The sequence below is a fragment of the Pseudomonas sp. P179 genome, assembly GCF_000478485.2.
GTDB classification, from domain to species: domain Bacteria; phylum Pseudomonadota; class Gammaproteobacteria; order Pseudomonadales; family Pseudomonadaceae; genus Pseudomonas; species Pseudomonas aeruginosa.
Genome location: NZ_KI517354.1, coordinates 782,634 through 835,692 on the forward strand (window position 1 = coordinate 782,634; position 53,059 = coordinate 835,692).

59 protein-coding genes, 2 tRNA genes and 1 pseudogene (2 of these 62 only partly in view) are annotated in these 53,059 nt (G+C 66.4%); 38 read left to right on the top strand and 24 right to left on the bottom strand.

Going from position 1 to position 53,059, the window contains the following annotated elements; genetic code table 11:
- Both dusA and tal read left to right on the top strand, forming a co-directional pair.
- On the top strand, window positions 1-710 hold the 3' portion of the coding sequence (gene dusA, locus HMPREF1224_RS16220; protein ID WP_023911957.1) for a tRNA dihydrouridine(20/20a) synthase DusA. The gene continues 295 nt to the left of window position 1, outside the view; only the last 710 of its 1,005 coding nucleotides appear in the window; the start codon falls outside the window, past its left edge; it ends in the stop codon at window positions 708-710.
- Between the two features lie 79 nt (window positions 711-789).
- Window positions 790-1,713 (top strand): transaldolase, encoded by a 924-nt coding sequence (tal, locus tag HMPREF1224_RS16225; RefSeq protein ID WP_003090868.1) that lies wholly within the window; start codon window positions 790-792, stop codon window positions 1,711-1,713.
- Window positions 1,714-1,800: 87 nt separating this feature from the next.
- Here tal and rssC read toward each other — a convergent pair whose 3' ends face one another.
- The gene (gene rssC / locus HMPREF1224_RS16230) at window positions 1,801-2,283 is read right to left on the bottom strand and encodes an anti-sigma factor antagonist RssC (protein WP_003104052.1); all 483 of its coding nucleotides are present in this window, start codon (window positions 2,281-2,283) and stop codon (window positions 1,801-1,803) included.
- On the bottom strand, window positions 2,280-3,464 hold the full coding sequence (rssB, locus tag HMPREF1224_RS16235; protein WP_003114778.1) for a two-component system response regulator RssB: 1,185 nt from the start codon (window positions 3,462-3,464) through the stop codon (window positions 2,280-2,282). The genes rssC and rssB overlap by 4 nt, the downstream gene beginning before the upstream one ends.
- Window positions 3,465-3,710: 246 nt before the next feature.
- On the opposite strand from rssB, the gene pilZ reads away from it, so the two are divergent.
- Window positions 3,711-4,010, top strand: a complete 300-nt coding sequence (gene pilZ, locus HMPREF1224_RS16240) for a cyclic di-GMP-binding protein PilZ (RefSeq protein ID WP_003104055.1) — start codon at window positions 3,711-3,713, stop codon at window positions 4,008-4,010.
- A 57-nt stretch (window positions 4,011-4,067) separates the two neighbouring features.
- On the opposite strand, the gene HMPREF1224_RS16245 is transcribed toward pilZ, so the two are convergent.
- Window positions 4,068-4,772 carry an MlaA family lipoprotein gene (locus tag HMPREF1224_RS16245; protein WP_003114777.1) on the bottom strand — a complete coding sequence of 235 codons (705 nt, stop codon included), beginning with the start codon at window positions 4,770-4,772 and terminating at the stop codon, window positions 4,068-4,070.
- Between the two features lie 102 nt (window positions 4,773-4,874).
- On the opposite strand from HMPREF1224_RS16245, the gene HMPREF1224_RS16250 reads away from it, so the two are divergent.
- Entirely contained in the window at window positions 4,875-5,279 is a 405-nt protein-coding gene (locus HMPREF1224_RS16250; RefSeq protein ID WP_004350269.1) for an acyl-CoA thioesterase, read from the top strand.
- A gap of 1 nt (window position 5,280) precedes the next feature.
- Here HMPREF1224_RS16250 and HMPREF1224_RS16255 read toward each other — a convergent pair whose 3' ends face one another.
- Window positions 5,281-6,000, bottom strand: coding sequence for a UTRA domain-containing protein (locus HMPREF1224_RS16255; RefSeq protein WP_003104061.1), 720 nt, complete (start codon window positions 5,998-6,000; stop codon window positions 5,281-5,283).
- Between the two features lie 133 nt (window positions 6,001-6,133).
- Between HMPREF1224_RS16255 and HMPREF1224_RS16260 the strand changes: the two genes are divergently transcribed.
- From HMPREF1224_RS16260 to HMPREF1224_RS16270, 3 genes are all read left to right on the top strand, one after another.
- Entirely contained in the window at window positions 6,134-6,877 is a 744-nt protein-coding gene (locus HMPREF1224_RS16260; protein ID WP_003116578.1) for an HAD superfamily inactivated hydrolase PcrP, read from the top strand.
- Window positions 6,874-7,455, top strand: coding sequence for a phosphonate degradation HD-domain oxygenase (locus HMPREF1224_RS16265; protein WP_003090877.1), 582 nt, complete (start codon window positions 6,874-6,876; stop codon window positions 7,453-7,455). The genes HMPREF1224_RS16260 and HMPREF1224_RS16265 overlap by 4 nt, the downstream gene beginning before the upstream one ends.
- 73 nt (window positions 7,456-7,528) lie before the next feature.
- Entirely contained in the window at window positions 7,529-7,792 is a 264-nt protein-coding gene (locus HMPREF1224_RS16270; protein WP_003090878.1) for a DUF4404 family protein, read from the top strand.
- A 66-nt stretch (window positions 7,793-7,858) separates the two neighbouring features.
- On the opposite strand, the gene queF is transcribed toward HMPREF1224_RS16270, so the two are convergent.
- The 3 genes from queF to ptrA form a co-directional block, all read right to left on the bottom strand.
- A complete protein-coding gene (gene queF / locus HMPREF1224_RS16275; RefSeq protein ID WP_003098780.1) occupies window positions 7,859-8,689 on the bottom strand; it encodes an NADPH-dependent 7-cyano-7-deazaguanine reductase QueF in 831 nt (276 codons plus the stop codon).
- A gap of 117 nt (window positions 8,690-8,806) precedes the next feature.
- Window positions 8,807-9,424 (bottom strand): copper-resistant cuproprotein CopI, encoded by a 618-nt coding sequence (locus HMPREF1224_RS16280; protein ID WP_003119888.1) that lies wholly within the window; start codon window positions 9,422-9,424, stop codon window positions 8,807-8,809.
- Window positions 9,425-9,595: 171 nt separating this feature from the next.
- Window positions 9,596-9,787, bottom strand: a complete 192-nt coding sequence (gene ptrA, locus HMPREF1224_RS16285) for a T3SS anti-activator PtrA (RefSeq protein ID WP_003090881.1) — start codon at window positions 9,785-9,787, stop codon at window positions 9,596-9,598.
- Between the two features lie 125 nt (window positions 9,788-9,912).
- On the opposite strand from ptrA, the gene HMPREF1224_RS16290 reads away from it, so the two are divergent.
- Both HMPREF1224_RS16290 and HMPREF1224_RS16295 read left to right on the top strand, forming a co-directional pair.
- Window positions 9,913-10,593: a heavy metal response regulator transcription factor gene (locus HMPREF1224_RS16290; RefSeq protein ID WP_003098784.1), complete on the top strand. Its 681-nt coding sequence runs from the start codon at window positions 9,913-9,915 to the stop codon at window positions 10,591-10,593.
- Window positions 10,590-11,921, top strand: a complete 1,332-nt coding sequence (locus HMPREF1224_RS16295; protein WP_003090883.1) for a sensor histidine kinase — start codon at window positions 10,590-10,592, stop codon at window positions 11,919-11,921. The genes HMPREF1224_RS16290 and HMPREF1224_RS16295 overlap by 4 nt, the downstream gene beginning before the upstream one ends.
- Window positions 11,922-11,970: 49 nt before the next feature.
- Here HMPREF1224_RS16295 and HMPREF1224_RS16300 read toward each other — a convergent pair whose 3' ends face one another.
- The 4 genes from HMPREF1224_RS16300 to HMPREF1224_RS16315 all read right to left on the bottom strand — a co-directional run bounded on the left by HMPREF1224_RS16300 (window position 11,971) and on the right by HMPREF1224_RS16315 (window position 15,161).
- Window positions 11,971-12,750: an ABC transporter permease gene (locus HMPREF1224_RS16300; protein ID WP_003090884.1), complete on the bottom strand. Its 780-nt coding sequence runs from the start codon at window positions 12,748-12,750 to the stop codon at window positions 11,971-11,973.
- On the bottom strand, window positions 12,747-13,679 hold the full coding sequence (locus HMPREF1224_RS16305; protein WP_003090885.1) for an ABC transporter ATP-binding protein: 933 nt from the start codon (window positions 13,677-13,679) through the stop codon (window positions 12,747-12,749). Before HMPREF1224_RS16305 ends, HMPREF1224_RS16300 begins: the two co-directional genes overlap by 4 nt.
- 75 nt (window positions 13,680-13,754) lie before the next feature.
- Entirely contained in the window at window positions 13,755-14,375 is a 621-nt protein-coding gene (locus tag HMPREF1224_RS16310; protein ID WP_003108953.1) for a glutathione S-transferase family protein, read from the bottom strand.
- Window positions 14,376-14,489: 114 nt separating this feature from the next.
- Window positions 14,490-15,161, bottom strand: a complete 672-nt coding sequence (locus HMPREF1224_RS16315) for a transglutaminase-like domain-containing protein (RefSeq protein ID WP_003098789.1) — start codon at window positions 15,159-15,161, stop codon at window positions 14,490-14,492.
- 152 nt (window positions 15,162-15,313) lie between these two features.
- On the opposite strand from HMPREF1224_RS16315, the gene HMPREF1224_RS16320 reads away from it, so the two are divergent.
- The 13 genes from HMPREF1224_RS16320 to HMPREF1224_RS16380 all read left to right on the top strand — a co-directional run bounded on the left by HMPREF1224_RS16320 (window position 15,314) and on the right by HMPREF1224_RS16380 (window position 25,481).
- On the top strand, window positions 15,314-17,761 hold the full coding sequence (locus HMPREF1224_RS16320) for an acyl-CoA dehydrogenase (protein WP_003108955.1): 2,448 nt from the start codon (window positions 15,314-15,316) through the stop codon (window positions 17,759-17,761).
- 128 nt (window positions 17,762-17,889) lie between these two features.
- Entirely contained in the window at window positions 17,890-18,270 is a 381-nt protein-coding gene (locus HMPREF1224_RS16325) for a PA2816 family glutamine-rich protein (protein ID WP_003119883.1), read from the top strand.
- Window positions 18,271-18,328: 58 nt separating this feature from the next.
- Window positions 18,329-18,739 carry a PA2817 family protein gene (locus HMPREF1224_RS16330; protein ID WP_003090890.1) on the top strand — a complete coding sequence of 137 codons (411 nt, stop codon included), beginning with the start codon at window positions 18,329-18,331 and terminating at the stop codon, window positions 18,737-18,739.
- A gap of 264 nt (window positions 18,740-19,003) precedes the next feature.
- Window positions 19,004-19,729 (top strand): Crp/Fnr family transcriptional regulator, encoded by a 726-nt coding sequence (locus HMPREF1224_RS16335; protein WP_003108957.1) that lies wholly within the window; start codon window positions 19,004-19,006, stop codon window positions 19,727-19,729.
- Window positions 19,730-19,794: 65 nt separating this feature from the next.
- Window positions 19,795-20,388: an RNA polymerase sigma factor gene (locus HMPREF1224_RS16340; RefSeq protein ID WP_003090892.1), complete on the top strand. Its 594-nt coding sequence runs from the start codon at window positions 19,795-19,797 to the stop codon at window positions 20,386-20,388.
- A 68-nt stretch (window positions 20,389-20,456) separates the two neighbouring features.
- A complete protein-coding gene (locus HMPREF1224_RS16345) occupies window positions 20,457-20,699 on the top strand; it encodes a RebB family R body protein (protein ID WP_003090893.1) in 243 nt (80 codons plus the stop codon).
- A gap of 30 nt (window positions 20,700-20,729) precedes the next feature.
- A complete protein-coding gene (locus tag HMPREF1224_RS16350; RefSeq protein ID WP_010793164.1) occupies window positions 20,730-21,368 on the top strand; it encodes a hypothetical protein in 639 nt (212 codons plus the stop codon).
- A 50-nt stretch (window positions 21,369-21,418) separates the two neighbouring features.
- Complete coding sequence (locus HMPREF1224_RS16355) at window positions 21,419-23,560, top strand: hypothetical protein (protein ID WP_009876711.1); 2,142 nt, start codon at window positions 21,419-21,421, stop codon at window positions 23,558-23,560.
- Between the two features lie 10 nt (window positions 23,561-23,570).
- Window positions 23,571-23,765 carry a hypothetical protein gene (locus HMPREF1224_RS16360; RefSeq protein WP_003116569.1) on the top strand — a complete coding sequence of 65 codons (195 nt, stop codon included), beginning with the start codon at window positions 23,571-23,573 and terminating at the stop codon, window positions 23,763-23,765.
- A 23-nt stretch (window positions 23,766-23,788) separates the two neighbouring features.
- Window positions 23,789-24,028 (top strand): hypothetical protein, encoded by a 240-nt coding sequence (locus HMPREF1224_RS16365; RefSeq protein WP_003116567.1) that lies wholly within the window; start codon window positions 23,789-23,791, stop codon window positions 24,026-24,028.
- A gap of 53 nt (window positions 24,029-24,081) precedes the next feature.
- A complete protein-coding gene (locus HMPREF1224_RS16370; RefSeq protein WP_010793165.1) occupies window positions 24,082-24,627 on the top strand; it encodes a hypothetical protein in 546 nt (181 codons plus the stop codon).
- Window positions 24,628-24,777: 150 nt separating this feature from the next.
- Window positions 24,778-25,098, top strand: a complete 321-nt coding sequence (locus HMPREF1224_RS16375; protein ID WP_003108980.1) for a RebB family R body protein — start codon at window positions 24,778-24,780, stop codon at window positions 25,096-25,098.
- 62 nt (window positions 25,099-25,160) lie between these two features.
- Window positions 25,161-25,481, top strand: a complete 321-nt coding sequence (locus tag HMPREF1224_RS16380; RefSeq protein ID WP_003108983.1) for a RebB family R body protein — start codon at window positions 25,161-25,163, stop codon at window positions 25,479-25,481.
- Window positions 25,482-25,690: 209 nt separating this feature from the next.
- On the opposite strand, the gene HMPREF1224_RS16385 is transcribed toward HMPREF1224_RS16380, so the two are convergent.
- Together HMPREF1224_RS16385 and HMPREF1224_RS16390 are read right to left on the bottom strand one after the other, a co-directional pair.
- Window positions 25,691-25,766, bottom strand: a tRNA-Gly gene (locus tag HMPREF1224_RS16385).
- A gap of 2 nt (window positions 25,767-25,768) precedes the next feature.
- Window positions 25,769-25,844: transfer RNA gene (locus HMPREF1224_RS16390), tRNA-Glu, on the bottom strand.
- Between the two features lie 217 nt (window positions 25,845-26,061).
- Here HMPREF1224_RS16390 and HMPREF1224_RS16395 point away from each other — a divergent pair.
- Window positions 26,062-26,835 (top strand): hypothetical protein, encoded by a 774-nt coding sequence (locus HMPREF1224_RS16395; protein WP_003090903.1) that lies wholly within the window; start codon window positions 26,062-26,064, stop codon window positions 26,833-26,835.
- Window positions 26,836-26,896: 61 nt separating this feature from the next.
- Window positions 26,897-27,558 (top strand): annotated as a pseudogene (locus HMPREF1224_RS0111980) (glutathione S-transferase family protein).
- A gap of 9 nt (window positions 27,559-27,567) precedes the next feature.
- Here the strand turns inward: HMPREF1224_RS0111980 and HMPREF1224_RS16400 are convergent.
- Together HMPREF1224_RS16400 and HMPREF1224_RS16405 are read right to left on the bottom strand one after the other, a co-directional pair.
- Complete coding sequence (locus tag HMPREF1224_RS16400; protein ID WP_003090905.1) at window positions 27,568-28,050, bottom strand: GAF domain-containing protein; 483 nt, start codon at window positions 28,048-28,050, stop codon at window positions 27,568-27,570.
- Window positions 28,047-28,937, bottom strand: a complete 891-nt coding sequence (locus tag HMPREF1224_RS16405) for an ATP-binding protein (protein WP_003098802.1) — start codon at window positions 28,935-28,937, stop codon at window positions 28,047-28,049. Before HMPREF1224_RS16405 ends, HMPREF1224_RS16400 begins: the two co-directional genes overlap by 4 nt.
- Window positions 28,938-29,019: 82 nt before the next feature.
- Here HMPREF1224_RS16405 and sagS point away from each other — a divergent pair, with 82 nt between their 5' ends.
- Entirely contained in the window at window positions 29,020-31,380 is a 2,361-nt protein-coding gene (gene sagS / locus HMPREF1224_RS16410) for a two-component system sensor histidine kinase/response regulator SagS (RefSeq protein WP_003116565.1), read from the top strand.
- An 18-nt stretch (window positions 31,381-31,398) separates the two neighbouring features.
- Here sagS and ospR read toward each other — a convergent pair whose 3' ends face one another.
- The 3 genes from ospR to msrB form a co-directional block, all read right to left on the bottom strand.
- Entirely contained in the window at window positions 31,399-31,890 is a 492-nt protein-coding gene (ospR, locus tag HMPREF1224_RS16415; protein WP_003114767.1) for a hydroperoxide stress response transcriptional regulator OspR, read from the bottom strand.
- Window positions 31,887-32,372, bottom strand: coding sequence for a glutathione peroxidase (locus HMPREF1224_RS16420; protein ID WP_003090910.1), 486 nt, complete (start codon window positions 32,370-32,372; stop codon window positions 31,887-31,889). Before HMPREF1224_RS16420 ends, ospR begins: the two co-directional genes overlap by 4 nt.
- Before the next feature lie 111 nt (window positions 32,373-32,483).
- On the bottom strand, window positions 32,484-32,882 hold the full coding sequence (gene msrB, locus HMPREF1224_RS16425) for a peptide-methionine (R)-S-oxide reductase MsrB (protein WP_003090911.1): 399 nt from the start codon (window positions 32,880-32,882) through the stop codon (window positions 32,484-32,486).
- Window positions 32,883-33,066: 184 nt separating this feature from the next.
- Here msrB and HMPREF1224_RS16430 point away from each other — a divergent pair, with 184 nt between their 5' ends.
- The 4 genes from HMPREF1224_RS16430 (at window position 33,067) to HMPREF1224_RS16445 (ending at window position 37,059) form a co-directional block, all read left to right on the top strand.
- Entirely contained in the window at window positions 33,067-34,278 is a 1,212-nt protein-coding gene (locus tag HMPREF1224_RS16430; RefSeq protein WP_003090913.1) for a pyridoxal phosphate-dependent aminotransferase, read from the top strand.
- 51 nt (window positions 34,279-34,329) lie between these two features.
- The gene (locus HMPREF1224_RS16435) at window positions 34,330-34,782 is read left to right on the top strand and encodes a hypothetical protein (RefSeq protein ID WP_003115276.1); all 453 of its coding nucleotides are present in this window, start codon (window positions 34,330-34,332) and stop codon (window positions 34,780-34,782) included.
- Window positions 34,783-34,915: 133 nt separating this feature from the next.
- The gene (gene htpX / locus HMPREF1224_RS16440) at window positions 34,916-35,791 is read left to right on the top strand and encodes a protease HtpX (protein WP_003090915.1); all 876 of its coding nucleotides are present in this window, start codon (window positions 34,916-34,918) and stop codon (window positions 35,789-35,791) included.
- Window positions 35,792-35,931: 140 nt separating this feature from the next.
- Window positions 35,932-37,059: a M14 family metallopeptidase gene (locus HMPREF1224_RS16445; RefSeq protein WP_003090916.1), complete on the top strand. Its 1,128-nt coding sequence runs from the start codon at window positions 35,932-35,934 to the stop codon at window positions 37,057-37,059.
- A 31-nt stretch (window positions 37,060-37,090) separates the two neighbouring features.
- Here the strand turns inward: HMPREF1224_RS16445 and HMPREF1224_RS16450 are convergent, their stop codons facing one another.
- Window positions 37,091-37,747 carry a thiopurine S-methyltransferase gene (locus HMPREF1224_RS16450; RefSeq protein ID WP_010793167.1) on the bottom strand — a complete coding sequence of 219 codons (657 nt, stop codon included), beginning with the start codon at window positions 37,745-37,747 and terminating at the stop codon, window positions 37,091-37,093.
- Between the two features lie 55 nt (window positions 37,748-37,802).
- A complete protein-coding gene (locus tag HMPREF1224_RS16455) occupies window positions 37,803-38,249 on the bottom strand; it encodes a universal stress protein (protein WP_003106084.1) in 447 nt (148 codons plus the stop codon).
- A gap of 129 nt (window positions 38,250-38,378) precedes the next feature.
- Between HMPREF1224_RS16455 and HMPREF1224_RS16460 the strand changes: the two genes are divergently transcribed.
- The 6 genes from HMPREF1224_RS16460 to HMPREF1224_RS16485 all read left to right on the top strand — a co-directional run bounded on the left by HMPREF1224_RS16460 (window position 38,379) and on the right by HMPREF1224_RS16485 (window position 45,449).
- On the top strand, window positions 38,379-39,338 hold the full coding sequence (locus HMPREF1224_RS16460) for a LysR family transcriptional regulator (RefSeq protein WP_003143729.1): 960 nt from the start codon (window positions 38,379-38,381) through the stop codon (window positions 39,336-39,338).
- Window positions 39,339-39,475: 137 nt separating this feature from the next.
- Complete coding sequence (locus HMPREF1224_RS16465) at window positions 39,476-41,068, top strand: MFS transporter (RefSeq protein WP_003106090.1); 1,593 nt, start codon at window positions 39,476-39,478, stop codon at window positions 41,066-41,068.
- Between the two features lie 11 nt (window positions 41,069-41,079).
- Window positions 41,080-42,144, top strand: a complete 1,065-nt coding sequence (locus HMPREF1224_RS16470; RefSeq protein ID WP_009876715.1) for an HlyD family secretion protein — start codon at window positions 41,080-41,082, stop codon at window positions 42,142-42,144.
- Entirely contained in the window at window positions 42,141-43,580 is a 1,440-nt protein-coding gene (locus HMPREF1224_RS16475) for an efflux transporter outer membrane subunit (RefSeq protein WP_010793168.1), read from the top strand. Before HMPREF1224_RS16470 ends, HMPREF1224_RS16475 begins: the two co-directional genes overlap by 4 nt.
- Window positions 43,581-43,616: 36 nt before the next feature.
- On the top strand, window positions 43,617-44,588 hold the full coding sequence (locus tag HMPREF1224_RS16480; RefSeq protein WP_003106096.1) for a LysR family transcriptional regulator: 972 nt from the start codon (window positions 43,617-43,619) through the stop codon (window positions 44,586-44,588).
- 90 nt (window positions 44,589-44,678) lie between these two features.
- Complete coding sequence (locus tag HMPREF1224_RS16485; RefSeq protein ID WP_003106098.1) at window positions 44,679-45,449, top strand: DODA-type extradiol aromatic ring-opening family dioxygenase; 771 nt, start codon at window positions 44,679-44,681, stop codon at window positions 45,447-45,449.
- 367 nt (window positions 45,450-45,816) lie between these two features.
- Here the strand turns inward: HMPREF1224_RS16485 and HMPREF1224_RS16490 are convergent, their stop codons facing one another.
- The gene (locus HMPREF1224_RS16490) at window positions 45,817-47,520 is read right to left on the bottom strand and encodes a DEAD/DEAH box helicase (protein ID WP_003119873.1); all 1,704 of its coding nucleotides are present in this window, start codon (window positions 47,518-47,520) and stop codon (window positions 45,817-45,819) included.
- Between the two features lie 309 nt (window positions 47,521-47,829).
- On the opposite strand from HMPREF1224_RS16490, the gene HMPREF1224_RS16495 reads away from it, so the two are divergent.
- The gene (locus tag HMPREF1224_RS16495; protein WP_010793169.1) at window positions 47,830-48,621 is read left to right on the top strand and encodes a crotonase/enoyl-CoA hydratase family protein; all 792 of its coding nucleotides are present in this window, start codon (window positions 47,830-47,832) and stop codon (window positions 48,619-48,621) included.
- A gap of 25 nt (window positions 48,622-48,646) precedes the next feature.
- Here HMPREF1224_RS16495 and HMPREF1224_RS16500 read toward each other — a convergent pair whose 3' ends face one another.
- Window positions 48,647-49,396 carry a spermidine synthase gene (locus tag HMPREF1224_RS16500; protein WP_012613926.1) on the bottom strand — a complete coding sequence of 250 codons (750 nt, stop codon included), beginning with the start codon at window positions 49,394-49,396 and terminating at the stop codon, window positions 48,647-48,649.
- A 174-nt stretch (window positions 49,397-49,570) separates the two neighbouring features.
- On the opposite strand from HMPREF1224_RS16500, the gene HMPREF1224_RS16505 reads away from it, so the two are divergent.
- Window positions 49,571-50,917, top strand: a complete 1,347-nt coding sequence (locus HMPREF1224_RS16505; protein WP_003104160.1) for a class II 3-deoxy-7-phosphoheptulonate synthase — start codon at window positions 49,571-49,573, stop codon at window positions 50,915-50,917.
- Between the two features lie 40 nt (window positions 50,918-50,957).
- Here the strand turns inward: HMPREF1224_RS16505 and HMPREF1224_RS16510 are convergent, their stop codons facing one another.
- Window positions 50,958-52,166, bottom strand: a complete 1,209-nt coding sequence (locus HMPREF1224_RS16510) for a winged helix-turn-helix domain-containing protein (RefSeq protein ID WP_010793170.1) — start codon at window positions 52,164-52,166, stop codon at window positions 50,958-50,960.
- An 82-nt stretch (window positions 52,167-52,248) separates the two neighbouring features.
- The gene (locus tag HMPREF1224_RS16515; RefSeq protein ID WP_003104163.1) at window positions 52,249-52,482 is read right to left on the bottom strand and encodes a DUF1127 domain-containing protein; all 234 of its coding nucleotides are present in this window, start codon (window positions 52,480-52,482) and stop codon (window positions 52,249-52,251) included.
- A gap of 96 nt (window positions 52,483-52,578) precedes the next feature.
- Here HMPREF1224_RS16515 and HMPREF1224_RS16520 point away from each other — a divergent pair, with 96 nt between their 5' ends.
- A protein-coding gene (locus HMPREF1224_RS16520; protein ID WP_003114756.1) for a LysR substrate-binding domain-containing protein crosses the window boundary here: on the top strand, window positions 52,579-53,059 show its 5' portion. 374 nt of this gene lie beyond the right edge of the window; 481 of the gene's 855 nt are visible here — the first part of the coding sequence; the start codon lies at window positions 52,579-52,581; its stop codon lies off the right edge, out of view.

The window sequence follows — 53,059 nt, forward strand, 5'->3', positions numbered from 1 at the left end:
TCAACCTCAACGTCGGCTGCCCCAGCGACCGGGTCCAGCACAACATGATCGGCGCCTGCTTGATGGGGCATCCGGCGCTGGTGGCTGACTGCGTGAAGGCGATGCTGGATGCGGTGGAGATAGCGGTGACGGTGAAGCACCGCATCGGTATCAACGGGCGCGACAGCTATGCCGAGCTCTGCGATTTCGTCGGCCAGGTGCGCGAGGCCGGCTGCCGGAGCTTCACCGTGCATGCGCGGATCGCCATCCTCGAAGGGCTCTCGCCCAAGGAGAACCGCGAGGTGCCGCCGCTGCGCTACGAGGTCGCGGCGCAATTGAAGAAGGACTTCCCGGACCTGGAGATCGTCCTCAACGGCGGCATCAAGACCCTCGAGGCCTGCCGCGAGCACCTGCAGACCTTCGACGGCGTGATGCTCGGTCGCGAGGCCTACCACAACCCCTACCTGCTGGCCGCGGTGGACAGCCAGTTGTTCGGCAGCGAAGCGCCGCCGCTCAGTCGCAGCGAGGCCTTGCTCCGTCTGCGTCCGTACATCGAGCGACACCAGGCCGAAGGCGGCGCGATGCATCACGTGACCCGCCATATCCTCGGCCTGGCCCAGGGCTTCCCCGGCTCCCGGCGATTCCGCCAGTTGCTCTCGGTGGACGTGCACAAGGCCGCCGATCCGCTGCGGGTTTTCGACCAGGCGCTGGAACTTCTGGCGGGGCGATAGCTCCCATTGAGCCGCGCCTGCGGCTCGGGTAAGGTCGGGGAATTCTTCTTCCCAAGAACCCACCTGACAAGACCTCGCCATGACTTCGAAGCTGGAACAACTCAAGCAATACACCACGGTGGTCGCCGACACCGGCGACTTCGATGCCATTGCCCGCCTGAAGCCGGTGGACGCCACCACCAACCCGTCGCTGCTGCTCAAGGCCGCCGCCCTGCCGCGCTACGCCGAGCACCTTCGACAGGCTACCGCAGGTAGCGGCGGCGACGCCGGACTGGCTTGCGACCGCTTCGCCGTGGCAGTCGGCAAGGACATCCTCGGAGTCATTCCCGGACGTATTTCCACCGAAGTCGACGCGCGCCTGTCGTTCGACAGCGAGGCCACCCTCGCCCGCGCCCACCGCCTGATCGAGCTGTACGACGAACAGGGCATCGACCGCGAGCGGGTTCTGATCAAGATCGCCTCCACCTGGGAAGGAATCCGCGCCGCCGAGATTCTGGAACGCGAGGGCATCCAGACCAACCTGACCCTGCTGTTCTCCTTCGCCCAGGCGGTGGCCTGCGCCGACGCCGGGGTGTTCCTCATCTCTCCGTTCGTCGGGCGCATCTACGACTGGTACAAGAAGAGCGAGAACCGCGACTACGCCGGCGCCGAGGATCCCGGCGTGCAGTCGGTCTCGCGCATCTATCGCTACTACAAGGCCAACGGCTACAAGACGGTGGTGATGGGCGCCAGCTTCCGCAATCTCGGCCAGATCGAGCAACTGGCCGGCTGCGACCGCCTGACCATCAGTCCCGACCTGCTGCAACAACTGGCTGACGCCCAGGGCGAGCTGCCGCGCCTGCTGCTGCCGGGCGAAGGCGAGCCGCGCCAGGTGCTCGACGAGAGCGCTTTCCGTTGGCAGATGAACGAGGACGCCATGGCCACCGAAAAGCTGGCCGAAGGCATCCGCCTGTTCGCACGCGACCAGGAAAAGCTCGAATACCAGTTGGCGACCCGCCACTGATCGCCGCTGCCGGCGGGACGCGCATGCAGGGCGTCCCGTTCCGGCGCAGCGGAGGATTCAGCAGGAATTCGGGAAGGGATCGACCGGTTAATGGCGCTCCAGGGCGCTGACCAGGTCGTGGAAGGCTTCGCGGTTGGATTCGTTGAGGCCCATCAGGATGCGGTGCGCCTCCAGGACCTTGTCGCGCACCACATCTTCCGACTGGTCCTGCGGCGGCAGGTCGGACAGGCATTCCGGGCACGGAATCGGACGATCGACGATATTGAACACCTGATCGAAGCCCATCGACTGCAACAGACGGGTAATGTCCGGATTGGTGGTCACCAGCGTGGGCAACAGGCCGATTTTCTGCCGCGACAGGATGGACAGCTTGGCCAGCAGGCCGAGCGTGGTGCTATCGATGCTCTGGGTTTCCGTAAGATCGATGATGATCGCCGAAAAATTCAGCGCAGCGAAGATCTTTTCGATGGTGGAATCCAGGGCCGAGCACAGGGTGAGGCGGACCTCACCGACGAATTTCAGAACGAAGGAGCCGTTCTGTTCGGCAAACTGGATTTTACCGGTACTCATGCAAGGTTCCTGCTCAACACCAGCAAGGCGATATCATCCGGCATCTCCGCCAGGTTGGCCAGCCCGAAGACCTGGCGCAGCCCGTCGAGGGTGCCTCCGGCGGCTGCCACCTGTTCCGGTAGCGAAGCCTCTTTCTCCTTCAGCGTAGCTCCTGGCAGCACATCGAGGATGCCATCGGAAAACAGCGACAGGCTGAAGGAAGGCGGCAACTCCATGACCCGGTCGTCATAGGTCGCATCGTCGAACAGGCCCACCGGCAGGCCACGGCCCTCCAGGTAGCCCGCCTGCCCTTCGACGAACAACACAGGAAGCGGCAGGTGGCCGCCGATGCTGTAGGTCAGGCTGTTCTTCTCCAGGTCGATGACCCCGCCGAGCATGGTCACGTGCTTGCCCAACTTGGTGTTGATCAGGCCGCGGTTGATGTGCGCCAGCACCTCGGACGGCTTGAACTCCGGGAGCGTGCCGTTGCGCCTCGACTCATAGAGCAGGCGCGTGGTCATGAACTTCAGCAGCACCGTGACGAAGGCCGAGGAAGCGCCATGGCCGGAAACGTCGGCCAGGTAGAACGCCACGCGTCGCTCGTCGACCCGGAAGTAGTCGACGAAGTCGCCGGAGAGATACAGCGACGGAATGATCCGGTGGGAAAACTCCAGCCCCTCGATGCTCCACGGCGTCACCGGAAGCATGTTCATCTGCACCTGGCGGCCGGCGTTCTGGTCTTCCTGGAGCAGGTTCAGGCTGGCCTGCAATTCGCGGTTGGCGGCTTCCAGCTTGTCGCGGTAGCGCTGGTTCTCGACCCGCAGGTAAGCGCGATCCAGGGCCCGGCGCACCGAATGCTCGAGCACCGCGAGGTCTTCCAGGGGCTTGATCAGGTAGTCGGCGGCGCCCAGGCGCAAGGCTTCCACCGCATCGCTCATCACGCCGGCTCCGGAAAGTACGATGATCGGCGTTTCCGAAGCGGTCTGGCGGATGCGGCGGATCAGTTCGAGGCCGTCGATCTGCGGCATGCGCAAATCGCAAATGACCAGGTCCGGCTGTTCGCTTTCGAAGATCTGCAGGCCCTGCAGACCGTTGAGGGCCTGCAACACCTTGAAGTTGCTGTCTTCCAAGTAGGCGGCGAGGCTTTCGCGCACCACCTCGTCGTCATCGATGATCAGCAGCGTGGCACTGACTTTATGCATGGGTCATCCAGGCAAACGGCGCCGGAAACAGTGGGTCCTAGGCGCTTATTGTAAGTGACAACAGCGCGGCTACGGGGTTCGACAAGGCGCAGACGGTACTCCCATCCGTTGAGCAGTTCAAGCCGTTGACCTTTGCCGGAAAATCCGCCTTTGTCCGTCCGATCCCGTCCGCACGGTATAAACTTTGACGATAATCGCCAGGATTGCCAGTCGCCCTCCCATCGCCCCGACCATGAGGATCAGCCCATGCAGCCCATCGAGCACAACTACAGCGAGAAGCGCGACTTCATCCGCATGAAGCTCGACACCCCGGTCACCATCCGCTGCGAAGGCCGCGAGTCGGTGGCCCTGTGCCGGGACCTGTCCGCCAGCGGGCTGCTGCTGGAAGCGCAAAGCGAACTGGCTCCGGGCGACCACCTGCGGGTGAGCATCCCGTCCACCCACGAGACGCTCACCGGCCTGGAACTGGAAGCCCGCGTGGTGCGCTGCGAACGCCTCGGCCCGGGTCGGCATAGCCTGGGGCTGAGCATCGTCGCGATCCACTGAAACGACGAAAGGCGACCCAAGGGCCGCCTTTCCAGGTGTCGCACGAAGCGGGTCGACTTAGAAGTCGTCCTCCACCTCGCCGTCCTTGACCTTGAACTCGCGGTTCTGCAGGTAGGCGTTGCGGATGAAGATGTACTTGTCGCCGCTGATCAGTTTTTCCGACTTCAGCAGGTTGGCACGGGTGTCGACGGTATTGATGCCGAACATCACGTTGCGCGCGCGTACGTCGTCCATGTAGTGGTAGGGACTGACATAGATGTCCGGGATCTTCGCCGGGGCATCGCGCAGCGTGCTCGGGCCGAGGAACGGCAGCATCACGTACGGGCCGCTGCCGACGCCCCAATAACCCAGGGTCTGGCCGAAGTCCTCATCGTTGCGCTGCAGGCCCATCGGGGTCGCCACGTCGATCAAGCCGGCCAGGCCGAAGGTGCTGTTGAACAGCAGGCGGCTGGTGTCCACGCCGGCATTGTGGAACTTGGCCTGCAACAGGTTGTTGGCCAGGTTCTTCACGTCGCCGAGGTTGTTGAAGAAGTTGTGCACGCCGTCCTGAACGAAGTTCGGGGTGACCTTCTGGTAACCCTGGGCCAGCGGTTTCAGCGCATAGGTGTCCAGGGTGTCGTTGAAGGTGAAGATGGGACGGTTGATGCTTTCCCAAGGGTCTTCTTCACTGGCCGCCAGGGACAGCGTGGGTGCCAATGCGAGGCTGGCGCAAGCCAGGATTCGGGCACTACGTTCGATCCAGTTCACGCCGCGGGCGCGCATTGCTGTATCTCCTTTGCATGACTAGTCTTGGCCGCCAGCGCGGCTTCAGCGTGCGCGCAGTATATAGGCTCGCATCGATTTTGAGACTAGAAGAGTTACGAGATGGCTGACAGACAATTGCTACACACGGCCCATATCCCGGTGCGCTGGGGCGACATGGACAGCTACGGGCACGTCAACAACACCCTCTATTTCCAGTACCTGGAAGAGGCCCGGGTGGCCTGGTTCGAAACCCTCGGCATCGACCTGGAAGGCGCTGCCGAGGGGCCGGTCGTGCTGCAAAGCCTGCACACCTACCTGAAGCCGGTGGTGCATCCGGCCACCGTGGTGGTGGAACTGTACGCCGGCAGGCTGGGCACCAGCAGCCTGGTACTGGAACATCGCCTGCGCACCCTGGAAGATCCGCAAGGCACCTATGGCGAAGGCCACTGCAAGCTGGTCTGGGTGCGCCACGCGGAAAACCGTTCGACGCCCGTGCCGGACAGCATACGCGCCGCGATCGCCTGACTCAGGCGCCCGGATAGGCCGCGTCGAGCACGATCTCCAGAGCGTCCGGGCGCCAGAACTCCTGGTCGAACTCGACCACCCTCTGCCCCTCCGCGTAACTCAGTCGCTCCAGGTACAGCGCCGGCGAACCCGGCGCCAGTTGCAGCGGCTCGGCCTGGGCCGCGTTCAGCGCGGTCGGGTGCATCGCCAGTTGGCAGCGCGTCGGCTGCAGGCCGAAACGCTCGCGCAGCAGGCTCATCAGCGAAGTATCGAGGTCGTGGTCCAGCAGGCCTGGGCACCACCCGGCATCCAGGGCGATCAGTTCGATCAGCACCGGACGCTCGTCCACCCAGCGGCGCCGTTGCAGGAAATACACCGGCGCGCTGTCCTCCAGCCCCATCCGCTTGGCCAGCCAGGCGCCGGCTGCACGCCGCTCGGCGTGCAGCGTCTCGGTACGCGGCTGGCGTCCCTGGGCGCTGACGTATTCCATGAAGCCGGTGGTACGGGTCGGGTTGTAGCGGATCCGCGGCGGCGCGACGAACCAGCCGCGGCGGTTCTCGCGATAGACCAGGCCTTCGGTTTCCAATTGCTGCAGGGCTTCGCGAAGGGTGATGCGGGTACACAGGAAGCGCTCGGCCAACTCCCGCTCGGAGGGAAGTTTCACTTGCAGCACACCCTGGGCGATATCCGCGGCGAGCTGGTCGCGGATGCGCAGGTACTGACGAGATTGATCGACCGGCATGACGGCCTCGCTGATTCAGACCGGCCGATTATAACGGCAGCCCGTCGGCCTATCGCCACTGCCACGAAAACGTCACGGCGGCGTCACAAAACCCCTCTAGGCTGGCCTAGACCATTTGCCAGACGCCTTTCGCATGCCCAGCTCCGACCAACTCCCGCGCTTCACCGCCCTGCTCTTCGGACTCTCCGGCGGCCTGGTGGATTTCGGCGCCCGGACCCTGTCCCTGGCGCTGCTGCGCAGCCATCCGCATAGCCCTGCCGAACACCTCCGCGACGCCAGTCTGCTGCCCTTCGCCGAGGCACAAAGCTTCCTGTTGCAGCGCAAGCCGAACAAGAACGAGCGCCAGCGCCTGGAGCAGGCCCTCGACGAAGCCGCCGAGGAACAGGCCGAAGCCATCGCCGGTGCCGTGGCCCTGCTGGAGAGCCTGGACGAACAACGGATTCCCTACGCCTGGCAGGACGAGCTACCGGAATCGGTCTGCCAGCGCCTTGCCGCGCCGCTCGGCCGAGCGGACGCCCTGATCCCCCTCGCCGGCGCGCGCCCCTGGCCGGCCCCCGATGGCTGCTGGCAGGCCCTCGCCCGGCTGGGCATCGAGCGCCTCGACGGCTGCGTGCTGGTCAGCGCCCAACCGCGTCAACTCCAGGCCGGACTCAATGCCGGGCTATGGACCATCGGCCTGGCCGCCAGCGGGCCGTCGTGCGGCCTCTCGCCAGCCGACTGGGACGCTCTCGGACATACCGAGCGCGACCGCTTGCGCGCCGACGCCACCCTGGAACTGTACCGCCTGGGCGTGCATTCCGTGATCGATCACCTGGGCGAGCTGCAACCCTGCCTGCACGACCTCGCCGTCCGCCGCCTGAAAGGAGAAAAACCATGAGCCGCGCCCGTCACCGCTTTCTCGACGAACTGGCCGAACGCTTCGCCAGCCATGGCGCCGAGCCCTATGGCGAGGCAGTCAGCCAGGCCGAGCACGCGCTGCAGTGTGCGACCCTGGCCGAGCGCGCCGGTTGCTCGGACAGCCTTGTAGTCGCCGCCCTGCTGCACGATATCGGCCACCTCTACGAAGACCCGGCGCAGATCGACGAGGAGGACCTGCGCCACGAGGAATTCGGCGCACGCCTGCTGCGCGAGCTGTTCCCAGAGTCGGTCTGGCAGCCGGTGCGCCTGCACGTATCGGCCAAGCGCTTTCTCTGCGCGGTGGACCCGAGCTACCACGCCAGCCTGTCGCCGGCCTCCCGGCACAGCCTGGTGCTGCAAGGCGGGCCGTTCGACGAGCGTGCCGCCGCGGCCTACATCAAGGCGCCCTATGCCCAGGACGGCCTGACCCTGCGCCGCCTCGACGACCTGGCCAAGGACCCGGCCATGCGCACCCCCGAACTGACGCACTTCTTCCCGCTGCTGGAACGCCTGCTGCGGATTGATCCGGATCGCGCACATCTGCGCCCGACAGGTTAATCTGTTCGGCATGGACGGACCTTTCGGCGCCCGCCGGAGGTCCACCGAAGACTTGTACGTCGAGGGAAATACCATGCCGAAAGAGAGTCTGCTGCGCGAACTGTCCGCCCTGCGCGAGCAACTGGAGCAACAACCGCCGCTGAACGAAGAGCAGCGCGCCGAACTGGAACTCCTGATCAGGGACATCGAACTGAAACTGGCCAACGAGGACGCCCTCAACGAAGGCAGCCTGGTCGATGGGGTCAACCTCGCCGTCGAGCGCTTCGAGGTCAGCCACCCGACCCTCGCCGGCACGCTCCGCTCCATCGTGCAGAGCCTGGCCAACATGGGTATCTGAACGACTTGCCGAAATGAAAAGCCCCGGCATGGCCGGGGCTTTTTCGTATCCGCGTGTTGCGAGGCGTTACTGGCGCACCAGGCGTCGGTTGTCCGGTGCGACCTCCGCCAGGCTGCGGTAGGGATTGATATCCAGGCCGCCACGGCGTACGTAGCGCGCGTAGACGCTGAGCGCCTGCGGCTGCAACAGGCGCTGCAGGTCGAGGAAGATGCGTTCGACGCACTGTTCGTGGAAGTCCTGGTGCTGGCGGAAGGAAACCAGGTAGGCCAGCAGGCTGGCCGGGTCCAGCGCCGGGCCCCGGTAGTCGACCACCAGGGTGCCCCAGTCGGGCTGGCCGGTGACCGGGCAGTTGGACTTGAGCAGGTGGCTGTAGAGCTGCTCCTCGACGATCCGCCCGGCGTCGCAGCGCAGCAGTTCCGGGCGCGGCTGCTCGTAGCCGTCGACGGCGATGTCCAGCTCGTCGATGCAGCGCCCCGGCAGACGCCCGATGCCCTCCTCGGCAACCTCGTCGAGGCTGCGCAGGCGCACGCCCACGGGCGCCCCGGCAGCGGCCGAGAGGTCTTTCTGCAATACCGCGCGAAGCGCCTCGCGACTATCGAAGGCGGACTGGTTGAGGGAATTGAGGTAAAGCTTGAACGACTTCGACTCGATGATGTTCGGCGAGTCCGCCGGGATCGAGAACTCGCCGATCGCCACCACCGGCTTGCCGGCCGGGGTCAGCCAGGACAGCTCGTAGCAGTTCCAGATATCCACGCCGCGATAAGGCAGGGTCTCGGCGCTCAGGCCAAGCTCGGCCCATTTCGCCGTGCGTGAAATGGGAAACAGCAGCGACGGCGTGTAGCTGGAGACGTATTCGCTGGTCTTGCCCAGCGGCGAATGTTCGGCGGGATGCTGCATGAGGGAAACCTGCTGGATGAATCGCGCAGGGCCCTTCCCCGCGCGCCGCGCCGCACTGGCGGGCGGCGGCAAGTGTATACGGATCGGCCGGCATCTTCACGCCGGCCGTCCGCCGGCTCAGGGCTGCACGGTCAGTTGACCGACCATCCCGGCCTGGTAGTGGCCGGGGATGTTGCAGGCGAACTCCAGCCGGGTGGCTTTGGCGAAGGTCCAGGTCAGCTCGGCGCTTTTGCCCGGCTCGACCAGCACGCTGTTGGGGTCGTCGTGCTTCATCATCCGGCCATGGTCCATGCCGGCCATGCCGTGGCCCATCTGACTATGGTCCATCGACGCCATGCCGGTCGGGGTGAGCATCCCGGACTGCTGCATCTCCAGCATCTCCTTCTGGTGCTCGGCATGCATCGCCGCGTCTCCCAGGTTGAACTCGTGCAACAGCTTGCCTTCGTTCTTCAGCACGAAGCGGACCGTCTCGCCGGCCTTGACCTCGATCGCCCGCGGCTTGAAGTACATGTCGCCGAGCACCACCTCGATGCTGCGGCTGGCCTGCGCGGCCTGGGCCGGCTTGCCGAAGGCCTGGCCGTGGGCCGGCGAAGCCTGGGCGCTGGCACCGAAAAGCACGCCGAGGACGATCAGGGAAGCGGGAAGCAGGCGGCGCGGAAACATACGGGGAATCTCCATCGGGTTGATGTCGCCTATCCTGTGTCGCTGCGCCTGCCGGCTGGCTGTCGGGAGCATTACATCTTTGTCAGCTTGCCGCCGTTGCGGACCGCGAAGGCTAAGATCGCCCAGCGCCACCGACGGGCATAAAAAACCCGCCGACCGGAAACCAGGGAACCGGTGGCGGGTGAAGACGGGATCGGAGCCCTCCGTCATCCCGTGTGGAGCCGGGGGTGGAAGAACTGGCGATCAGCAGTTTTCCTTGTCCTTCTTCGTCGCTTCGGCCTGCTTCGCCAGTTTCTCCTGGTGCGCGGCACGAGCCTTGGCGGCCTGGGCCTGCATGCGCTCGAAGACGATGTCGCCGCCGCTGTCGGCCATGGCCGGAACGGTCGGGGCGAGGACCAGCAGGAAAGCGAGGGTGGAGGCAGTGAAGGTACGCATGGGAAGTCTCCTCGAATGAGTTCCCCTGTAGTCTGCGCGGGGGCCACTGTCGCCCCCGTTACCCACTGATTACGATGCTGTCAGAAACAGGTCGGCATGGCCGGCAAATGTAACGAGGGATGAACATGAAACTGCTGATCGTCGAAGACGAACCGCGCATCGGCCAGTACCTGCGCCAGGGGCTCGCCGAGGCAGGCTTCGCCGTCGACCTGAGCGACGATGGCAACGAGGGCGAGCAACTGGCCCTGGGCGGCGACTACGACCTGCTGATCCTCGACGTCATGCTGCCCGGCCGTGACGGCTGGCAGATCCTGCGCAGCGTGCGCGACGCCGGGATGACCGTACCGGTGCTGTTCCTGACCGCCCGCGATGCCGTAGAGGACCGCGTGCGCGGCCTCGAACAAGGCGCCGACGATTACCTGGTGAAGCCGTTCGCCTTCGTCGAACTGCTCGCCCGGGTGCGCACCCTGCTGCGCCGGGGCAGCCAGCAGTTGCAGGAGACCACCCTGCAACTGGCCGACCTCGAACTCGATTTGCTGCGCCGCCGGGTGCAACGCCAGGGCAAGCGGATCGACCTCACCGCCAAGGAGTTCGCCCTGCTCGAACTGCTGCTGCGGCGCAGCGGCGAGGTGCTGCCCAAGTCGCTGATCGCCTCGCAGGTCTGGGACATGAACTTCGACAGCGATACCAACGTCATCGAGGTGGCCATCCGCCGCCTGCGCGCCAAGGTCGACGACGACTACCCGCAGCGCCTGATCCATACCGTGCGCGGCATGGGCTACGTTCTCGAAGAGCGCGACGAATGAGCGCCGGGTTCGGCTCGCGGATGTCCCTCGGCGTCCGCCTGAGCCTGCTGTTCGCCGCCTGCACGGCGGCGGTCTCGCTGATCGCCGGATTGATCTTCAGCAGGGCCATCGACGAGCATTTCGTCGAGCTCGACCATATGGCGATGTCCGCCAAGCTCGCGGTGTTTCGCGATGAGCTGCGCGGCCTCGGCTCGGAACAACAGATGCGCCGCCGCGAAGCGGAACTGCTGCGCGAACTGGCACGCCATCCCGACCTCGGCCTGCGCCTGAACGGCCCGGATGGCAACCTCTGGTTCGAGCGCCTGCCGCAGCCTGCGCATCCCGGCCTGCCCGCCAACCGCGAACTCGGCGCCCCGCTGGAGCCCGGCAACGACGCTTCGCCGCGACTTACCGTGATCCTCGACATCAGTCATCACCAGCACTTCCTGCAACGCATGCGCCAGTTGATCTGGCTGACCATGAGCCTGTCGGCGCTGGCCACGGCGCTGCTCGGCGCCTGGGCCACCGGCGCCAGCCTGGCGCCGCTGCGACGGATGCGCGAAGTCGCCGCGCGGGTTTCCGCCAACTCCCTCACCACCCGCCTCGACGCCAGCCGGATGCCAGAGGAGCTGCGCGGCCTGGCCGGCGAGCTGAACGCCATGCTGGCGCGCCTGGAAGAAGCCTTCCAGCGCCTCTCGGCGTTCTCCGCCGACATCGCCCACGAGTTGCGCACCCCGCTCACCAGTCTGCTGACCCAGACCCAGGTGGTATTGTCCCGCCCACGCTCGCTGGAGGATTATCGCGAGGCCCTGCACGGCAACCTCGAGGAGCTGGAACGGCTCACCGCGATGGTCAACGACATGCTGTTGCTGGCCAAGGCCGACCACGGCCTGCTGGCGCCCAGCCGCCAGGCCCTGGACCTGGGCGCGGAAGTCGACTCGCTGCTGGAGTTCTACCAGCCGCTGGCGGAAGACCGCGACATCCGCCTGCTGCGCGAAGGCAGCCTGAGCCTGCCCGGCGACCGCGGCATGCTGCGGCGGGTGCTGGCCAACCTGCTGGACAACGCCCTGCGCTTCACCGCCGATGGCGGCGAGATACGTATCCGTCTCGGCGACCGACGCCTGAGCGTGGAGAACCAGGGTCCGGCGATTCCTCCCGAGCGCTTGCCGCGCCTGTTCGACCGGTTCTATCGTGCCGATCCGGCGCGCCGCGAAGGCCAGGGTGAACACGCCGGGCTCGGCCTGGCGATCTGCCGCTCCATCGTCCAGGCCCACGGCGGCGAGATCCGCTGCGAGTCTGCCGACGGCTGGACCCGTTTCGTCATCGATTTCGCTCGCCCGCGCCGATGAAACGCGAAGCCCCCATGACGGGGGCTTCTGTTTCATGCCTTCGAGCGTTTCATTGGCGCATGCCGCGCCCGCTCACCAGCAGCCTTACGCAGCCGAGATAGAGCACCGCGGTGGCCAGCAGCATGAAGCCGATGGCCACGCCGATGCGAATGTCGGAGACGCCGAGGATGCCGTAGCGGAAGGCGTTGACCATGTGCAGGATCGGGTTGGCCAGCGACACGGTCTGCCAGAACGGCGGCAGCAGGTTGATCGAGTAGAACACCCCGCCCAGGTAGGTCAGCGGCGTCAGCACGAAGGTCGGGATGATCGAGATGTCGTCGAAGTTGCGCGCGAACACCGCGTTGATGAAACCGCCCAGGGAGAAAATGGTCGCGGTAAGCACCACCACCAGCACCGTGATGCCCAGGTGGTGCACCTGCAGCTTGGTGAAGAACAGCGACAGCATGGTCACGATCACCCCCACCGCCAGGCCGCGCAGTACGCCGCCGATGGTGTAGCCGAGGAGGATGGTGTGCGGCGATACCGGCGACACCAGCAGCTCCTCCACCGAGCGCTGGAACTTGCTGCCGAAGAAGCTCGACACCACGTTGCCGTAGGCGTTGGTGATCACCGACATCATGATCAGGCCGGGCACGATGTATTCCATGTAGGTGAAGCCGCCCATGTCGCCGATCTGGCGGCCGATCAAATTGCCGAAGATCACGAAGTACAGGACCATGGTGATCGCCGGCGGCAGCAGGGTCTGCGGCCAGATCCGGGTGAAGCGGCGCACCTCGCGGTAGACGATGGTGTTCAGGGCGACCAGGTTGGCGCTCAGCTCGCTGCTCATCGGGCGATCCTCGTCAGGTTCTTCTCCACCAGCGACACGAACAGCTCCTCCAGGCGATTGGTCTTGTTGCGCAGGCTCAGTACCTCGATGCCTTGTGCGCCCAACTGGGCGAACAGATCGTTGATGCCCTGGCTTTTCTCCACCTGCACTTCGAGGGTGTGATCGTCCACCAGCCGCGTCGGGTAGCCGTCGAGAGTCGGCGGCAGGGCCTGGACGTTCTTCAGGTCGAGCAGGAAGGTTTCCGAATGCAGGGTCATCAGCAGGTCACGCATGCTGGTGTTCTGCACGATCTCGCCGTGGTCGATGATGGCGATGTTGCGGCAGAGCTGCTCCGCCTCTTCCAGGTAGTGGGTGGTGAGGATGATGCTGATGCCTTCCTGGTTGAGTTCGGTGAGGAAGCTCCACATCGAACGACGCAGCTCGATGTCGACCCCGGCGGTGGGCTCGTCGAGGATCAGCAGGCGCGGCTGGTGGACCAGTGCGCGGGCGATCATCAGGCGCCGCTTCATGCCGCCGGAGAGCATCCGCGAGGCTTCGTTGCGCTTGTCCCACAGCCCCAGCTGGGTCAGGTAGCGCTCGGCGCGCTCCTTGGCGATCTTCGCCGGGATGCCGTAGTAGCCGGCCTGGGTCACGACGATGTCGAAGACCTTCTCGAACTGGTTGAAGTTGAACTCCTGCGGCACCACGCCAAGGCAACGCTTGAGGCCGGCCGGGTCCTTGTCGAGGTCGTGGCCGAACACCGAGACCGAACCGCTGGTCTTGTTCACCAGGGTCGAGAGAATCCCGATGGTGGTGGACTTGCCCGCGCCGTTGGGGCCGAGCAAGGCGAAGAAATCACCTTCGGCGACGTCCAGGTCGATGCCCTTGAGGGCCTGGAAACCGTTGCCGTAGGTTTTCGTCAATTGACGGATGGACAGGGCGGAACTCATTAGGCTTCCCGTGTCGGAAGGTGAAGAGGAAGAGCTAGATAAGGCTACGGGTAACAAAATGCAACAGTAGCCGGCTCAGGTCAGTTCGGTCATTACCGCGGTGCGGAACGCCGGGCGCTCGCGCAAGCGCAGGTACCAGGCCTCGAGGTGGGGCAGCGGCGGGCGCTCGATGGGCATCTCGAACCAGGCGTAGATGAAACAGCCCAGGGGAATGTCACCCATGCCGAAGCGTTCGCCGGACAGCCAGGGTTGGCCGGCCAGGGTCTGGTCCGGCACCCGCAGCAACTCGCCGCAGGTCTGCAACGCCTTTGCGATCAGGGCCTCGTCGCGTTGCTCCGGCGGCGTACGCAGCGTTCCCCAGAACAGGTCGCGGAACGGCCCGGCGAGAGTCGAGGTGGTCCAGTCCATCCACTTGTCGGCGTCGGCGCGGCGCACCGGGTCCTGCGGATAGAGGTCGCCCGGCGCATAGCGGGCGGCCAGGTAGCGGACGATGGCGTTGGACTCCCAGAGGACGAAGCCGTCGTCCTCGATCACCGGCACCCGACCGTTCGGGTTCATCGCGCGGAACGCCGGCTCATCCACCAGGCCGAACGCCCCGCCGGCATCCACCGTCCGGTACTCCAGGCCAGCCTCCTCGGCGCACCACAACGCCTTGCGCACATTGCTCGAGTTCTTCCGGCCCCAGATGGTCAACATACTCTGCGTTCCCTCTTCGGTTGATGCGGCGGATGGGTCGCCGGAGCGCCCGGACGACATGCCGCACCCTACCGAGGATGGACCGAAGAAGGAAGACGCGCCGGCTGATGGTGACTATCGACGCCCTTCATCTTGCCCGGCCTCGGCCTGGAAATCGCCGTCCAGGGCCAGCGGGCGGCCGGAGAACAGGTGCGGATAGTGCTGCTGCAAGTGGGAGAAGAACAGTTCCTCCGGCAGGTCGGCGAACTGGCCGTGATCGGCCAGGTACTCCATGTAGCGCTCGCCCTGGCGGTTGAATGGATGGAAGACGCTGTCGGCGACGCCGTCGAACTCCAGCGGAGCGACGTCGAAGGCGCGGCACAAGGCACGGTTGAACGCCGGGGTGGCCTTCACCCAGCGGCCCTCGAGGTACAGTTCGGTATAGCCGTGCATGGCGAACACCTCGCTGCGCAGCGCCTCCAGCAGGCGCGGCGTGGCCAGGTGGTTGCGGACGTCGGCCAGGCCGATCCGCGCCGGAATCCGGCAATGCCGAGCGCAGGCGGCGAGCAGGATGGCCTTGGGCACGCAATAGGACTCGCCCTGCTGCAGCGCGTGGCTGGCCTTCAGGGTCTGCGGATCGCGGCTGAACACGTAGGGGTTGTAGCGCACCCCGTCGCGTACCGCGTAGTACAGCGCGACCGCCTGGTCACGCGGTTTCGCCGAATTCCCCCGGGATTTTTCCGCGAACTCCACCACCACCGGGTGGTCACTATCCACGAAGCGGCCGGATTGTAGGTAGGACTGCATGGCGGGCTCCCGGCGGGCAATTTGTCCCAGTCTAAACGGGAAGTTTTCGCCTATAACGTGACAAACCGGCCAAGCTGACCGGCCCTGCCGCCAAACGGCGGCAAACGGGCTAAGCTCGAGACGCCGCCTGGCGTCTTCATGGAGGATTCCGCATGTTGTTGCTCTGGTTAGTCGTACTGGTACTCGGTGTCGCTTACCTCGCCCATCGGCGTACCCCACCCGCTCCCGCGCTCGGCATCAGCGCCGCCTACCTGATCCTGATGGGCGTGTTCAGCCACGCGCCCGGCTGGCTGCTGCTGGTCTTCTGGCTGCTCTGGCTGGCGGTGGCGCTTCCCCTCGCCCTGCCCGACCTGCGCCGGCGCGTGCTCAGCGGTCCGCTGTTCGCCTGGTTCCAGAAAGTCCTGCCGCCGATGTCCGACACCGAGCGCGAGGCCATCGAGGCGGGCACCGTGTGGTGGGATGGCGAATTGTTCAGCGGCCGCCCGGACTGGCAGAAACTGCTCGACTACCCCAAGGCGCAACTCACCGAAGAAGAGCAGGCCTTCGTCGACGGCCCGACCGAAGAACTCTGCGCCATGGTCAGCGACTGGGACATCGGCCAGCGCATGGACCTGCCGGAAGAAGCCTGGGCCTTCATCAAGCAGCACGGCTTCTTCGGCCTGATCATTCCCAAGGAGTACGGCGGCAAGGGCTTCTCCGCCTTCGCCCACTCGCAGGTAGTGATGAAGCTCGCCACCCGTAGCGGCGACCTGGCCTCGACGGTGATGGTGCCGAACTCCCTCGGCCCGGCCGAGCTGCTGCTCCACTACGGCACCGACGAGCAGCGCCAGCGCTACCTGCCGAGCCTGGCCAAGGGCGACGACATCCCCTGCTTCGCCCTCACCGGCCCCTACGCGGGCTCCGATGCCGGCGGCATGACCGACGTCGGCATCGTCTGCAAGGGCGAATGGGAAGGTCGCGAGGTGCTCGGCCTGCGCCTGACCTGGGAAAAGCGCTACATCACCCTCGGCCCGGTGGCCACCCTCCTCGGCCTGGCCTTCAAGTGCCACGACCCGGACCATCTGCTGGGCGACGAGGAGGACCTGGGCATCACCCTGGCGCTGATCCCCACCGACACCCCCGGGGTCGAGATCGGCCGCCGCCACGTGCCGCTGGGCGCCGCCTTCATGAACGGTCCGAACTCCGGCAAGGACGTGTTCGTGCCGCTGGAGTACATCATCGGCGGGCAGGAAATGATCGGCAAAGGCTGGATGATGCTGATGAACTGCCTGTCGGTCGGACGCTCCATCTCGCTGCCGGCGGTGGGCACCAGCGCCGGCAAGGCCAGCAGCTACGTCAGCGGTCGCTACGCCCAGGTCCGCGAGCAGTTCAACGTGCCGATCGCCGCCTTCGAAGGCATCCAGGAGGCGCTCGCCCGCATCGGCGGCAACGCCTGGCTGATGGACAGCGCGCGAATCCTCACCGCCAACGCGGTGGACCTCGGCGAGAAGCCCTCGGTGCTTTCGGCGATCCTCAAGTACCACCTCACCGAGCGCGGCCGCGAGTGCATCGCCCATGCGATGGACATCCATGGCGGCAAGGGCATCATCATGGGCCCGAACAACTACCTGGGTCGTTCCTGGCAGGGCGCGCCGATCTTCATCACGGTGGAAGGCGCGAACATCCTCTCGCGCAACCTGATGATCTTCGGCCAGGGCGCGATCCGTTGCCATCCGTACGTGCTCAAGGAAATGGAACTGGCCCAGCGCGAGGACAAGGACCAGGCCGCCCGCGAGTTCGACGCGCTGCTGGTGAAGCACATCGGCTTCGCCGTCGGCAACGCCGCCAGCAGCTTCCTCCTCAGTCTCAGCTGCGGCCACCTCGGCAACGCGCCCGGCGACCGCATCAGCCGTCCCTACTTCCGCGCGCTGAACCGCCTGGCGGCGTCCTTCGCCCTGCTCGCCGACTTCAGCATGATGCTGCTGGGCGGCGAACTGAAGCGCAAGGAACGCCTCTCCGCGCGTCTCGGCGATGTCCTCAGCTATCTCTACCTGGGCTCGGCGGCGCTCAAGCGCTACCACGACCTGGGCAACCCGGACTACCTGCATCCGCTGCTGCGCTGGGCCATGGAGGAAAACCTCGGCAAGGCCGAGGCGGCGCTGGAGGACCTGCTGAACAACTTCCCCAGCCGCTTCTTCGGCTGCGCGCTGAAGGTCCTGGTACTGCCGTTCGGCCGCCGGCACAAAGGGCCGGGCGACGAACTGGACGCCGAGATCGCGGAAATCCTCGGCCGTCCGGACGACGACCCGGCGTTGCAGGCGATCCTCGCCGGCGCGTTCCTGCCGAAGGACCCGCAGGACCCGGTCGGTGCCCTCGCCCACGCCTTCGACGCGGTACGCGAAAGCGCCGCGCTGGAGAAAACCCTGCACAAGGCGATCAAGGAAGGCAGGGTCCAGCCGCAAGCGGGGCAGAACCCGATCGATGCCGGCGCCGCCGCCGGCGTGCTGAGCGCCGAGCAGGCGCAAGCCCTGCACCAGGCCGAAGCGGCACGGCGCAAGGTGATCGACGTCGACGACTTCGCCAAGGAGGAACTGCAACTGGCCGACGGCAGGATCCGCTGACACTCCGCGGCAAAGCGACGGTCGCAACCGACAAAGGCGCCTTCCGGCGCCTTTGTCGTCTTCACCCACCCAAACCCGGGCGATTGGCTAGAATCGACGGGCACATCCCTGACGTACGGGAGGCCATCATGCTCAAGCTACTTGCCACCGGCCTGGCAGCCTCGTTTCTCCTCCTGCCCCCGGCGCAGGCCGCACCGCCTGCGCCCTATGGCGTGCAGCCGCACCAGCAGGCGGTGCAGCGCGCCGGCGAACAGCGCCAACGCCAGCTCCAGGAACAGCGCCAGCGCTTCGACGAACAACGCCTGCAATTGCAGCAGGATCAACTGCAACGCCAGCAGCAGAACCTGCAGCGGCAACGGCAGCAGCGACAGATGCAGGACAACCTGATCCGCCAGCAGCAACTGGACCAGCAGCGCTGGCGCCTGGAGCAGGACCAGCGACGCCTCGACAGCGAACGCCGGCAACTGGAAAACCGCCGGCGCCAGAGCCAGTCCCCGGCGATCCGCTGAAACTGGCCGGCGCCGCGAAACCCTTTATACTGCCCAGCTTTTTTCCAGAGGACCCGTCATGGCCAACTCCTACCTCGAGCACCACCTCGCCCTGCTCCAGCACCTGCGCAACATCCTCGGCGCCCTGGGCGAGGCCGAGCAGGTGCCGGAAGAAAACCACGGGCTGTTCCTCGAGCGTTTCGACGAGCTGATGGACGAACTGCCGCGCGACCCGGAAGGCGCCCAATACCTCGGCCAGGACCTGATTTCCCAGGTCTTCCACCGCTATCCGCAGATCGCCCACCTGGTACCTCGCGACCTGCTGTGGTTCTTCGGCGGCGATTGCCTGCACTTCATGCCGGACGAAGAGATCGACCTGTTCCAGCGCCTCGACGAGCGCCGCTACGAAGCCGAAGAGCGCGGCGAAACGTTCGACTGGAACCGCGAAAAGCAGTTGCTCGCGCTGCCCGAGGACAGCCCGCGGCACTGAGCCCGCCACGGCCACCGGCCGTCCCGCCCCGACCGCCATCCGTGCGCTCGGGGCCGCCTCCCGCCAGCCCAAACCTCGCTACCCTTTCCGAATAAAAAACGGACCGCCCGCCCGATTGCCGGAGCGCGCCGAGTCCGTACCTAGCAGTTCTGCCGGGTAGCCGGAGCTTCACACCCCTTCGCCGCACACGTCCCCACTGATTGCTCTGCAGCGAGCATGTCGTACCTCGCCGGAGCTGCCGATCAATCTGGCGAAGGCGCAGGCATGCACTCGAACGAGTCAACGGAAGACCGCTGTTCACGCCACTACACCCTGCTGCAACGGTGCCCGCTGCTGCACGGGCTGCCCGATCTGCTGCGGCACGTGGCGACCCATGCGTCGGAGCGCCGGTTGCGCGACAAGGACGTCCTGTTCCTCAAGCACGACCCTGAAGACTTCATCGGCCTGGTCCTCGGCGGACACCTCTATACCGTGCTCTACGGGCCGGACGGGCGGGAACTGATCGTCAATGACATCCGTCCTGGCGAAGTGATCGGGGAAACCGCGCTGATCCAGCCGAACCGCCGCGAGACCTCCGCCTACGCCTCCGGCGCGGCGTCGGTGCTGATCCTCCACCGACGTCACTTCGCCCCGTTGATCGCCGACACGGAATTCCTCAACCGCGCGCTGGCCCTCCTCTGTTCGCGCCTGCGCGAAGCCTCCGGTTTCGTCGAGAGGGTCTGCCTGCATCGCCTGGAGTCGCGCCTGGCGCGCCATCTCCTGGCCAGCCTGGCGAGCGAACAGCCCGAGGGAGCCTGCGCGACGCTACCGACCAACCAGAGCATCCTAGCAGCGATGCTCAACGCCAGCCGCCCGAAGCTCAACGCGCAACTGCAAATATGGAAACGCGAAGGGCTGATCAGCTGCCGCAACGACCGGATCCTGATCAACGACCTCGGTCGCCTGCGACGCAAGGCCGAACTACCAGCCGCGCCCCTGTCACCCAGGTAACAGCCTCGCCCACCGCCCGCCTCACAGACTGCTCGCCGACACGAGCAACCAGGGAGGTAGCGGTTATGGATCGTCCGAATCAGCCAGGCGGCAACGAAACCGGTTCCGATCGCCTGTTCGAGGAAAGCTGGCGTGCCGCGCAGGCTGGCCTGCGCAAACGCGCACAACGCCTTGCGCGCGGCAACAGCCATCGGGCCGAAGAATGGCTGTCGAGCACCGCGGTCAAGGCGCTGCTGTTCCTGCGCCAGTCACCGGAGCGGGTACGCGACCCCCAGGGCTTCCTGTTCCTGGTCCTGGAACACGTCTACCTGGACAGCGCGCGCCACCAGATCCGCGAGGACCGCCTCATCGACCGCGGCATCGACCTGCACGATGGCCAGTTGGAGCGCTTCGCCGCCGTCGGCTCGCCGCTGGAGCGCCTGGAGCAGCTGGAACGTCTCGACCAGGTGGACAAGGCCCTGGCCTCGCTGTCGCGCCAACAGCAGCAGCTCTTCGAACTGCGCTTCATCGAGGAACTGCCCTATGCCGACATCGCCAGCCAGCTCGGCATAGCCCCGCCGCTGGTGCGCAAGCGCGTGCAGTTGCTGCGCTCGCGGCTGAGCGCCGACTTTTTCGCCGGCGACGTTTCACAAGACAGACGCAGCCGCGTTCATTCCTGACAAACGAGTCGAGGCCCGTGCGACCGGCCCCCTGCCCGACAAGCACCTGCCCATTCAAGGAGAGTCCCATGGCTGACCCCACGGCTGTGAATGCCCAGATCACCGATGCCGTCACCCAGACCAACGTCAAGGTGGTCGCCGAAGCCCCGGCCCAGGCCATCGCCGCGCTCTACCAGATCGCCAGCCATTCCGCGGGCCTGTCCCTGCAGAACGCAGTCTACAGCCAGCAGGCCCTGAACCAGATCTCCACCGCGGTGGTTTCCAAGGCGGTGTCGATGATCATGGCGATAGAAGACAAGAAAGGTATCTGACCCGCCCCTTGATCCCAGGAGTGCCCAGACATGTTCGGCTTCGGCAAGAAATCCGCGCCCGCGCCCGCGCCCGCGCCATCCGGCGACAGCGAGCAAGCCGCCGCCCCCGGCGAGGCCGGCCGGCAGACGCCAGCCAGCGGCGGCAGGGCGTCCGCCAACGGCGACGTGAAGCTGCCGTCGCGCCCTTCGCCGCTGGCCGGCATGAGCGAGCGCCTGCTCAAGCAGACCGAGGCGCCGCCGCCGGACACCAGCGCCCTGAACAGTCAAGTCGTGCAGGCGGTGCAGATGAGCAACAGCGAAACCGCCGGCTATGCGCCGTCGCAGATCGCCATCGCGCCGAACATGATGATCAGCCAGGCCTCCGGGCTGGTGGCGCAATCCGCCGCCAGCTACTTCGACGGAGTCAGCAAGATCGCCCTGGCCAGCCAGGCGATCCTGCTCCGGCAGATGACCCAGAACATCGCCGAAAACAAGCTGGCCCAGGCTGCCGAGGACGCGCTCGGCGCCCTTGCCACCGACCTGCTGATGGGCGCTGCCGCCGCGGTAGCCGCGGCGGCCGGGGCGATCGAGGCGGAATCGGCCAGCTTCGCCATCGACAAGATCGACCAGAGCATCGCCAAGTACAGCGAGACCCTCGCCAGTCGCGGCGGCAAGGACACCCAATCGTAGCCACCACCGGCGGGGCCGGCGGCGTCCGGCCCTGGCACAGGAGAGCCGTCATGGCCTATTTCAAGCTGGAAGAACCGGTCAGGTTCCATCGCTATCCCTTCGACTTCCATAGTCACTTCGCCGGCATCCTGCCGGTGGAAAGCAACAGCCGCTGGACGCGCGACCGCCGGGTCTTCCGCGTCGGCGAGCGGCAGGTGAGCCTGGAGAAAGGCCAGGAGCTTTCCCTGATCGGGCTGCTGATGAGTGCCCGCGGCGTCGCTCCGGAGGTCGACGGCAAGGCGCTGGAGGAGGCTCGCCAGGCCGCGCACTATGAACTGTTCGAACTGGCTCTGCAGCGGATGGTCAGGCGCAATCCGTTCGCCGCGACCGACCGTCAGGGCTACCTGCGCGGCGAATGCGCGGCGGAGAACATCTATCTCGCCTGCCTCATCCTGGCACAACGTTTTGGCCGGACCTCGCCGCCAGCGGCCATCGACCAGCCGGCGATCTACCTCGGCACCCTGGAACTGCTCGGTGCGAGCGCGGTTCGCGACAGCGAGACGGACCAGTTCGTCCGCTACTTCAACCGCAAGATCTGGAGCGGCAACAAGTACACGCCGTTCGACGACGCCTACTGGGCCCGCGGCGCCATCCGCGATCGCCATCCGGGCGAATTCGCCTGCCTGACGCTGGGGTTCCTCCTCCACGAAGGAATCAGCCATACCCAGACGGCGACGGGGGAAGACGAGGTGGCCGTCCTCGATTCCCTGTTCGAACAATTCAACGCCTCCGAGAAGACCGCCTACCGCCTGCTCGCCCACACCGCGCATGGCTATGCCAGCGAAGCCGCCTTCGATGCCGAGCTGCACAGGATCCTCCGTCATTTCGAAATACAGCAGGGGCAGCCACCGCAGGCCCGGCTGGTCGGCATCGACCTGCTCGGCATGGAGACCGCTACCGGCCTGTACCGACAGTTCTTCGACTTCCTCCTCGGACAGGCCGCGGTGTTTCGCCGCTACCTGGACGGCAAGCCGGAAACCCGCAAGGTGGTCCTGCACATCCATTGTGGAGAGGGGACCGGGGTGTCCGACGACAACCGGTCGCTGTGCGGTTACTTCCTGCGCAACGCCAACGCGCTGGACGATTTCTACGCAGCGCTCTCCGCCTATGCCTGGAAGTGCTATGGCAACACCATCCGCCAGGGCAAGGCGCGGCTACGCGAACGGGAGAACCTGCAGGACCGTGACAAGGCGCCCAGCGCCCTCGCCGGCCTTTTCGACGAACTGTTTTTCGGCAACAGCCTGACCTCCTCCGGCCTGCGGCTACGCCGCTTCGACATCACCAGCGGGACTACCCAGGCCCTGGTCGCCTACTACGCCCGCACCAACGTCGTGAACCTCTGCCAGGCGCTGGCCAGCCGCGACGCCGACGGCAACAGCTACTACCGCCGCCTGCTGGAGAGCGATCTGTTCAGCCTGCGCATCGGCCATGCCTACTACTACCGCAACTATCTGGCCAGCAAGTTCCCCGAGCTGTGCTTCGACACCAACCTGGGAAGCAATTTCATTACCGGCGCCTCCGGCCTCTTCGACTCGCTGCAGGAATACCGCCTGAACCGTGGCCTGCGCCATCTCGACGGATACGTCGGCACCGACCAGCTCAAGGAACTCAGCCTGGCCATCGCCTACCAGGGCGAACAGCGCCTGGACCCACAACAGATGCAGTACGTCCATGCCCTGGCGGAAAGCCAGAGCGGCTTCGACGAACTGGGCGAACACCTCCCGGGTACACCCGGCTGGGCGAAACCCGCGCTGGAACAGTTCTTCGTAAGTCAGTGCGCGCTCTACCGCTCCGAGGAGGATCGCTACTTCCAGTTCGAAGCCTACCGGCGCCTCTTCGCCCAGGTCCTCAACTGGCGCTCCTATCTGCTGGGCGCCGACGGCCAGGGTGTCGAGCACTCCAACGTACAGGACGAAGCGATCCGCATGGCGCTCCTGCTCAACTATGCCGCCGCGGACCGCCACGGCCGGGTACCGGTCGCTTCGCTGGAGAATGCCCAACGCCTGCTGGTGCAACTGGGCAGCGCCTACTGGGAGGAAACCATCGGCGCCGTCGACCTGGCCGGCGCGCCCCATCGGGACCGAGAGCTGCAGCGCTTCGAAGGGTTCGCCGCCCCCGCCTCGGTCGTGCGCATCTCCACCCGCAGCAGTTGAGGAGCGACCGATGAGCGCCTACGCACGCTACATCAGACGCCGCGCGCTCGCCGCCGCGGACCGCCCGGCGCAGCGTTCGCCGGACGCCAGCGAGGAGACACGGGACCAACCGCCCCCCAGCAGGCCGGCGAGCGGAAAGCGCCTGCTGGAAATATCGGACAGCGATGCGGCCAAGCTCTTGGCCGTGCTGAAACTGCTCGGATGAGCACCCACCCCAGGAGAAGCGTCATGAAGGAAGAACTCGAAACCCTCGTCACCCAGGTCAAGGCACTCCTCACCGAATGCCTGCAAGGCTGGCTCCAGGCCCTGTCCCAGGGAGACAGCGTGGACGACCCGGCCAGCCTTGGACAGTTGGCGGTGCAGTTGAGCACCGCCTACAGCACCCTGCAGGCCGCTGCCGCCGCCTACCCCGGCGATACCGGCGGCAGCGCGCAGGCCCCCTCGGCGGACGGCACGCAGCAGTACTGAAGCCTCGCCACGACACCCCGCGCACCGCGCGTCTATCGCAGAGGAGTCCGCGCATGTCGATCTCGGAAGAATTGGGAAGGAATCTGGTCCAGCTGGCGCAACGCTGGCTGAAACGCCCCCTCACCAGCGAAGAACACGAGCAGTTGAGACAGTTCCAGCTCGGCCTCGGCAACGACGCCAGCAGCGATCCGGCCGTGCACGCGCGACAGCAGGCCGAACAGGTGATCGAGAACGGCCGGCAGCGTTCCGAAGGCTCCATCCGCCAGATCCTGCAGAACGTCCAGCAGGCCTCGACCCAGGCCCTCCGCGCCCAGGGCAGCGGCGAGCAGGCGATTCTTGAGGCGGTCAATGCCGCCGGCAGCCTGGCCGAACTGCGTCCCAGCCACCTGCAGAGCGGCCAGGCAAGCGCCAACCAGTTGGTGATGTCGCAGATTGCCGACCGCCTGGCCAACCTAGTGAAGAGCGAGGTACGCCTGTGCTTCGAGCAGAACTTCGGCTCGCTCAAGCAGCAACTGGAGAACGCTATCGCCATCTTCAACCAGAGCAACCACAACACGTCCGCACCGCCGCCGGACAAGCCCGACCCGCCCGCCGCATGAGACCGCACCGACAAGCGCCCCGCCTCGCGGGGCGCTTGCATTTTCGCCGCCCGCCAGGCCTGGCGCCGACGGATTCACAACTCCCTGGCTGGAGCGTTCATCAAGACAGCACGACATGAGCCGTGCCGTTCACTCACAGGGAGTCACATCATGAGTTTTCCGACCGCAGTCAACGACCAGATCACCGATGCCGTCACCCAGTCCAACGTCAAGGTCGTCGGTGAGGCGCCAGCCATGGCGCTGGGCACCATCTACCAGACCATGGCCCACTCCACCGGGATTCTCTTCGAGAACGCGGTGAGCGCCCAGCAACAGCAGAACGCCCTGGCCCTGGCCGCCTCCAACATGGGCGTGATGCAGATCTACAGCCTCGACACCGCCGCCGATGCCGGAGCCACCGAGAAAGTCGGCCAGTTGGGCGTGGCCGACAACCTCACCAGCCTGCTGACCGTACTGAAATCCTTCACCTGAGCCTGACCCGCCGGGTCCAAGCAATCGCCGTACATCCTTCGCAATGATTCAGGAGAATCACCATGAGCTTCCCAACCGCAGTAAACAACCAGATCACCGATGCCGTCACCCAGTCCAACGTCAAGGTGATCGGTGAAGCCCCGGCCATGGCGCTGGGCTCGATCTTCCAGACCATGGCCCACTCCACCGGCATCCTGTTCGAGAATTCGGTAGCTGCCCAGCAACAGCAGAACGCCCTGGCCCTGGCCGCTTCCAACATGGGCGTGATGCAGATCTACAGTCTGGATACCAGCGCCGCCGGCGGCGCCACCGAGAAGATCGGCCAGCTGGGCGTGGCCGACAACCTCACCAGCCTGCTGACGGTGCTCAAAGCGCTGCCCTGATCGCCGCCGTCGCTCCACCAGAGAAGGCCACTCCACGAGTGGCCTTTTTCGTCTCGACGATCGAGCGAGCAGATGCGGCGGGACAGCGGCCTGCCGAGGGGAACATGGGGGGAATCGGGAAAAGCACCAGGGCGGTGCGGATCGCAGAAACGAAAAAAGGGCCCGAAGGCCCTTTTCTCTTCGACCCAGGCCGAAACCTGGATCATGTTTGGAGCGGGAAACGAGACTCGAACTCGCGACCCCGACCTTGGCAAGGTCGTGCTCTACCAACTGAGCTATTCCCGCAATGGCGTCCCCTAGGGGACTCGAACCCCTGTTACCGCCGTGAAAGGGCGGTGTCCTAGGCCACTAGACGAAGGGGACGCGGCCCGGAACTTACAACAGATCTTTCCGGCTTCCAGTGTTTCGCGTTTGGCTTCACGCTGGAAGTGGCGCGCATTTTATGGAGCGTCCGGGGAGGCGTCAACCCTTCTGAGAAAATTTTTTTAAATCAAAGACTTCTGTGCAAATAATGAGCTGCTGCTATCAGTGGTAGCACCAAGACATTAGACTGAGAAAATTCTTACAGCGGAGTCCCAAGGTGTCGCCACTCCTCATTACCGCCCTCATCATCGGCGGGATCGCCCTCCTCATCGCCATTGGCTATATCAACCACGTGGTGGAAAACAGCAAGCTGGAGAAAGCGCGCCTGAAGGCCGAACTCAACGACCGGGTCCGGCGCTGCGCGCAGATTTCCGAGAGCCTTCCCGGCCAGTTCGTCAGCCCGTCGCTGAAGCTGTTGATGAGCCAGATCGAGCTCAGCCTCAGCGAGCAGCAACTGGCGCTGGAGAAGAAAGCCGATGCCGGGCTCAAGGCTCGTATAGAAGAGTTGCGCGCGCTGGTCGCCAAGGGCGAGTCGATCCCGGTGCGCAATCCGCCCCAGGCGATCCTGACCGAGGACAAGGCCAAGGAAGTCCGCTTCCTCTTCGAAGCCCTGCATGCCCAGCTCACCCGTTTCACCCAGGACGGCCACCTGCCGCGCAGCGAGGCGCAGATCTGGGTCAAGGAGATTCGCCACCTCCTGGTGCGCCTGCATATCGAGTTCTTCGGCAATCTCGGCCAGCAGGCCCTGCAGCAGAACGAACCGCGCCAGGCGCGCCTGGCCTTCGAACGCGGCGCCCAGTACCTGCGCAAGCAGCCCGAGCTGGCGCGCTACCAGGCGGAGCTGCAGCAGATGGAAGCGCAGCTGGCCCGCGCCAACGCGATGGTGCTGAACAACAGCCAGCCGGCGAGCGAGGAGCCCAGCGAACTCAACGAGGGATTGAAGGCCCTCGATGCAGACGACCTGTGGAAGAAGAAGAACGTCTACGACTGATTCCGGCCTGCCTACGGCAGCCGTGCTATAACCCAGGCTCATATCGACCGAGGAAATCGTTATGAGCCTGACACTCTACGGAGCCCCGCTGTCTCCGTTCGTCCGCAAGGTCCGCCTGCTCCTGGCCGAAAAGGGCCTCGACTACCAGTTGGAAGCGATCGCCCCGTTCGGCCAGCCGGCCTGGTATCGCGAGATCAGTCCGCTGGGCCGCATCCCGGCGTTGCGCGACGGCGACCTGGCCCTCGCCGACTCCAGCGTGATCTGCCAGTACCTGGAAGAACGCTATCCCGAACCGCCGAATCTCCAGGGCGACGCCCCCGCCGGCCGCGCAGCGGTGCGCTGGCTGGAAAAATACGCCGACTACGAGATCGCTCCCCTGGCCACGCTGACAATCTTCCGCAACCGGATACTCAAGCCGGCGATGGGCCAGGCCTGCGAGGAAAACGACGTGCGTCGCGCGCTGGAGGAAAAGCTGCCAGCGCACTTCGATTACCTGGAAACCATCTCGACGGCCGGGCCTTCTTCGTCGGCGAGCGACTGACCCTCGCCGACCTGGCGATCGCCAGCCAGTTGGTCAACCTGCGTCACGCCGGCGAAAACCTGGACGAGCAACGCTGGCCGGCCCTCGCCGCGCATTTCGCGCGGATGCTCGAACGCCCGGCGATGCAAGCGCTGCTGCCGGGGGAACGACGGACCCTCGACAAGCTCGCAGCGAAAGCCTGAACGCGTCGCTCAGCAGTCCGTCAGGCGCAGGAATATCTCCACCAGGCCTTCGATCCCGGCCTGGTCCTCGGCGCTGAAGCGTCCCACGCTCGGGCTGTCCAGATCGAGCACAGCGACCAGGCGGCCGTCCTTGAGCAGAGGCACCACCAGTTCGCTGCTGGAAGCGCTGTCGCAGGCGATGTGGCCGGGAAACGCGTGGACGTCGTCGACCCGCTGGGTCAGCCGGGTACGCGCCGCGGCGCCGCAGACGCCCTTGGAGAAGGGGATGCGGACGCAGGCGACCTTGCCCTGGAACGGTCCCAGGACCAGTTCCTCGTTGCGGTTCAGATAGAAGCCGGCCCAGTTCAGGTCGCCCAGCTCATGGAAGAGAAAGGCGGAGAACTGCGCGGCGTTGGCGATGAAATCGCGCTCGTCGGCGAACAGCGCCTCGGCCTGCGCCGCCAGCAGGGCGTAGCCGGCCAGCCCGGCGCCAGATTGCTGCAGATCGATCATGCCTGGCGCTCCAGCAGTTGCTTGCCCACCCAGTAGCGGGAGAACTGATAGGCGCAACGGCCGTTGCGGTTGCCGCGGCCAAGCGCCCAGCGGATCGCTTCCTTCTCCAGTTCCTCGCTCCAGCTCCAGGCCAGCCCGGCCTTCTCCGCGAGCACGTCCACCCAGTGGTGAACCACGCTGAGGAAATGCTCCTGGGTGAAGGGATAGAACGACAGCCACAGGCCGAAACGGTCGGACAAGGCGATCTTGTCCTCCACCGCTTCGTTGGGATGCAGCTCGCCGTCCACCATCTTCCAGTTCTCGTTGTCGCTCTGCTTCTCCGAAACCAGGTGCCGGCGGTTGGAGGTGGCGTAGAGCAGCACATTCTCCGGCGCCTGTTCCAGCGAGCCGTCGAGCACGCTCTTGAGTACCCGGTAGTCGCCTTCCCCGGCATCGAACGAGAGGTCGTCGCAGAACAGTACGAAGCGCTGCGGCAGGCCTTGCAGTTGCTCGACCACGCGCGGCAGGTCGGCCAGGTGGTCGCGCTCGATCTCGATCAGGCGCAGCCCGGCGCCGGCCAGCTCGGCCAGCAGCGCACGAACCAGGGAGGACTTGCCGGTCCCGCGGGCCCCCCAGAGCAAGGCGTGGTTGGCCGGCTGGCCGGCGACGAACTGGCGGGTGTTGCGTTCCAGTTGCTCGCGCTGCCGCTCTACGCCCAGCAGGTCGGCCAGGCGCAGGTCGAGGCTGACCTCCAGCGGCTGCAGGTAGCCGCTACGGCCGTCGCGGTGCCAGCGCGCCGCCAGGCTGCGCTCCCAGTCGACGGCTTCGCGTACGGCCGGCAGCAGCGGCTCCAGGCGCGCGAGCACGCTTTCGGCGCGGGCAAGAAAATCGCTCAATCGGGAATCCACTCTGTTCTCCTCGGATCGGACTGACGTCACGGATCGATCATCGGTTGCGCCCAGGAACCCCGACAGACGGTCGGGATGGGCTATGCTAGGCGGCAGAACCTCGCCAAGGCTGATCCCCGCCCCCATGGATATAGCGCTGACCCATCGCCTGTCGTTCAAACAGGCCAGCCTCACCGTGCTGGTGGCCTTTATCCTGGGAACCCTGCTCAGCCTGATTCAGGTTGGCGTCGATTATGCCAGCCAGGACGCATCCATCAATCGCGAAGTGCGCGCGCTGCTGGACGTCAGCCACAACCCCGCCGCGCGAATCGCCTACAACATCGATGCGGAGCTGGCCCAGGAGCTGGTCCTCGGCCTGCTGCGCTCGCCCGCCGTGGTCCGCGCGGAAATCATCGACACCTCCGGCCTGCCGCTGGCCAGCGCCTCGCGCGAACCCGCCGAAAGCCGCCTGCGGCCGCTCAGCGACTTCCTCTTCGGCCACAAGCGGGTCTACGAGGACCCGTTGCATGTCGACCATGCGCCGGGCGAGGCCCTCGGCGTACTGCACCTGGAAATCGACACCTTCGTGTTCGGCAACGACTTCCTCCGTCGCGCCGGCATCACCCTGCTCTCCGGCTTCGTGCGCAGCCTGCTGCTGTCGCTGATCCTGCTGGTGCTCTTCTATACCCTGCTGACCAAGCCCCTGGTCAGCCTGATCCAGGCCCTCAGCGGACACGATCCACGCTCGCCGGCACGCATGCGCCTGCCCTGCCCCAAGGGCCACGAACGCGACGAGATCGGCGTGCTGGTGGAAGTCATCAACCGCCAGCTCGGGCGCATCTCGGTAGAGATCGAACAGCGCCGGGAGGCGGAGAACCGCCTGACCCAGTACCTGGAGGAGCTGGAAAGCATCGTCGCCGCCCGTACCGCCGAGCTGAAGGCCGCCAACGCGCGCCTGACGCTATCCAACCAGGAACTCGAAGAAGCCCGCCAGACCGCTCTCGATATGGCCCAGGCCCGCGCCAGCTTCCTGGCCAACATGAGCCACGAGATCCGCACGCCGCTGAACGGCCTGCTCGGCATGCTCTCGCTGAGCCTCGACGGCCCGCTCACCCCGGAACAGCGCCAGCAACTGTCGATCGCCCACGACTCCGGCAAGGTGCTGGTGGAATTGCTCAACGACGTGCTCGACCTCTCCAAGTTCGAGGCCGGGCAACTGGTCCTGGAACAGATCCCGTTCGACCTGGGCGTCCTGGTGGAAGACACCGCCAGCCTCCTCTCGCAGAACGCCGCGGCCGGCGTGGAGCTGACCTGCCTGGTCGACCCCGCCCTGCCCGCCCAGGTTTCCGGCGACCCGACGCGGATTCGCCAGGTCGTCAGCAACCTGCTGTCCAACGCGCTGAAGTTCACCCGCCTGGGGCGGGTCGACGTTCGCGTGGAAGCCACCGCCGAGGGTGTGCGCATCAGTGTGCGCGATACTGGCATCGGTATCGCCCAAGAGGCGCTGGATCGCATCTTCCAACCGTTCACCCAGGCCGATGCGGGTATCACCCGCCAATACGGCGGCACTGGCCTCGGCCTGGCCCTCACGCGCAAGCTGTGCGAGGCCATGCAGGGCGAGCTGACGGTGGAGTCGACGGTCGGCCTGGGCAGCCTGTTCAGCGTCGGCCTGCCGCTGGCGCCGGTCAGCCCTCCGCTGCAGGCGCTGCCGCTGCGCGGCCGGGTGATCGCGCAATGCTCGGCCAACAGCGGGCTGGCGCAGCTGCTGCAAACCTGGCTGCCGCGCTGGGGCCTGGAGTACAAGCGTCTGGAGACCGACGACAGCCTGCTCGGCCACTCGCTCGACGTACTGATATCGGATTGCCCGGACTGTCTGATGGGACTGCGTCCGAGCATCGGTACGCCGATCCTGCTGGTCACCGCCTACGGCAGTTTCCTCGAACCGGAGCTGGCCCGCCGCCTGTCGCCGCTGCGCCAACTGGCCAGGCCGCTGAGTCGCAACCAGTTGTACCAGGCCCTGAAACACGTGCTCGAACACACTGCCATAGCCCCGTCGAGCGCCTCGGACACCACGGGAGAACAGCGCAACACCCGGGTCCTGCTGGTGGAGGACAACCCGGTCAACCAGTTGGTCGCCAAGGGCCTGCTGCACAAGCTCGGCTGCCAGGTATGGATCGCCGAACACGGGCTAAATGCCCTGAAGATGCTGGAGGAGCATCCCATCGACCTGGTCCTGATGGACTGCAACATGCCGGTGATGGACGGCTACGAAGCGACCCGGCAGATCCGCGACAGCGGACGCTGGGGCGGCCTGCCGATCATCGCGCTGACCGCCAACGCCCTGCCGGACGAGCGCGAACGTTGTCGTGCCGCCGGCATGGACGACTACCTGGCCAAGCCTTTCCACCGCGATGAACTGAAAGCCATCCTCGACCGTTGGTGCCCGCTCACCGCGAGCGACTAGCCGGCCTCGCGACGACGGCTAGCCTCCTACCACCAGACGGAAGCGCGACAGCAATCCGCCCAGGCGCTGGTGCAGGTCGAACATCTCGTTGAGGTCGAAACCGGTGCTGCAGATCAGCTGCTGGCGCAGCGGAATGACCCGTTCGCGCAAGGTGATCCCCGGCACCGTCAGCGTCAGGTGCACTTCCCGCTCATCGTGACTGGCGCGACGGCGATCCACCAGGCCGAGCTGTTCGAGACGCTTGAGCAAGGGCGTCAGGGTTCCCGAGTCGAGCAGCAGGCGGTCGCCCAGGGCCTTCACCGTCGGCTGCTCCGGCGGGCTCGCATGCCACTCCCAGAGCACCAGCATGACCAGGTACTGCGGGTAGGTCAGGCCGATCTGTTCGAGCAGCGGCCGATAGCCGCGGATCACCGCGCGCGAGGCGGCGTACAGCTTGAAACACAGCTGGTTGTCGAGCAGCAGCGATTCTTCGACGCCATCCGGCCTGGCGACTTTTCCCCGGGTGCTCATTCAAGCAGCGCCTCGATCGCCGAGCTCAGCTCCTCCGGCTTGGTGGTCGGCGCATAGCGCTTCACCACCTGGCCATCGCGGCCGATCAGGAACTTGGTGAAGTTCCACTTGATGCCCTGGCTGCCGAGCAGGCCCGGCGCGCGCTTCTTCAGGCTGACGAACAACGGGTGGGCGCCGGCGCCGTTGACCTCGATCTTCCTGAACAGCGGGAAGCTCACCCCGTAGTTCAGTTCGCAGAACTGCGAAATCTCGCCCTCGTCGCCCGGTTCCTGCTTGCCGAACTGGTTGCAGGGGAAACCGAGCACCACCAGTCCGCGCTCACGGTATTTTTCCCACAAGGCCTCCAGCCCCTGGTACTGCGGGGTGAAGCCGCACTTGCTGGCGGTGTTCACCACCAGCAGCGCCTTGCCGCCGAAGTCGGCCAGGGTCTTCTGTTCGCCCTTGATGGTGGTGCAGGGAATGCTCAGCAGCGAATCGCTCATGGCTTGTCTTCCTTGTTGAGGGTGGGTCTCGAAACAAAGTAGCTCGCAATTCAATTGTACACAAATTGATTGAATGAAAAACGACCCGAACCAAAGACGGGTCGTCGCTCTCTAGCTCTCCCGCGGCACCAGCTTCAGCGAGGCCGAGTTGATGCAGTAACGCAACCCGGTGGGCCGGGGGCCATCCGGGAAGACGTGCCCCAGGTGGGCATCGCAGCGGCCGCAGCGGACTTCGATGCGATGCATGCCGTGGCTGAAGTCGTCCAGTTCGCGGACCGCCTCGGCGTCCACCGGCTGGAAATAGCTCGGCCAACCGCTGCCGGAGTCGTACTTGGCGTCGGAGTCGAACAACGCCGTGCCGCAGCAGGTGCAATGATAGATCCCGGGGGTCTTGGTGGCGTGGTATTCGCCACTGAAGGCGCGTTCGGTACCGCCCAGGCGACAGATGTGGAACTGCTCTTCGGTCAACTCCTCGCGCCAGGAGTCCAGGGGTTTGTCGATCTTGCTCATCGGCTCTACCTCGCGATCTGAAAAATGCCCGGCGCTCCCTTTTCCGGGGGACGGGCCGCACGTATCATGCGTGCTCCTTATAGACGCCAGTCTGTCATCCGCGTTACAGCCTGCCAAGCCGCGATCCAGCGGGCTTTTCGCAGCCTGTTCCACGGTGTTCGCTCACTTCGGGACTCGACACATCATGCAGGTCAGCAAATCGAACAAGCTCGCCAACGTCTGCTATGACATTCGCGGGCCGGTGCTCAAGCACGCCAAACGCCTAGAGGAAGAGGGTCACCGCATCCTCAAGCTGAATATCGGCAACCCGGCGCCGTTCGGTTTCGAAGCTCCCGAGGAAATTCTCCAGGACGTCATCCGCAACCTGCCGACCGCCCAGGGCTACAGCGACTCCAAGGGCCTGTTCAGCGCGCGCAAGGCAGTGATGCAGTATTACCAGCAGAAGCAGGTGGAAGGCGTCGGCATCGAGGACATCTACCTCGGCAACGGCGTGTCGGAACTGATCGTGATGTCCATGCAGGCGCTGCTGAACAACGGCGACGAGGTGCTGATCCCCGCTCCCGACTACCCGCTGTGGACCGCCGCCGTCAGCCTCGCCGGCGGCAAGCCGGTGCACTACCTGTGCGACGAGCAGGCCAACTGGTGGCCGGACCTGGAAGACATCAAGGCGAAGATCACGCCGAACACCAGGGCGATGGTGATCATCAACCCGAACAACCCCACCGGCGCGGTGTATTCCAGGGAAGTGCTGGAAGGCATGGTCGAACTGGCCCGCCAGCACAACCTGGTGCTGTTCTCCGACGAGATCTACGACAAGATCCTCTACGACGGCGCCGTCCACGTCTCCACCGCCTCGCTGGCGCCGGACGTGCTCTGCCTGACCTTCAACGGCCTGTCCAAATCCTACCGGGTGGCCGGCTTCCGCTCCGGCTGGGTGGCGATCTCCGGGCCCAAGCAGCGGGCGCAGAGCTATATCGAAGGTCTCGACATCCTCGCCAACATGCGCCTGTGCGCCAACGTCCCGGCGCAGCACGCGATCCAGACCGCCCTGGGCGGCTACCAGAGCATCAACGATCTGGTCCTGCCGCCGGGGCGCCTGCTGGAGCAGCGCAACCGCGCCTGGGAACTGCTCAACGACATCCCCGGCGTCAGCTGCGTGAAGCCGATGGGCGCGCTGTACGCCTTCCCGCGGATCGATCCGAAGGTCTGCCCGATCCACAACGACGAAAAGTTCGTCCTCGACCTGCTGCTCTCGGAAAAACTGCTGATCGTCCAGGGCACCGCCTTCAACTGGCCGTGGCCCGACCACTTCCGGGTGGTCACCCTGCCCCGCGTCGACGACCTGGAGCAGGCGATCCTGCGCATCGGCAGCTTCCTCAAGGGCTACCAGCAGTAACCCCCCCGCTCCCGCGGCGCCGCTGGCGCCGCCCTGCCCGGCGACCCATCCATGGACCTGCAGATCGACGACTTCCACAAGGACGCCGCTGGCGGCCTCCTGCTTCTCTACCAGGCGTTTCCGCGCAAGACCGCGCTCTACGTCGAAGACCTGATCGGCCGCGAGGCGCCGGACGAGTTCGGCCTGCCGAGCAAACGTCACCAAAGTTGTCTGGGCGCGTTGCTCTGGCTCGCCGAGGAAGGCTACCTGCGCTTCGCCAACACCATTCATTACGAGGCTCTCGACCAGGCGGTGCTCAGCGAAAAGGCCTTCCTAAGACTTACCCGTATCGTCCCCCGGGCCGCGGCGGCGCTGGCCGAGGCGCCGGCCAGCGTGCGCCGCGAACAGGCCAGCCTGGCCAACCAGTTGCGCCAGGCGCTGGCGCAGGGCGACGGCGAACGCCTGGCCGGGCTGACCCGACTGCTGTTCGAGGGCAATCTGGGCGCGCAAGGCGACACAGTTTGAAATAGTCCCTCGATTGAATCGCCATGGACCGCCCCTTATATAACCCCGCATGATTATCAGGAGCCCGTTCGCCCGCCCCGGCGGCCTGCGAACCGCGCTCCGTGCCTTCAGCCGTGAGGAGAAGCTTTACACCATGATGCGCATCCTGTTGTTCCTGGCCACCAACCTGGCAGTCCTGGTGATTGCCAGCATCACCCTGAAACTGCTCGGGGTGGACCGCTTCACCGGCCAGAATTACGGCAGCCTGCTGGTCTTCTGCGCCGTGTTCGGTTTCGCCGGTTCGCTGGTCTCGCTGTTCATCTCCAAGTGGATGGCGAAGATGAGCACCGGTACCGAAGTCATCAGCCAGCCGCGCACCCGTCACGAACAGTGGCTGCTGCAAACCGTCGAAGAGCTGTCCCGCGAAGCCGGCATCAAGATGCCGGAGGTCGGCATCTTCCCCGCCTACGAGGCCAACGCCTTCGCCACCGGCTGGAACAAGAACGACGCGCTGGTCGCGGTCAGCCAGGGCCTGCTCGAACGTTTCTCGCCCGATGAGGTGAAAGCCGTCCTCGCCCACGAGATCGGTCACGTCGCCAACGGCGACATGGTCACCCTGGCATTGATCCAGGGCGTGGTGAACACCTTCGTGATGTTCTTCGCGCGGATCTTCGGCAACTTCGTCGACAAGGCCATCCTGAAGAACGAGGACGGCCCGGGCATCGGCTACTTCGTCGCGACCATCTTCGCCGAACTGGTGCTCGGCATCCTCGCCAGCATCATCGTCATGTGGTTCTCGCGCCGCCGCGAGTTCCGCGCCGACGCCGCCGGCGCCCACCTGGCCGGCACCGGCGCGATGATCGCCGCGCTGCAACGCCTGCGTTCGGAACAGGGCGTGCCGGTGCAGATGCCCGACACCCTGAACGCCTTCGGCATCAATGGCGGCCTCAAGCACGGCCTGGCCGGCCTGCTGATGAGCCACCCGCCGCTGGAGGATCGTATCGAAGCGCTGCGCGCCAGCGCACGCTGATCCGCTTTCACACTTGGGACAGGGCGACCATCGGTCGCCCTTTTTTTATGCCCGGGAAAGCCACCTATCCATGGTCGCTTTGACAGCCGCGAGCCAGCCCCGGAACATGCGGGTCCGTGATTTCGCCCGATGAGGTTCCCATGCAGATCCGCGCCGATTTCGACAGCGGCAACATCCAGGTCATCGATGCCAGCGATCCCCGCCGGATCCGCCTGGCGATCCGTCCCGACCTGGCCAGCCAGCATTTCCAGTGGTTCCACTTCAAGGTCGAGGGCATGGCTGCCGCCACCGAGCACCGCTTCACCCTGGTCAACGCCGGCCAGTCGGCCTACAGCCATGCCTGGAGCGGCTACCAGGCAGTCGCCTCGTACGATGGCGAACGCTGGTTCCGCGTACCGTCGCAATACGACGCCGACGGCCTGCATTTCCAGCTGGAACCGGAAGAAAGCGAAGTCCGCTTCGCCTACTTCGAGCCCTACAGCCGCGAACGGCATGCCCGCCTGGTCGAACGTGCGCTCGGCATCGAGGGCGTCGAACGGCTCGCCGTCGGCACCAGCGTGCAAGGCCGCGACATCGAATTGCTGCGGGTCAGGCGCCATCCCGACAGCCACCTGAAGCTGTGGGTCATCGCCCAGCAGCATCCCGGCGAACACATGGCCGAATGGTTCATGGAAGGCCTGATCGAGCGCCTGCAGCGGCCGGACGATACGGAAATGCAGCGCCTGCTGGAAAAGGCCGACCTGTACCTGGTGCCGAACATGAACCCGGACGGCGCGTTCCACGGCAACCTGCGCACCAACGCCGCCGGCCAGGATCTCAACCGGGCCTGGCTGGAGCCGAGCGCCGAGCGCAGCCCGGAAGTCTGGTTCGTCCAGCAGGAGATGAAGCGCCATGGCGTCGACCTGTTCCTCGACATCCACGGCGACGAGGAAATCCCCCACGTATTCGCCGCCGGCTGCGAGGGCAACCCGGGCTATACGCCCCGCCTGGAACGGCTCGAGCAACGCTTCCGCGAGGAACTGATGGCGCGCGGCGAATTCCAGATCCGCCATGGCTACCCACGCAGTGCGCCGGGCCAGGCCAACCTGGCGCTGGCCTGCAACTTCGTCGGGCAGACCTACGACTGCCTGGCGTTCACCATCGAGATGCCGTTCAAGGACCACGACGACAACCCGGAGCCCGGGACCGGCTGGTCCGGCGCCCGCTCCAAGCGGCTCGGCCAGGACGTCCTGAGCACCCTTGCGGTACTGGTCGACGAACTCCGCTGAAAATGGACGGGGCGCCGCGCGGCGCCCCGTTTCAGCCTCTCTCCAGCAGGTAGACGGCCTCGTCCAGCCAGGACACCCCGCGCTCGAGGAATTTCCAGTTGACGCCGAGCACGTCGCCGCGCTCCAGTTCCTCGATCCGCCAACCGCCAGCGTAGTAGCCACGCACCTCCTCGTCGGGCACGGCGAACGGCGGACCGGCCATCTCCGCCTGCGGGTAGTCGATGGTGACCAGCAAGCCGAGGCTGCGCGTCGGCAGGACCGCCTGGAGATGCCCGGCATAGCGCTCGCGCATCTCCGGCGGCAGGGCGATCAGCGCGGCGCGGTCGTAGAACGCCCTGCACTGCGCCAGGTGCTCTGCCTGCAAGGCGAAGAAATCACCCTGCAGCAGGGTGATGCCGGCGACCCGGTAGCGGCGGAAACCATCCAGTTGATCGATCTCGGGGCGCAGGTCGTGCTCCTCGAAGAAGTCGCTCACGGCCTTTTCCGAAAGCTCCACCCCCAGCACGTCCAGTCCCTGGGCGGCCAGCCAGGCCAGGTCCAGGGTCTTGCCGCACAACGGCACCAGGATCTGTTCGCCCGCTTGCAGTCGCAGCCGCGACAGGTGGCGCATCAGGTAGGGATTGATCTCGTCCAGGTGGAAGCCGATCTGGTTGTTCGCCCAGCGGGCGTGCCAAAAATCCGCCTGCATCCTGTCCTCCGCATTCGTGGGAAAAACCGCAAGGTGGCGACAATCGGCCGGCAGGTCAACTCCCCTGCGCATCTCCCTCGCGCACTTCCACCAGCACCGGACACGGCGCCTCGCGGATCACCCGGTCGCCGACCGAAGGATCGAGCAGGCGCTCCAGCCGTCCCAGGTGCCGATGGCCGATGACGATCAGCTCGCAGCCCAGGCGCCGCGCCTCGCCCAGGATCACCTGCACCGGGTCGCCGGCACGCAGCTCGGCCCGTACCTCCAGCTCGCACCCGGCTAGCAGCGCACAAGCCTCGTCGAGCACCTGCCGGGCCTCTTCGCACTCGTGCGCGGCGGGCGGATAGTCGAGCAGCGTCGGCCGGCCCGGCAACGCATAGCCGGCGTCCACCGCGCACAGCAGGTGGACCCGCGCGCCCGGCGCGGCGGCCTGCCGCGCCAGCTCGGCAATGCGACGGGTCTGCGGGCCGCCGTCGATGGCGACCAGGAGCGTATGGAACATCGGCAAATCCTCGGATAGAGCGTGCACCGGCATTCTTCGGCAGCCACCGGTGCGCGTAAAGGCACCGCGAACGCAATCCAGCAATGCAGCGAACGCACGCCTGGGAGAACGAAAGACTGCACCCTGCGCATGCCAGCGTGCTTATACTTCCACTCCATGCATCTTCCCGATCTGAATCTCCTGGTCGCCCTCAACGTTCTTCTCGAAGAGGGCAGCGTGGTCGGAGCCGCGCGCCGCATGCACCTCAGCCCACCGGCGATGAGCCGTACCCTGTCACGGATCCGCGAGGCGGTAGGCGACCCGATCATGGTCCGCGCCGGCCGCAAGCTGGTGCCCACGCCCCGTGCCCTGGAACTGCAGGAGCAGGTCCGGCAACTGGTGGACCAGGCCCGCGACCTGTTCAACACTCGCGAGACCATCCAACTGGACAAGCTGGAGCGCTGCTTCACCCTGCGTTCCAACAACACCCTGGTCGGCGGTCTGTCGATACGCCTGCTGGAGATCTTCGCCGAGGAGGCGCCGCGCTGCACCCTGCGCTTCGTGCAGGAGTCGGACATCGACGACGAGGCACTGCGGCAGAACCGCATCGACCTCTATATCGGCGCCTCGTCCTGGATGGAACCCGAGGTCAAGACCCAGCAGTTGCTCACCACCCGCTTCGTCGGCCTGGCCCGCCAGGGGCACCCGATCTTCGACGGCGAGATCACTCCGCAGCGCTTCGTCGCTTTTCCGCATATCGCCGTCTCGCGTCGTGGCCTCAACCATGGACCGCTGGACCAGGCCCTGGGAGAACTCGGCCTGAAGCGCGACGTCAAGCTGATCAGCCCGACCTTCCACTCGGCGATCTTCGCCCTGCCCGGCTCCGACCTGCTGCTGCCGATCGCCGAGCATTCCCTGTGGCGGGCCAACCGACTGGGCCTGGGCCTGCGCCAGTTCGACATCCCGGTGCCGTTGAAGACCGTGATGGTGGTCCAGGCCTGGCATCCACGCTTCGACAACGATCCCGCGCACCGCTGGTTCCGGCAAACGATCAAGCGGATTTGCGAGGAAGTGCAGAGCGATCCCCATCCGCTGCTTGGCTCCAACTGAAACAGATGCACAAAATGCACTGATTCATTTCGATCATTTCAATTTTCACACTACCGGGACGCTCCTAGACTGCGGCGGAAATCAGAAGAGTTTCCGCCCATGCCTTGTTTCCCCACCCTCGCCGTAGCGAGGTCGCGATGACTTCGCTCGCCACCCCGCTCGGCCAGCCGACGCCAACCGCAGCCCCCGCCGCCCAGCCTTTCGGCGCGCGCATCGTGGTAGGCCTGCTCGGCGTGCTGCTCGCCTCGCTCACCGCCGGTCTCAATGGTCATGTCACCGAGATCGCCATGACCGATGTGCGCGGCGCGCTCGCCATTGGCCATGACGAAGGCACCTGGCTGACCGTGCTCTACGAAGCCACCCAGGTCGCCGCCATGGCATTCGCGCCCTGGTGTTCGGTGACCTTTTCCCTGCGTCGCTTCACGCTCTTCGCCATCGGCGGCTTCGCCCTGCTGGCCCTGCTCTGTCCGTTCGCGCCGAACCTCGAGAGCCTGCTGGTCCTGCGCACCCTGCAAGGGCTGATGGCCGGCTGCCTGCCGCCAATGCTGATGACCGTGGCGCTACGCTTCCTGCCACCCGGGATAAAGCTCTATGGCCTGGGCGCCTATGCCCTCACCGCGACCTTCGGGCCCAACCTGGGCCTGCCACTGGCGGCGTTCTGGTTCGAATACGTCGGCTGGCAGTGGGTGTTCTGGCAGGTCATTCCACTGTGCCTGGTGGCGATGGCCGCGGTGTCCCATGGCATCCCCCAGGACCCGGTGCGCCTGGAACGCTTCCGCCAGTTCGACGGCATCGGCCTGCTCACCGGCTTCCCGGCGATCTGCGCCCTGGTGATCGGTCTGCTGCAAGGCGAACGCCTGGACTGGTTCGAGTCGCCGCTGATCTGCCTGCTGCTGGGCAGCGGCAGCCTCCTGCTGGGGCTGTTCCTGGTCAACGAATGGAGCCACCCGCTGCCGTTCTTCCGCCTGCAGTTGCTGAAGCGCCGCAACCTGACCTTCGCCCTGATCACCCTGGCCGGCGTGCTGGTTGTGCTCGGCGCGAGCATGGGCGTGCCGACCGAATTCCTCGCCGAGATCCGCGGCTACCGCCCCCTGCAGAGCGTACCCATGGTGTTGCTGGTGGCCCTTCCGCAGCTCGTCGCGCTGCCGCTGGTGGCGGCCCTCTGCAACATCCCGCGGGTCGACTGCCGCTGGGTGCTGGCCTGCGGCCTGTGCCTGTGCGCCGGTGCCTGTCTGAGCTTCAGCCAACTGACGGCGGACTGGGTGCGCGAGGACTTCTACCTGCCGATGCTGTTACTGGTGGTCGGCCAGCCGATGGCGGTGATTCCGCTGCTGATGCTCTCCACCAGCGTCATCGCGCCCATCGAGGGACCCTTCGCCTCGGCCTGGTTCAACACCGTCCGCGGCTTCTCCGGGGTAGTCGCCACCGCGGTGATCGGCGCCCTCGGCACCGCCCGCGAGCACTACCACTCCAACCGCCTGGTGGATCACCTGGGCAATGCGCCCCAGGCCGTCGAACTGCGCCTGCAACAGATCGCCGGCCTGCAACCGGGCGCCGACTCCGGCGCGCACTGGCAGCACCTGGCCGAACAGGCCCGCCAACAGGCCCAGGTGCTGGGCAACGCCGACGTGCTGCTGGCGATGGCCGGCCTGGCCTGCGCCCTGCTGATCCTGATTCCGATCCTGCCGCAACGGGCCTACCCGCCCCGCCCGGTCGCTCCCACACACTGAAAGGTCGCTGTATGTCGTTCATCACTTCGCGCAAGGGCAGCCTGCTGCTCGCCGCCCTGCTGGTCCTGACCCTACTGGTCTACCTGCTGTTCCACCTGCTCGCCCCACGGGTCGTGCAGAGCACCGACGACGCCTATGTGCACGCCGATTTCACCCTGGTCGCGCCGAAAGTCGCCGGCTTCGTCCAGGACGTTCTGGTCGAGGACAACCAGCCGGTCAAGGCCGGCCAGTTGCTCGCCCGCCTCGACGACCGCGACTTCCGCACCGCCCTGGCCGCCGCCGAAGCCGACGTGCTCGGTGCCGAGGCCAACCTGGCCAATGCCGAGGCCAACCTGCAACGCCAGCAGGCGCTGATCGAACAGGCGCGGGCCAAGGTCCGCGCCGAGCAGGCCGAGCTGGTCTTCGCCCGTCACGAGCAAAGCCGCTACCAGACCCTCGCCAGCAAGGGCGCCGGCAGCCTGCAGAACGCCCAGCAGGCGCAATCGCGGATCGATACCGCCAGCGCCCGGCTGGCCGAGGGCCAGGCCGCGGTGGATGCCACGCGCAAGCAGGTGAGCGTCCTCGAAGCCCGCGTCGGCCAGGCCCGTGGCGACCTGCAACGCATGCAGGCGCGACGCGACCAGGCCCGCCTGGACCTCTCCTACTGCGAACTCCGCGCCCCCTTCGACGGCCAGGTCGGTCGCCGCCAACTGCGCGTCGGCGCCTATGTCACGCCGGGCAGCGCGCTGCTGGCAGTGGTGCCCCTGCAGCAGGCCTACGTGGTCGGCAATTTCCAGGAAACCCAACTGACCCACGTCTCTCCCGGACAGGCCGTGGAAATCCGCGTCGACACCTTCCCCGGCAAGGTTCTGCGCGGCCATGTCGACAGCATCGCACCGGCCACCGGCCTGAGCTTTGCGCCGATCGCCCCGGACAACGCCACCGGCAACTTCACCAAGGTGGTCCAGCGGATCCCGGTGAAGATCGTTCTCGAGCCGCGCCAGGCCATGGCGGGCAAGTTGCGTGTGGGCATGTCGGTGGAAGCACGGATCGACACCGCGACCGGCACCCGCTCCGCCGAGGTCGCCCAGCAATGAAAGGCACTCCGCTCCTGCTTATTGCCAGCCTTGCGCTCGGCGCCTGCAGCCTCGGCCCCAACTTCACCCGCCCGGACCGCCCTGCGCCCGGCGAATGGTCGCTCCAGGCCGCTGCCGGCAACCCCAGCCACCTCACCGCCGCGCCGCTCGCAGCCCAATGGTGGACGCTGTTCGACGACGCGCAATTGAACGCCCTGCTGCAACGGGTCCAGCGTGCCAACCTCGACCTGCGCAGCGCCGCGGCGCGCCTGCAGCAGAGCCGCGCGATCCGTCGCAGCCTCGGCGGTGACGCCCTGCCCTCGGTGGACGCCAGCGGCACCTACCAGCGCCAGCGGACCACCAGCGCCGGCCTGTTCGATCCCTCCGGCAAGGCCGGCAAAGGCAACTACAACCACGCCCTGGCCGGCTTCGACGCCTCCTGGGAGCTGGACTTCTGGGGCCGCGTGCGACGCGAGCTGGAAGCCGCCGACGCGACGGTGGAAGCCAGCGAGAACGAACTGCGCGACGAGCAGGTCTCGGTGCTGGCGGAAGCCGCGCGCGACTATATCCAGTTGCGCGGCGAACAGAACCGTGCGGCGATCATCCGCGACAACCTCGAGACCGCACGGCGCAGCCTGGAACTCACCCGCACGCGCCTGGCCAACGGCGTCGCTACCGACCTCGAGGTAGCCCAGGCGCTGGCCCAGGTGGCCAGCATGGAGGCACGCCTGCCCGAGGTGGAAAAGAACCAGGCGCACCTGGTCAACGCCCTCGGCTACCTGGTCGGCGCCAGCCCCGGCAGCCTGCTCGCCGAACTCGGCCCGGCGCGGGAGATTCCGCGTCCGCCGGGCAGCGTGCCGGTCGGCCTGCCGTCCGAACTGGCCCAGCGCCGCCCCGACATCCGCCGTGCCGAAGCGCGCCTGCACGCCGCTACCGCCAGCATCGGCGTGGCCAAGGCGGACTTCTATCCGCGCATCACGCTCAACGGCAACTTCGGTTTCGAATCCCTGCAACTGTCCAGCCTGGGCGACTGGGACCATCGCCAGTTCGCCATCGGCCCGGCGTTCAGCCTGCCGATCTTCGAAGGCGGACGCCTGCGCGGACGCCTGGAGCTACGTGAGGCACAGCAGCAGGAAGCCGCCATCGACTACCAGCGCACCGTGCTGCGTGCCTGGCAGGAAGTCGACGACGCGATGCACGACTACGCCGCCAACCAGCGCCGCCAGGAGCGCCTCGGCGAAGCCGTGGCGCAGAACCGCCGCGCCCTGCAGAGCGCCCGCGAGCAATACCGCGCCGGCGCGGTGGACTTCCTCAGCGTGCTCGACAGCCAGCGGCAACTGCTGGACAACCAGGAACAGCAGGTCGCCAGCGACGAAGCGGTGTCGCTGACCCTGGTCAACCTCTACAAGGCGCTGGGCGGCGGCTGGAGCCCAACGTCCGACCCGGCGTCGGGCTGAGACGGCGCCGGGCGCGGACCGGCGAAGGAGTTGGAAATGGACCTGCTGCAAGGTATCCGGACCTTCGTCCGCGTGGTGGAGCACGGCAGCTTCACCCAGGCCGCCCAGGCGCTGGGGACCTCTCCGGCGACCGTTTCGCGCCAGGTCGCCGGGCTCGAACAGGCGCTCTCGGCGCGCCTGCTGCAACGCAATACGCGCAGCGTCGTGGTGACGGAAAGCGGTCTGCGCTACTACGAGCATTGCAAGCAGATCCTACGCACGGTCGCCGCCGCCGCGGCGGACGTCGAAGACAGCCAGTCCCACGCCAGCGGTCGCCTGCGCCTCCACGCGGTGACCGAACTGGGCCTCGAGCACCTGATGCCGCTACTGGTGGACTACCTGGACGGCCATCCGGACGTCTCCGTCGACCTCACGCTGGCCCAGGGCACCCCGGCCCTGCTCGAGGAAGGCCTGGACGTGCTGATCACCCTCGGCCGAACCTTGCCGGACTCGACCCTGGTCGCCCGCGATCTCGGCCAGGTGTTCAGCGTGGTCTGTGCCGCGCCGGAATACCTGGCACGGCATGGCGTGCCACGCACGCCGGAGGACCTGCTGCGGCATCGCTGCCTGAACGTGGCCGCGCCGTCCTGCCCGCAGGGCTGGGCCTTCGTCGGCGAACGCGGCGAAACGCTGCTCGATCTCGACGAGGCGCTCAAGGTCAACCTTCCCGAGGCCGCCTGCGCCGCCGCCGCGGCCGGGCTCGGCGTCTGCCTGCTGCCCGGCTTCGTCGCCGCCCGCGCGCTACAGGAAGGCAGCCTGTTGCGGCTACTGCCGGGCCATCGACTGCATGTCCGCGAGGTGTTCGTGCTGTACTCCTCGCGGCGCTACCTGGATGCCAAGATCCGCACCTGGGTGGACTTCCTCAGGGAACGCCTGCCCCTGGCGTTCGAGCGTGACCGGGCGATCCTCGACGATCGGCGCTACTGGGCGGAAAGCCCAACCGGCGTAGCGCGCGAGACCGCGACCTAACGCCTGGGTCGATAGGTATCCTCAAAAACATATACTGGTTTTCGATTGATCGAGGGAGGAACATGGCTCATCCGAGTCACGAGGTGAATCATGCTACCGACTCTCTATATTTCCCACGGCTCACCGATGCTCGCCCTCGAACCGGGCGCCAGCGGCGTACAACTGCGCCGCCTGGCTACAGAGCTGCCGCGGCCGAAGGCGATCCTGGTGGTTTCCGCGCACTGGGAAAGCGACGACCTGCGGGTAACCGGCGCCGCAGTGCCGGATATCTGGCACGACTTCTACGGCTTTCCGCCGCCCCTCTACGCCGTGCGCTACCCGGCCAAAGGCGAGCCGGCGCTGGCACAGCGGACGATCGAACTGCTCCAGGCCGCCGGCCTGCCGGCCCAGGCCGACCCACAGCGACCATTCGACCACGGCACCTGGGTGCCGCTGAGCCTGATGTACCCGCAGGCGGACATCCCGGTGCTCCAGCTGTCCCTGCCGAGCCGCCTCGGTCCGGCCCTGCAGAGCCGCGTCGGCCAGGCCCTGCGCCAACTGCGCGGGGAAGGCGTGCTGCTGATCGGTTCCGGCAGCATCACCCACAACCTGGGCGAACTGGACTGGCGCGCCGGGCCGGAAGCCATCGCGCCCTGGGCGCGGGAGTTCCGTGACTGGATGGTGGAAAAGCTCCAGGCCGACGACGAGGCCGCGCTTCACGACTACCGCCGGCAGGCGCCCTGGGCGGCGCGCAACCACCCCAGCGACGAGCACCTGCTGCCACTGTTCTTCGCCCGCGGCGCGGGCGGCGGCGGGATGCGCGTCGAGCACAGCGGCTTTACCCTGGGCTCGTTGGGGATGGATATCTATCGCTTCGATTGACAGGGTTTCTCGGGGGACTGGCGGAGAGCATCGGCTTCCCGCCGCAAGCTGGGTGGACTCGGCTGGCAGCCAGGAAATCGCGAGCGACATAGTCCTGTAGCGCGAATAACGCCATAGGCGTTATCCGCGATGTCATGGATAGGCGGCGGATCAGGGCCTCGGTATGTGCAGGTCTGACATGCACGACGTGGTGCCTGCCCTGGCGGCTGGGCGAGTCCTTTGTTTCCTTCAGGACGCTTGCCAAAGGGACTCGCCCGGGGTGACGAAACGAGAAGCCGGGGCAGGCGCGAAAAACAGTCTGGCCAGCAAACATCAAGCCCATGAAAAAGCCCCGCCGAAGCGGGGCTTTTGTTCATCGCGCTGGACCTCAGTCCTCGCGATAACGGCGCAGGCGCAGGGCCTTGCCGGCGACGCGGGTGTCCTTGAGCTTGGTCAGCAGGCGCTCGAGATTGGCCTCGGGCAGCTCGATCAGGCTGAAGGTATCGCGAATCTGGATGCGACCGATGTCCTCGCGGGACAGGCCGCCCTCGTTGAGGATCGCGCCCAGCAGGTTCTTCGCCGCAACCCCGTCGCGCGCGCCGAGGGCAGTGCGGCAGCGGGCACGGCCTTCGCTCGGCGGCGCCATCGGACGACGCTCGCCGCTGCGCTCCGGACGCTCGCCGCGTTCGCCACGGTCGGCACGCTCGCGCGGTGCCGATGGGGTCAGCGGCTGTTCGCGGCGCACCGACTCCAGGTCCAGCGCCTTGCCGGCGGTCAGGCGTGCCAGCAATGCGGCGGCCAGGGTCTCGGCATCGCAGCCGAGGCGACGGCACAGCTCGTCGCGCACCGCGCCGCGCTGCTCGACGGCGCTGTCGAGCAAGGGCGTCAGGCTCGCGGCCAGGCGCGCCAGGCGGGCCTCCAGCACGGTCTCGGCATCCGGCAGGCGGACTTCGCCGACCTTCTGCCCGGTGACCCGCTCGATCACCTGCAGCATGCGCCGCTCGCGCGGAGTCACCAGCAACAGCGCGCGCCCTTCCCGGCCGGCACGGCCGGTACGGCCGATGCGGTGCACGTAGGACTCGGGGTCGTAGGGCATGTCGATGTTCAGCACGTGGGTGATGCGCGGTACGTCCAGGCCCCGGGCGGCAACGTCGGTGGCGATGACGATGTCCAGCGAACCGTCCTTCAGCGACTCGATGACCCGCTCGCGCTGGGCCTGCGGCATGTCGCCGTTGAGCGCGGCGGCGCGGTAGCCCTGGCGCTCGAGCAATTCGGCGTAGTCGAGGGTGGCCTGCTTGGTGCGGACGAAGGCGATCAGCGCGTCGAACTGCTCGACTTCCAGCAGACGCTGGATCGAACCGGCCTTCTGGTCGGCATGGACCATCAGGTGGACCTGCTCGATGCGCGCCACGGTCTGGGTCTTGGCGGCGATCTTGACGTGCTTGGGCTGCTTCAGGTGGCGCTCGGCGATGCCACGGATGGACGCCGGCAGGGTCGCCGAGAAGAGCACGGTCTGGCGCGATTCGGGAAGCGCCTCGAAGATCACTTCCAGGTCGTCCATGAAGCCGAGCTTGAGCATCTCGTCGGCTTCGTCGAGCACCAGGCGCTGGACGGTGGCCAGCAGCTTCTCGTCGCGGCGCAGGTGGTCGCACAGGCGGCCGGGGGTAGCGACGAGGATCTGTGCGCCCTGGCGCAGGGCCTTCAGCTGCGGCCCCATGGGCGCGCCGCCGTAGACGGCGACCACGCCGACGCCCGGCAATTGCTTGGAATAGGTTTCGCAGGCGGTGGCGACCTGCAGGGCCAGCTCGCGGGTCGGCACCAGCACCAGCATCTGCGGCTCGCGGCGGCTCGGGTCGATGCGCGACAGCAGCGGCAGGGCGAACGCGGCGGTCTTGCCGGTACCGGTCTGCGCCTGGCCGATCATGTCGTGGCCTTCGAGGATCAGCGGAATCGATTGAGCCTGGATAGGCGAAGGCTCTTCGTAGCCTACGGCGACGATTGCCGCGAGCACATTGGGGTGAATACCGAGCGCGGCGAAGCCGACGGTTTCCTGAGTCATGGGTTTGCCTCGTATACATCCGCAAAGACCCATGACCCATGGCTGCTCATGCCCTGTACGGCCGAAACGGCCACCCAGGCAGCTGGGGCGGGGATTTGCGAGATTGCTTTTGAATTAGAAGATTACGTAAAGGAAATCCGCAGAGCGGATACACAGCCAGAGCACAGCGCTCCGAAAAATGCAGGTCCTGAACGGGGTCAGTTTTGACCGGCGCGCATCATACCGGAATTTTGACGTTTGTGTGCGTTTTTTCCGACATGCGTCATCGGAGAGACTGACAATGGACATCCCGATTCCAGACGTCTATACCGACGTTGCCCGCCCCCGCCAGGAAACCGCCGCATGAACGACACCCTCCCAGGACGCATCAGCCGCGAACGGCGCGGCCACCTGCTGCTGCTCGGCCTCGACCGAGTGGCCAAGCGCAACGCCTTCGACCTGCCGATGCTCGACGACCTGGTCGCCGCGCTCGGCGAATACGAGGCCGACGACCAGTTGCGCTGTGCCCTGCTCTTCGCCCACGGCGAGCATTTCACCGCCGGGCTGGACCTGACCAATGTCGGCGAGACCTTCCGCCAGGGCTGGAAACTCCCCGAAGGCGCCGTCGATCCCTGGGGCACCTTCGGCGGCCGGCGTCCAAGCAAGCCGCTGGTGGTGGCCGTGCAAGGCTACTGCTACACCATCGGCATCGAACTGATGCTGGCGGCCGACATCAACCTCTGCGCCAGCAACGCGCGCTTCGCCCAACTCGAAGTGCAGCGCGGAATCCTCCCGTTCGGTGGCGCGACACTGCGCATGCACCAGGTCGCCGGCTGGGGCAACGCCATGCGCTGGCTGCTCACCGGCGACGAATTCGACGCCCACGAAGCCTATCGTCTCGGCCTGGTGCAGGAAGTCACCGCCCCGGAGGACCTCCTCGACCACGCCATCGCCCTCGCCGAACGGGTCGCGGCCCAGGCGCCGCTGGGCGTGCGCGCCACCCTCGGCTCGGCGCGCCAGGCCCTGCTGGAAGGCGAAGCGGTCGCCGCCGCTGCGTTGCCGGAAGCCGCCAGGCGCCTGCTCGACAGCGAGGACGCCAAGGAAGGCCTGCGCGCTCTCCAGGAACGCCGCCCGGGACGCTTCGAAGGACGCTAGCCGGGCCCTTGTCCGCGCGCCCTGGCTACTGGGCCGGGCGCAGGCTGTCGATATAGCCCTGCAACGAATAGCCGAGTTGCGGCTCCAGCGCCGCGGCACGCGTCCGCAGGGCTTCCTGGTTGAGTTCGAGGGCCAGGTTCGCCGGCACCAGCATCACCACGTTGCCCTCGGCCACCGGACACTCCCAGTAATGATGGTGATAGCGCCCGCGCAGCAGCGGCGCGCCCAGCGGCTTGCCATCGGTGCCGCTCCACTGGTTGATCACCAGCCAGCCATCCTCGGCGAGGCGCTCCTGGCAGGCACCGAGGAAATTCCAGGCCAGGTGCGCGGCCGACGGGCCGGTATCGGTATAGAGGTCGAGGAAGATCAGGTCGGCCTCCGCGCATTCGCCCAGGCTCTCCAGTGCGTCGCCGATGCGCAATCGCAGGCGCGGGTCGTCGCGCAGCCCCAGATGCTCGCGGGCCAGGCGCGGAATCGCCGGGCGCAGCTCGATGGCCTCGGCCTCCTCCAGCGGCAGGTGGCGCAGGCAGGCCTGGGTCAGGCTGCCGGCACCGAAACCGAGGAACAACGCGCGACGCGGTTGCGAATGGCAGAGCCCGCCGAGCAGCATGGCGCGGGTGTAGTCGTATTCCAGCCAGGCTGGATCGGGCATGAACACGCAGCTCTGCTCGACACCGTCGCCGAACTCGAGGAAGCGATAGTCGCCGGACTCGATGACCCGGATGACCCCGTATTCGTCGCGCTCCTCGACCAGCAGACGTTCTTCGCTCACCACTCACCTCCCCCGCCGCTTCGCCGGCTATCGCCAGGCGCTCCGGCAAAAGCACCACAGCATAGCAAAGCCGGCCCGACGATGGATTTCCGCTATTGCAACGATCGCTGGCGGCGCTGCGGCGAGCTGCTCTACCATGCCGCAATCCGCTTTCCCGAGCATTGCCAAGAGTCGTAGATGAGCCAGTCCTGGAGCCCCGAGAGCTGGAGGGCCAAGCCGATCCAGCAACAACCCGAGTACCCCGATGCCGCGCACCTGGCCAGGGTCGAGCAGACCCTCGCCGGATACCCGCCGCTGGTCTTCGCCGGCGAGGCTCGCGAGCTGCGCCGGCAGTTCGCCGAAGTCACCGCCGGACGCGCCTTCTTGCTCCAGGGCGGGGATTGCGCGGAAAGCTTCGCCGAATTTTCCGCGGCGAAGATCCGCGATACCTTCAAGGTACTGTTGCAGATGGCGGTGGTAATGACCTTCGCCGCCGGCTGCCCGGTAGTGAAGGTCGGGCGCATGGCCGGCCAGTTCGCCAAGCCGCGCTCCTCCGGCGACGAAACGCAGAACGGCGTGACCCTGCCCGCCTATCGCGGCGACATCGTCAACGGCATCGGCTTCGACGAGAAGAGCCGCGTGCCGGACCCGGAGCGCCTGTTGCAGGCCTACCACCAGTCCACCGCCAGCCTCAACCTGTTGCGCGCCTTCGCCCAGGGCGGCTTCGCCGACCTGCACCAGGTGCACCGCTGGAACCTCGATTTCATCGCCAACTCGGCGCTGGCCGAGCGCTACCAGCAACTCGCCGACCGCATCGACGAGACCCTCGCCTTCATGCGCGCCTGCGGCCTGGACAGCGCGCCGCAGCTCCGCGAAACCAGCTTCTTCACCGCCCACGAAGCGCTCCTGCTGAACTACGAGGAAGCCCTGACCCGCCGCGACAGCCTGACCGGCGAGTGGTACGACTGCTCGGCGCACATGCTCTGGATCGGCGACCGCACCCGCCAGATCGACGGCGCTCATGTCGAGATGCTGCGCGGCGTGGGCAATCCGATCGGGGTCAAGGTCGGGCCGAGCATGGACAGCGAGGAGCTGATCCGCCTGATCGATATTCTCAACCCGGACAACGATCCGGGCCGCCTCAACCTGATCGTGCGGATGGGTGCCGACAAGGTCGGCGACCACCTGCCGCGCCTGATCCAGGCCATCCAGCGCGAGGGCCGCCAGGTGCTGTGGAGTTCCGATCCGATGCACGGCAATACCATCAAGGCCTCCAGCGGCTACAAGACCCGCGACTTCGCCCGCGTGCTCGCCGAAGTCCGCCAGTTCTTCGAGGTGCACCAGGCCGAAGGCAGCTACGCCGGCGGCATCCACATCGAGATGACCGGGCAGAACGTCACCGAGTGCATCGGCGGTTCGCGACCGATCACCGAAGACGGCCTCAGCGACCGCTACCACACCCACTGCGACCCGCGACTGAACGCCGACCAGTCGCTGGAGCTGGCCTTCCTGATCGCCGAAACCCTGAAGCAGGTGCGCCGCTGAGCGCGCCGCGGCCGCTCCCGCCGCCCGGCGGGAGCGCTCGCTAGAGCAGCACCCCGCGCAAGCGTGCCGCCAACTCCCCGCGCCCCTCGATCGCCACCGTCGCCAGGCCCAGCCAGGCGGCCATGCTGCGCAGTTGCTCGGCCAGCTCGTGCAGGGCGGCATCGTCCATGCCGTTCGCCTCGGCATGCAACGCATGCACCGCCAGGCGCTCGCGCGCCCGCTCGGCGCGGAGGTCGACGCGGCCGACCAGACGGCCGTTGTACAGGAATGGCAGCACGTAGTAGCCGTACACGCGTTTTTCCTTCGGCGTGTAGATCTCCAGGCGATAGCGGAAATCGAACAGGCGCTCGGCCCGCGCCCGCTCCCAGACCAACGAGTCGAAGGGCGAGAGCAAGGCACTGGCGCCTAGCCGCCGCGGCACCTGCGGTTCGCCGGGGCAGTAGGCCGGCTGGCTCCAGCCCTCGACCCGGACCGGCAGCAGCTCGCCAGCCTCCACCAGTTCGGCGAGGCGCGCGCGGCTCTGCGCCGGGCTCAGCCGATAGTAGTCGCGCAGGTCCTTTTCGGTGGCCACGCCCAGGGCGCTCGCCGCCATCCGCAACAGCTCGCGCTGGGCCTGTGCCTCCGAAAGCTCGGGACGCGCCAGCAATTCCGCGGGAAACACTCGCTCCGGCAGGTCATAGAGCCGCTCGAAGCCGCGCCGCCCGGCCACCGTCAGCTCGCCGGCGGCGAACAGCCATTCCAGCGCATGCTTTTCCGCGCTCCAGTCCCACCAGGGACCGGCCCGCTCCTGCCGCGTGCTCAGGCTGCCGGCACCCAGCGCGCCTTGCTCGCGCACCGCCTGCAACACCTGGCGGATCAGTGGCTGCTGTTCCCGGCCGAAACGTGCCAGTTGCTGGTAGATGCCCTGGCCGTCGGCGGCCTGGCGCATCCGCCAGCGCATCAACGGGTAGTGTTCCAGCGGCAGCAGCGAGGCCTCGTGCCCCCAGTATTCGAACAACTGGCGGTGACGGCCGACACTCCAGGCCGCCTCGTCGAGCAGCGTCATGGAGTAGGGACCGAGACGGGAAAACAGCGGCAGGTAGTGCGAGCGCACCAGCGCATTCACCGAATCGATCTGCAACAGGCCAAGGCGCGCGAGCATTTCGCGCAGATGCCGCCGCTGCACGCTGCGGCGCGTCCTCCGACCGTCGAAGCCCTGCGCGGCCAGGGCCAGGCGGCGGGCTTCGGCGAGGGAAAGCGAAAGACTCATGGAGCGCCCCAGTCGATGAAGGAGACTGCGAGTCTATCGCGCCTCCGCCGCCGTGCCAGCCTGGCGCGCCGCTGCGGTTCGCTCAATGCCGACGCAGCGGGTCGTCCCAGAAATGCCGCTCGCCCTCCTGGAAGATATCCGCCCGACTCAGGCCGAGGTCCTTCAGCGCTTCGTCGCTCATCCTCAGCAGTTCCCGGCGCTCGCGGGCCAACTGCAACCAGCGCCGCCAGCGACGCCACAACGACGGCGCAGCGGTCGAGGCGGGATGGGATGCAGCGTGGAAGTGACTGCCGAAATAATCCTGTTGACCTTTCATCGTCTTGCCCTCCGTTCGGGATAGGCACAGTGTCCCGCCAGGCATAGGATCAATCCAACGAATCATTCTTATGCAATGCATCTTGGAGATTGATGAATGAGCTACCAGCCCGGCATCGATACGGAATTGCTCCGCACCTTCGTCGCCATCGCCGAGCACGGTGGTTTCACCCGCGCCGCGGAGGCGCTGAATCGCACCCAGTCGGCGGTCAGCATGCAGATGAAGCGGCTCGAGGAGGACGTCCTGCAGCGCTCGCTGTTCGAGCGCGACGGAAGGCAGACCCGCCTCACCGCCGAAGGCCAGGTGCTGCTCGGCTATGCCCGGCGGATCCTCAAGCTGCACGGCGAGGTGTTCAACACCCTGCGCCGCCCGCACATGGTCGGTTCGGTGCGCATCGGCACCCCGGACGACTACGTGATGCGCTTCCTCCCGGCGATCCTGTCGCGCTTCGCCGAAGCCTATCCGCTGGTGCAGGTCGAGGTGCATTGCGACACCTCGCTCAACCTGCTGGCGCGCAACGACCTCGACCTGTCCATCGTTACCCGCGAGCCGGGCACCGAGATCGGCCAGTTGCTGC

Coding starts and splice junctions, on each gene's coding strand:
- HMPREF1224_RS16320 (WP_003108955.1), top strand. CDS start 15,314: ATGTTGTTGCTCTGGTTAGTCGTACTGGTACTCGGTGTCGCTTACCTC.
- HMPREF1224_RS16450 (WP_010793167.1), bottom strand. CDS start 37,747: ATGCAGGCGGATTTTTGGCACGCCCGCTGGGCGAACAACCAGATCGGC.
- HMPREF1224_RS16295 (WP_003090883.1), top strand. CDS start 10,590: ATGAGCGCCGGGTTCGGCTCGCGGATGTCCCTCGGCGTCCGCCTGAGC.
- HMPREF1224_RS16350 (WP_010793164.1), top strand. CDS start 20,730: ATGTTCGGCTTCGGCAAGAAATCCGCGCCCGCGCCCGCGCCCGCGCCA.
- HMPREF1224_RS16355 (WP_009876711.1), top strand. CDS start 21,419: ATGGCCTATTTCAAGCTGGAAGAACCGGTCAGGTTCCATCGCTATCCC.
- HMPREF1224_RS16420 (WP_003090910.1), bottom strand. CDS start 32,372: ATGAGCGATTCGCTGCTGAGCATTCCCTGCACCACCATCAAGGGCGAA.
- HMPREF1224_RS16370 (WP_010793165.1), top strand. CDS start 24,082: ATGTCGATCTCGGAAGAATTGGGAAGGAATCTGGTCCAGCTGGCGCAA.
- HMPREF1224_RS16315 (WP_003098789.1), bottom strand. CDS start 15,161: ATGCAGTCCTACCTACAATCCGGCCGCTTCGTGGATAGTGACCACCCG.
- HMPREF1224_RS16250 (WP_004350269.1), top strand. CDS start 4,875: ATGGCTGACAGACAATTGCTACACACGGCCCATATCCCGGTGCGCTGG.
- HMPREF1224_RS16330 (WP_003090890.1), top strand. CDS start 18,329: ATGGCCAACTCCTACCTCGAGCACCACCTCGCCCTGCTCCAGCACCTG.
- HMPREF1224_RS16400 (WP_003090905.1), bottom strand. CDS start 28,050: ATGATCGATCTGCAGCAATCTGGCGCCGGGCTGGCCGGCTACGCCCTG.
- HMPREF1224_RS16290 (WP_003098784.1), top strand. CDS start 9,913: ATGAAACTGCTGATCGTCGAAGACGAACCGCGCATCGGCCAGTACCTG.
- HMPREF1224_RS16430 (WP_003090913.1), top strand. CDS start 33,067: ATGCAGGTCAGCAAATCGAACAAGCTCGCCAACGTCTGCTATGACATT.
- HMPREF1224_RS16345 (WP_003090893.1), top strand. CDS start 20,457: ATGGCTGACCCCACGGCTGTGAATGCCCAGATCACCGATGCCGTCACC.
- HMPREF1224_RS16505 (WP_003104160.1), top strand. CDS start 49,571: ATGAGCCAGTCCTGGAGCCCCGAGAGCTGGAGGGCCAAGCCGATCCAG.
- HMPREF1224_RS16510 (WP_010793170.1), bottom strand. CDS start 52,166: ATGAGTCTTTCGCTTTCCCTCGCCGAAGCCCGCCGCCTGGCCCTGGCC.
- HMPREF1224_RS16375 (WP_003108980.1), top strand. CDS start 24,778: ATGAGTTTTCCGACCGCAGTCAACGACCAGATCACCGATGCCGTCACC.
- HMPREF1224_RS16435 (WP_003115276.1), top strand. CDS start 34,330: ATGGACCTGCAGATCGACGACTTCCACAAGGACGCCGCTGGCGGCCTC.
- HMPREF1224_RS16480 (WP_003106096.1), top strand. CDS start 43,617: ATGGACCTGCTGCAAGGTATCCGGACCTTCGTCCGCGTGGTGGAGCAC.
- HMPREF1224_RS16245 (WP_003114777.1), bottom strand. CDS start 4,772: ATGCGCGCCCGCGGCGTGAACTGGATCGAACGTAGTGCCCGAATCCTG.
- tal (WP_003090868.1), top strand. CDS start 790: ATGACTTCGAAGCTGGAACAACTCAAGCAATACACCACGGTGGTCGCC.
- HMPREF1224_RS16465 (WP_003106090.1), top strand. CDS start 39,476: ATGACTTCGCTCGCCACCCCGCTCGGCCAGCCGACGCCAACCGCAGCC.
- HMPREF1224_RS16460 (WP_003143729.1), top strand. CDS start 38,379: ATGCCAGCGTGCTTATACTTCCACTCCATGCATCTTCCCGATCTGAAT.
- HMPREF1224_RS16365 (WP_003116567.1), top strand. CDS start 23,789: ATGAAGGAAGAACTCGAAACCCTCGTCACCCAGGTCAAGGCACTCCTC.
- HMPREF1224_RS16475 (WP_010793168.1), top strand. CDS start 42,141: ATGAAAGGCACTCCGCTCCTGCTTATTGCCAGCCTTGCGCTCGGCGCC.
- HMPREF1224_RS16455 (WP_003106084.1), bottom strand. CDS start 38,249: ATGTTCCATACGCTCCTGGTCGCCATCGACGGCGGCCCGCAGACCCGT.
- HMPREF1224_RS16265 (WP_003090877.1), top strand. CDS start 6,874: ATGAGCCGCGCCCGTCACCGCTTTCTCGACGAACTGGCCGAACGCTTC.
- sagS (WP_003116565.1), top strand. CDS start 29,020: ATGCTAGGCGGCAGAACCTCGCCAAGGCTGATCCCCGCCCCCATGGAT.
- HMPREF1224_RS16380 (WP_003108983.1), top strand. CDS start 25,161: ATGAGCTTCCCAACCGCAGTAAACAACCAGATCACCGATGCCGTCACC.
- HMPREF1224_RS16360 (WP_003116569.1), top strand. CDS start 23,571: ATGAGCGCCTACGCACGCTACATCAGACGCCGCGCGCTCGCCGCCGCG.
- HMPREF1224_RS16335 (WP_003108957.1), top strand. CDS start 19,004: ATGCACTCGAACGAGTCAACGGAAGACCGCTGTTCACGCCACTACACC.
- HMPREF1224_RS16300 (WP_003090884.1), bottom strand. CDS start 12,750: ATGAGCAGCGAGCTGAGCGCCAACCTGGTCGCCCTGAACACCATCGTC.
- rssB (WP_003114778.1), bottom strand. CDS start 3,464: ATGCATAAAGTCAGTGCCACGCTGCTGATCATCGATGACGACGAGGTG.
- msrB (WP_003090911.1), bottom strand. CDS start 32,882: ATGAGCAAGATCGACAAACCCCTGGACTCCTGGCGCGAGGAGTTGACC.
- pilZ (WP_003104055.1), top strand. CDS start 3,711: ATGCAGCCCATCGAGCACAACTACAGCGAGAAGCGCGACTTCATCCGC.
- HMPREF1224_RS16280 (WP_003119888.1), bottom strand. CDS start 9,424: ATGCTCCCGACAGCCAGCCGGCAGGCGCAGCGACACAGGATAGGCGAC.
- HMPREF1224_RS16445 (WP_003090916.1), top strand. CDS start 35,932: ATGCAGATCCGCGCCGATTTCGACAGCGGCAACATCCAGGTCATCGAT.
- rssC (WP_003104052.1), bottom strand. CDS start 2,283: ATGAGTACCGGTAAAATCCAGTTTGCCGAACAGAACGGCTCCTTCGTT.
- HMPREF1224_RS16515 (WP_003104163.1), bottom strand. CDS start 52,482: ATGAAAGGTCAACAGGATTATTTCGGCAGTCACTTCCACGCTGCATCC.
- HMPREF1224_RS16270 (WP_003090878.1), top strand. CDS start 7,529: ATGCCGAAAGAGAGTCTGCTGCGCGAACTGTCCGCCCTGCGCGAGCAA.
- HMPREF1224_RS16325 (WP_003119883.1), top strand. CDS start 17,890: ATGCTCAAGCTACTTGCCACCGGCCTGGCAGCCTCGTTTCTCCTCCTG.
- HMPREF1224_RS16485 (WP_003106098.1), top strand. CDS start 44,679: ATGCTACCGACTCTCTATATTTCCCACGGCTCACCGATGCTCGCCCTC.
- HMPREF1224_RS16255 (WP_003104061.1), bottom strand. CDS start 6,000: ATGCCGGTCGATCAATCTCGTCAGTACCTGCGCATCCGCGACCAGCTC.
- htpX (WP_003090915.1), top strand. CDS start 34,916: ATGATGCGCATCCTGTTGTTCCTGGCCACCAACCTGGCAGTCCTGGTG.
- queF (WP_003098780.1), bottom strand. CDS start 8,689: ATGCAGCATCCCGCCGAACATTCGCCGCTGGGCAAGACCAGCGAATAC.
- HMPREF1224_RS16310 (WP_003108953.1), bottom strand. CDS start 14,375: ATGTTGACCATCTGGGGCCGGAAGAACTCGAGCAATGTGCGCAAGGCG.
- HMPREF1224_RS16305 (WP_003090885.1), bottom strand. CDS start 13,679: ATGAGTTCCGCCCTGTCCATCCGTCAATTGACGAAAACCTACGGCAAC.
- HMPREF1224_RS16340 (WP_003090892.1), top strand. CDS start 19,795: ATGGATCGTCCGAATCAGCCAGGCGGCAACGAAACCGGTTCCGATCGC.
- HMPREF1224_RS16260 (WP_003116578.1), top strand. CDS start 6,134: ATGCCCAGCTCCGACCAACTCCCGCGCTTCACCGCCCTGCTCTTCGGA.
- ptrA (WP_003090881.1), bottom strand. CDS start 9,787: ATGCGTACCTTCACTGCCTCCACCCTCGCTTTCCTGCTGGTCCTCGCC.
- HMPREF1224_RS16495 (WP_010793169.1), top strand. CDS start 47,830: ATGAACGACACCCTCCCAGGACGCATCAGCCGCGAACGGCGCGGCCAC.
- HMPREF1224_RS16490 (WP_003119873.1), bottom strand. CDS start 47,520: ATGGGTCTTTGCGGATGTATACGAGGCAAACCCATGACTCAGGAAACC.
- HMPREF1224_RS16470 (WP_009876715.1), top strand. CDS start 41,080: ATGTCGTTCATCACTTCGCGCAAGGGCAGCCTGCTGCTCGCCGCCCTG.
- ospR (WP_003114767.1), bottom strand. CDS start 31,890: ATGAGCACCCGGGGAAAAGTCGCCAGGCCGGATGGCGTCGAAGAATCG.